Below are 57,671 nucleotides of genomic sequence, written 5' to 3' on the forward strand. Positions count from 1 at the left end.
CTGCGCGTCCGGGTTCTCCCTGCGCAGCCGCGCCGCCTCCTCGGTGACGCGGTCCTTCAACTTCTGCGACGTGGGCCCCAGGTTGCTGCCGGAGGACGCGGCCGCGTCGTAACCCGCGCCGGCGGCGGAGGGACGCGGCTGGAAGTAGCCGGGCTGGGAGAAGCCCTGGCCGATGAGGGCGCTGCCCACCACGCGGCCTTGTTCGTCCTTCACCAGCGAGCCCCGGGCCTCGTGGGGGAAGAGCACCTGGGCCACGCCGGTGACGGCGAGCGGATACAGCACACCCGTGAGCACCAGCGTGACGACGCAGGCGCGCAGGGCGATGACGAGGGTGGAGACCATGATGTGAATCCTTTCAGGCCAGGCCCACGGTGGTGAGCAGCACGTCGATGGCCTTGATGCCGATGAAGGGGACGATGACGCCGCCCACGCCGTAGATGAGCAGGCTGCGCCGCAGCAGGGCCGCCGCGCCCAGCGGGCGGTAGCGCACGCCGCGCAGCGCCAGCGGGATGAGCGCGATGATGATGAGCGCGTTGAAGATGACCGCCGCGAGGATGGCGCTGAACGGCGACGTCAGCCGCATCACGTTGAGCGGGGCAATCTGCGGGAACACCCCCATGAACAGCGCCGGGAGGATGGCGAAGTACTTCGCCACGTCGTTGGCGATGGAGAACGTGGTGAGCGTGCCGCGCGTCATGAGCAACTGCTTGCCCACCTCCACCACCTCCAGCAGCTTGGTCGGGTTGGAGTCGAGGTCCACCATGTTCCCCGCCTCCTTCGCCGCCTGGGTGCCGGTGTTCATCGCCACGCCCACGTCCGCCTGGGCCAGCGCGGGCGCGTCGTTGGTGCCGTCGCCCGTCATCGCCACCAGCTTGCCCTTGCCCTGCTCCGTGCGGATGAGGGCCAGCTTCGCCTCCGGCGTCGCCTCCGCGAGGAAGTCGTCCACGCCCGCCTCGCGGGCGATGGCCGCCGCCGTGCGCGGGTTGTCGCCCGTAATCATCACCGTGCGGATGCCCATGGCGCGGAAGCGGTCGAAGCGCTCCTTGATGCCCCCCTTCACCACGTCCTTCAGGTGGACGATGCCCAGCAGCCGCGCCCCGTCCGCCACCGCGAGCGGCGTCCCGCCCGCGTCACCGATGCGGCCCGACACCGTGGCCAGCTCCGCCGGCACCGCGCCGCCCTGCGCCTGCACGTGCTTGACGATGGCGTCCACCGCGCCCTTGCGGATGCTGCGCGGCTGGGGCTCCGACAGGTCGCACCCGCTCATGCGCGTCTGCGCGGTGAAGGGCACGAACGTCGCGTGGTGCGCCGCCAGCTCGCGCGGACGCATCTTGTAGGTGTCCTTCACCAGCGTGACGATGGAGCGGCCCTCCGGCGTCTCGTCCGCCATGCTCGCCAACTGCGCCGCCTCCGCCAGGTCCTCCATGCGGATACCCGGCATGGGCAGCAGCTCCGTGGCCATGCGGTTGCCCAGGGTGATCGTGCCCGTCTTGTCGAGCAGCAACGTGTCCACGTCGCCCGCCGCCTCCACCGCGCGGCCACTCATGGCGAGCACGTTCTTGCGCAGCAGCCGGTCCATGCCCGCGATGCCGATGGCGCTCAACAGGCCACCAATCGTCGTGGGGATGAGGCACACCAGCAGCGCCACCACGGCGGTGCCCGACAACGGCACGCCCGAGTAGAGCGCCAGCGGCACCAGCGACACACACGCCAGCAGGAACACCACCGTCAGCCCCACCAGGAGGATGTGCAGCGCCACCTCGTTGGGCGTCTTCTGCCGCGCCGCGCCCTCGACCAGGCCAATCATCCGGTCCAGGAAGGACTCACCCGGATTGACGGCGATGCGCACCACGATGCGGTCGGACAACACCTTGGTGCCGCCGGTGACGGCGGAGCGGTCTCCGCCCGACTCGCGGATGACCGGCGCGGACTCGCCGGTGATGGCGGACTCGTCCACGCTGGCGATGCCCTCCACCACCTCACCGTCCCCCGGGATGAGGTCGCCCGCCTCGCACACGACCAGGTCTCCCTTGCGCAGGTCGGGCGCGGGCACGCGCTCCTCGACGCCGTTGGCGAGGCGGCGCGCGGTGGTGTCCTTGCGCATCTTGCGCAGCGCGCCGGCCTGGGCCTTGCCGCGCCCTTCCGCGACGGCCTCCGCGAAGTTGGCGAAGAGGACGGTGAACCACAGCCACAGCGTCACCGACACGGTGAACCACAGCGGCGCGCCGTCGGTGCGCGGCGACACCAGGTCCTTCACCACCAGCACCGTGGTGAGGATGCTGCCGGCCCACACCACGAACATGACGGGGTTGCGGGCCACGTCGCGCGGGTGGAGCTTCCTCAGGCTGTCCACCAGCGCCGGCTTGAGCAGGGACGCGTCGAACAGCGACGCGGGCTTCGAGGATGCGGAGCTCATGGCTCAGTAGACCTTTCCAGCCCCGGCGAGGAAGTGCTCGACGATGGGGCCCAGGGAGAGCGCGGGGAAGAACGTGAGCGCGCCGACGATGAGGACGACGCTCACCAACAGGCCGGTGAAGAGCGCGCCGTTGGTGGGGAAGGTGCCCGGTCCCACCGGCACCACCTTCTTGCCCACCATGGAGCCGGCGATGGCCAGCGCGGGGACGATCATCAGGAAGCGCCCGCCGAGCATCGCCAGCCCCAGCGAGATGTTCCAGAAGGGCGTGTTGGCGTTGAGCCCCGCGAAGGCGCTGCCGTTGTTCGCCGTGCCGCTGGTGAACGCGTAGAGCAGCTCCGTCAGGCCATGCGGCCCCGCGTTGTTGAGCGACGACACGCCCTGCGGAATCACCGCCGCCACGGCCGACAACCCGAGGATGAACAGCGGGAAGATGAGCACGTAGAGCATCGCGAGCTTCATCTCCCGGGATTCGATCTTCTTCCCCAGGTACTCCGGCGTGCGCCCCACCATCAGCCCGGCGATGAAGACGGCGAGCACCACCATGATGAGGATGCCGTAGAGGCCCGCGCCCACCCCGCCGAAGATGACCTCGCCCAACTGCATGTTCACCAGCGGCACCAGCCCGCCCAGCGGGTTGAAGCTGTCGTGCATGGAGTTGACCGCGCCGCACGACGCGTCCGTGGTGACGGTGGCGAAGAGCGCGGAGGCCGGCACGCCGTAGCGCACCTCCTTGCCCTCCATGTTCCCGTCCTGCGTCACGGCCGCGCTGGCCACCGCGGCGTTGGGCTGGGACTCCGCCGCGTAGGCCGCGGCCACGCCCGCGAAGAAGAGGAGGGACATGGCCGAGAACAACACCCACCCCTGCTTCGTGTCTCCCGCCATCTTCCCGTAGGTGTACGTGAGCGCCGCGGGGATGACGAAGATGAGCAGCATCTGCACCAGGTTGGTGAGCGGCGTGGGGTTCTCGAACGGGTGGGCGCTGTTGGCGTTGAAGAAGCCGCCGCCGTTGGTGCCCAGCATCTTGATGACCTCCTGCGAGGCCACCGGCCCCATGGCGAGCGTCTGCTTCGCGCCCTCCAGCGTCGTCAGCTCGTGGTACGGCGCGAAGTTCTGGAGCATGCCCTGCGAGACGAAGAACAGGGCCACGACGAAGCTGACGGGCAGGAGCACGTAGAGCGTGGCGCGCGTGACGTCGACCCAGAAGTTGCCCAGCGTCTTCGCGCCCTCCGGACCGGGGCGGCGGGTGAAGCCCCGCGCCAGCGCGAGCGCCACGCCCAGGCCCGCGGCGGCGGAGACGAAGTTCTGCCAGGCCAGCCCCACCATCTGCGTGAGGTAGCTCATGGTGGATTCACCGGCGTACGACTGCCAGTTGGTGTTGGCCACGAAGCTGGCGGCCGTGTTGAACGCCAGCTCCGGCCCCACCGCGCCCAGGCCCTGGGGGTTGAGCGGCAAGAGGTGCTGGGCGCGCTGGAGCCCGTAGAGGATGACCATGCCGACGACGCTGAAGGCGAGCAGCGCGCCGGAGTACTCCAGCCAGGTCTGCTCGCGACGGTCCGCGGCGCCCGTCAGGCGCAGCAGCACGCGCTCCACGGGGCCCAGCACGCGCGGCAGGGGCTGGGTGTCGCCCTCGAAGACGCGGAAGAGGTAGGCGCCCAGCGGCTTCGTCAGCACGAGCAGGAGCGCGAAGAACGACAGGATCTGCGACCAACCGATGAGGGTCATGGCGGTGGAGGCCCTAGAAGCGCTCCGGGCGGAGCAGGGCGTAGACGAGGTAGACGGTGAGCGCGACGGCCAGGGTGGCGCCCGCGACGTATTCGAAGGTCATGGGTGAAACCTCACAGACGCTCGCAGCCGTGGGTGTAGCCCCAGGCGAGCGCGAAGAAGCCGATGGTGACGACGAGGAGGATGAGGTCCATGCGGGACTCCGGGTTCAGAACCAGGCGGTGGCCCCGAGCACGACCAGCGTCTCGGAGTCCTTCGGCACGGGGGCGCCGTCCGCCATGGTTTCGTGGGAGGCGAAGACGGCCGCCGTGGAGCGGTCGTGCCTCGCCTCGAGCTTGAGGACGAGTGCGTCGGCGGGACGCACCTCCAGGGTGAGGGTGCCTTCCGTGAGCGTCTGCGTCTCGCCCGTCATGAGGCCGTCCGCGTCGCGGTAGGCCTCCACGCGCGCGGTCAGCGCCACGGGCGGAGCGAGCTGCACGCGCGCGTTCAGCCCCGCGGCGTACCACCACGCCCGCTCCGCGCCGGGGACCCGCTGCGTGCCCAGGTCCGCCGTGGCGGCGAGGCGGAAGGACTCCGTCACCGCGTACGTCGCGACGACATCCGCGAACAGGCGCAGGCCCTCGTCGCCCTCCGCGCCCTCCTCCCCGATGAAGGTGTTGAAGGAGGCGGACAGCTTCTTCCCGGCATGGGCCACCTGCGAGCCCAGCGCGAGGCCGTGGTTGTTGTCGCCGATGGTCTGCCAGCCGTTGAGCACGTGGAGCTGCGCGCTCCAGGTGTCATCGAACGCCCACGCGGCCTTCAGGCCCGTCTGGTAGTAGGGCGACAGCTCACCCATCCACGAGCGCGTGTACGTCCAGTTGAGCTGTGATTGGAAGGACTCCAGGCCGATGTGGCTCGGGTAGATGCCGGCCTCCAGCGTCAGCTTGCCGGTGGCGTAGGTCAGGGAGGCCTGCTGCACGAAGCGCCACAGGTCCGGCCCGGTGGCGACGCCCTCGGGTTCGGCCGCGTGGACCACGTCCGCGCCCGTGCCGAAGCCGAGCAGCACCTTCAACCCCACCGGCTTCGGGTCCACATACAGACCCAACGAGGCCAGGTTGATGGCCACCTCGTCGTCGCGCTTGAAGGACGTGCCGGTGCCGGGGATGAAGTTCGCGGCGTCGGCGGGCCGGTTGAAGTTGTGGCCGTAGTACACGTCGACGCCTCCCTCGGGCCGCAGGCGGGAGAAGAAGCCCGCGGGCTCGGACGGGGACGCCGCTTCCTCCGGCGACGGCGCGGCTTCGGCCTGCCGGAGCAGCAAGGAGAGGAGCAGTGGAGAAGGTTCGAGAAGCGACATGGTCGGTGCCCCCCGCATGAGCACCCGTCGTACCAACCCCGTCTGGCGCGGACGGTAGGGGTTCCGAGGGGTTGCGAGGAGGTCCACCGGGGCGCGGTTGCAACCTGCACGACAGGCCCCCCGGCGCCGTGCAGGTTGAAGCGTCGACTGGGGGCGAGGCCTCTCCAGCGAGGAGGGCAGGCAACCCTCCGGGAGGGCTCACGCCCCCCAGCGGCGGTCGTCGTGCGATTTGCACGGAGGTTCGTCGTCCACCTCTCATCACGCACGACGCGCGCGGGGCTTCTTCGCGCTGGGGTGCGGCCAAGTGTCTGGACTTGCTCGGCGAGTCGCCTCCAGGCGGTGCGGGCATACGGGGTGCTTTGCCGGCGGGCCATGTCCCCGACCTCCTCCCTCGTCTCCTCCATCGCGGCGCGCACGGCCTCTCGCGCGGTCGCCGCCGCCAGCCTCCTGGCGTTGACCTCCCAATCCTCCGCGCAGGACGCGCCGCCCCCCGAGCCCCCCGCCGCCCCGGCCCCCGCGCCCTTCGCGTGGGGTGACTTCACGTGGATGAACGGGCAGAGCCGGCAGAAGGACTTCCCGCTCCAGCTCTCGTCCGCGGTGGTGCTCAGCCTGTATCTCGACGCGAACTACGCGTTCAGCCTCAACCGGCCGCGCGACAACACGCTCACGGGCAGCGCGAGCGTGGGTCGCCACAACGAGTTCGAGATCAACCTCGCGTCCATCGGTATCGACTGGAACTACCGCAACGTCATCGGCCGGCTGAGCCTCCAGGCCGGCAACATGGTGAACATCGTCCAGGACCTCGACGGCACGGTGACGCGCGGGCGCTCACTGACGGCGCACAACCTCCGCTACATCCGCGAGGCGACGCTGGGCTACCACTTCGACGTGGACTCCGGCCTCAACGTCGAGGGCGGCATCTTCATGTCGTACATCGGCCTGGAGAGCTACCTCCTGGCGGAGAACTGGAACTACACGCGCTCGCTCGTGTGCGACCACACGCCCTTCTATTTCACGGGCATCCGCGCGCAGTACTTCCCCACGCCGAAGCTGAAGATCGAGCCGTGGTTGATGAACGGCTGGCAGACGTATGGGAAGTGGAACAACGCGCCGTCCGCGGGGCTCGCGCTGCGGTGGAGCCCGTTGGAGTCGCTGACGCTGTTCGGCAACTTCTACGTGGGCACGGACACGAAGGACGTGGCCGCGCGCGTGCGCTTCCACCACGACGACAGCCTCCTGCTGCGCTACTTCGACGCGCCGGGCGCGAAGGGCCTGTCCAAGCTGGCCTTCAGCATCAACAACCACGTGGGCTTCGAGTCGGGCGGCGCGGGGCTGCCCGGCGCGTCGGACGCGTACATGCTGGGCACGTCCATCGCGCACCGGGCGTGGTTCTACGAGGACCGGCTGTCGCTCACCGTGCGCGGCGAGTACATGACCAACCCCACGCGCTACCTGGCGCAGTACCCGCCGCCGGACCTGGCCATGCAGCCGGGCACGGACCTGCGCGTGTGGGGCTTCACGGGCACCTTCGAGGTGATGCCCACGGACTTCCTCGGCCTGCGGCTGGAGGGTGTGTGGCGGCGCGCGAGCGTGCCGTACTTCGCGGGGCGCGGCGGCACCACGTCCGAGGACGGCTTCCAGGGTGGGCCCACGGAGGACTTCACCGTGGACTCGCGCAAGGAGCAGACGCTGCTGCTCGTCGCCGCGAACTTCCGGCTCTGACGGAGGGGAACCACGCGGTTCGTCAGGGATGACCCGTCCGCGCCCGCTCGGTCCGGGCGCGGCGTGTCATCGCGTTCCCCTAGGCTCACGGGACCATGCCCCTGCCCAGAGTCACCCTCCTCGTCCCGTTCGTCGTCCTCCTCGCGGCCTTCGACGCCCAGGCCCAGGCCTATACCCGCCTGGAGATCAACGGCACCTCGCTGTGCCAGCCGCAGCGGACGCTGCAGTGGTCGTTCACCACCATCGAGGACCATCCGACGGCGGAGGAGCGGGCCGCGACCCAGGCCGCGTTCAAGGCCTGGCAGGATTCGGTGGCCTCCTGCTCGGACATCACCTTCGTCCAAGGGCCGGACGTGCCCGCCGGCATGCCACTCCCTCGGGACGGCACGACGCGGGTGTCCTTCCCTCCGAAGCACTGCGCGGACGTCGTCCCCACCAACGACGCGTGCTACGAAAACGACACCTGCCCGGAGAAGTACGCCTGCTGGAATCACGGCCCCTTTGAGTTCACGGAGGTCATCTCGACGTTCTACACGACGACCGGCGCCATCGTCGGCTCCGACATCCAGCTCAACCCCAGCAGCGGGAGGCTCTCCACGGGAGACGGCCCTCGTTGCCCGAACCCCACCCGAGCCGAGCCGGGTTGCATGGGCTTCGACGTCCAGGCGCTGGTGACGCGGTCCATCGGAGAGGTGCTCGGACTGGCGTTGCAGCAGCGCGAGGACTCCACGATGTATCTCCAGTTGAGCTGGGGGGAGCCCGGGCGCCGCGTCATCGATCCAGGCACCCTCCAGGGCATCTGTGACCTCTATCCGCGCGGGCAATCCACGCCCGGCGGGTGCTCCGTGCCCACGCCCGTCGACGAGAACTTGAACGAGGACGAGTCGGGCTGTGCGGCCACCGGCTCCGCCCCGCTGCTGGCGGGGCTCGTGCTCCTGCTCGGTGCCGGATACAGGCGTCGGCGCGAGGAACGCTGAGCGCTCCGGCTACCCCCACTCGACCCGCGCATGGACGGACGCGGCGGCGCGCAGATAGGTCAGCGACCGGGAGTCCGGAGGCAGGCTGCTCCGGATGCGAATCCCTCGCGCGCCGAAGCCCGCCGCGACCTGGACGACCCTCGCCACCTCGGACAGACGCGGCGCGCCGAGGAGGATGAGCTCCACGGGCACCTCCTCGGCGGGTGTGACGACCAGGCGCCAGCGCTCCTCCTGGAAGGCCTCGATGCGCTCGACACGGTCCGCCATCCCGGAGCGGGCGCAAGCAGCCACCTGCTCCGGCCCCGCCTCGGGGAGCACCACCTGTGTCAACGCGGGCAGCCGCGCCAGGGCCTCCCACTCCCCGGACGACAAGGGCGGGGGCCTCGACCCCTCGGTGAGCAGCTCCAGGCCCTTCACGGGGAGCTGCCGCTTCGCGACGGCCCGCGCGACGTCCGTGTCGAGCTGTCGCAGCCAGGTCACGCCTCGCAGGTGGGGATGCGTGAGCCACTCGACGAAGCGCGTGGCGTCGTGTCCCCCGCTCCACGAAATCTCCCGCACGGTGAGCCAGGCCTCCATCGGCTCGGGGAACTCGGAGACCGCGCACACGTAGCGGCGCAGCATGACCGCCACGGGGAAGCCCCGCTCGAAGCGACTGCGACGCGGTTCGATGAGCGGCCCCAGCGGGACCTCCCAGAGTTCCCGATGCCGCCCGAGCAGCTCACGCACCCGCGCTTCGTCCGGTGTCGGCGCGCACTGCAGCATGATGAGCTCGCCCCGCGGGTCACCCTCCTCGAGGAGACGGTCCGCGAGCACCAGCCGCGCGGCATCGTCCTCCAGCGCGGCGTAGACGCTGGGTAGCAACAGCTCGCGCGCGGAGGCCCCCTGGGCGTCCGACCGCTCCCGCTCCTCCACCGCGCGGAGCAACACCTCGCGCAGCGCCAGGGCCTCGTCGCTCGGAACGGCGGGCGTCCACTGCTCCCACTTCTCGATGAGCGCCCCCAACTGGCGGGTGGAATCGTCTTCGCGTCCCAGCCGCGCCTGCAACGCTCGCAGGTCCTCCGTCTGCGCTCCCGGTCCCACGTACGCGAGCGCCTCGCAGAGCTTCGACAGGGTCGCGGGTGTCCGCGCCGTGGCGAGCCGGGCCACGGAGAGCAACGCGGGGATGAACCGAGGGTCCGCATCGAAGCGGAACACGCAGGCGACCCACTCCTCCACGTGAGGCGAGGAGTCCTCCAAGGCCATGAGCGTGCGAGCGAGCCCGGTGGGCGTCGAGGCCCAGTCCCGCCGCTGGCCCGGGAAGCCGGACCCCTCCCTGCGCGTCTCTTCGGCGTCGAGTCGCGCGCCGAGGCGCGAGATGGGCTCGAGCAACGAAGGAGCGCGGAGGCGCCGCCAGGCTTGCAGCAACTCGCCCAGGGCCTGCGGTTCCTTGTACTGCGCGAAGCGCGCCACGGCCCGGGACAGGAACGAGGCCAACGACGTGTTCTTCGGTGACCTCACACGGCTACTCCCAGATGACGTGTGTGTACGCCGCCGTGGCCTGCTTCAGGTTCTCGATATCCCAGGGCTTGAGCTTGCGCTCACAGCGCACACGAAGCCGTGTCGTCCCGAAGCCCTCCGCCTCGCGAAGGACCTCCCCGAACAAGCGGACCGTCTCCTCGCTCAGGAGCGTCGCCTCGATGGGCACTTCCGCCGACGGCCGCACCGTGAGTCGCCATGCGCCCTGGCAGTAGGCATCGAAACGCTCCAACGTCCGCCCCAGTGGAGCGTTGGCGCACATGCGGATGTCGAACGGCCCGGCTTCGCGAACCTCCAGCCACGACAGGCTCGGCAGCAGGGCCAGTCGCGCGAGCGCCACCTCCCACCCGGAGATACGCTTCGCGAGCCGTTCGGCTCCGTCCAATTCCAGATGGACCCTGTCGAGTCGATCCACGGCCACCTCCACCCTGCTCACGGAAGGATGCGGACCCATCCGCCCGGCCGAGAAGAGCGACATCTGGCGCACCCGCTCGATACCGCGCAGGTGTGGATGCATGAGCCACTCCGCGTCGATACCGCGCCCCCAGTCGACCTCGCGCACCATGCTCCACTCGGGAGCGGGCACGGTGGAGGGAGCTTCGGGTGGAGCCTCCCAGCCGATCCAGACAGCCGCTGGGAATCCCCGCTCGAAACGCGTCTTGCCCCGCTGGATGATGGCCCCCAGGGGTGCTTCCCAGGTCGACCGATGCGCATCGAGCAGCGCGTTGACCCGGGCCTCATCGGGGGCGGGCGAGCATTGCAGCACGATGAACTCGCCCCATGGATCGCCGAGGGCCACCAGCTCGTCGGCCATCACCAGCCGCGCGGCATCGTCGTCGGGTTGGGCGTAGACCTGCGGGAGCCACTTCTCCCGGACGCTCGCGCGGCGCTGCTCGAGCTCCACCCTCGCGCCGAGCGCTTCCCTCAAGCCCTGGAGCGCCGCCTGGGCACGCGCATCCAGGGCTGGAGGCACCCACTCACGCCCCATGCGGATGATGAAGGCGAGCCGAGCGGCGGAGTCGTTGTCCGGCGCCAGGCTGGCGTGCAGCGCCTCGAGCGGCGCGACGTCGAAGGGAGGCCCCACGTGCTTGAGCGCCAGACACAGCTTCGTCAGGTTCCGCGGCTCCTGGAACTCAGGCCGCCGGGAGAGGAGCACCAGCGCTGGCGCCAACTGGGGGTTCGGGGACGTCCCAGGGACCGCGTCGAGGTAAGGCATCAACGAATGCCACGACCGCCCCTCCCGTGGCACGAGGAGCCACGCCAGGTACCTGGGCGTGTCCGCCCACGCCGCGTACAGCGGCGGACCGGCGGCTTCGTCCACGGCGAGGCGCTTCGCGACCAGGCGCCTTTCGAACTCTTCACAAATCCTGACCAGGGCCGGTGAGCGGCACACCTGCCAGGCCGACATCAGGGCGGCGAGCGTCCGATCTTCGTCCTCCCGGGCAAAGGACTCCGCGGCGCGCTCCAGGTGACCGTACACGATGTCATTCACGTCGCCACTCTACCGCGACGTGGAAACGCCCACACCCGTGCCCCCTCATTCCCAATCGACGCGAGCGTATTCGGACGTGGCCTCGCGCAGCCGCCCGATGGCCAGCGTATCCAGCCGCCGGGGACAGCGGACGTGGAGCCCGTAGGCGTTGAACCTCGCGGCGGCGCGGAGGACGGTGGCGAACGCGTCGACGTGGCGCTCGCTCAGCAGCGTGCCTCTCACGGGGACCTCCGCCGCCCGCGTCACCTCCACCGTCCACGCGCCGTCCCGGGTCGCCTCGAAGTGCTCCAGCCTGGCCGCCAGGGGCGAGCTCGCGCACAGCGCCACGTCGCTGGGCACCGCGTCCGGCAGCTCCACGCGTGTCAGGTGCCGCAGCGCGGAGAGCGCGTCGAACACCCCGGGGGCCGTGCGCAGCAGGTCGCCGCCCATCTCCAGGCTCCGCACGGGGAGCGTCGACGCGCCCAGCCGGTTCGCCAGCACGGCGGGCACGTGGCGCAGCCGCGTCACCCGGCGCAGGTTCGGGTGCGCCAGCCACACACTCCAACGCTCGACGATGTCGTCCCACGCGCCGATGACCGGATTCCAGTCCACCTCCACCACCGTGCCCCACGCGAGCCCCGGCTCCGGCAGGCGCGGCCCCAGGTCGTCCGCCGTCATCCGCACCGCCACCGGGAACCCCCGCTCGAAGCGCGTGCGACCGCGCTCGATGACCCGCCCCAGCGGCGCCTCCCACTTCACCCGGTTCATCGAGAGCAACTGCGCGATGCGGGGCGTGTCCGGCTCCGGCGCGAACTGGAGCATGATGAACTCGCCCAGCGGATCCCCCAGGCCGAGCAACTGGTCCGCCAACACCATCCTCGCGCTGTCGTCCTCGGGCGCGTCGTAGACCCGGGCGAGCAGCGCCTCGCGGGTGCCCGCGTCCTGGCGCTCCCCCATCGCCCGCGCCTCGATGGCCTCTCGCAACGCCTCGCACCGCTCCAGCGCCAGCGCATCGAGCACCGGCGGCGTCCACGCCGCCCCCAGCCGGATGACCCGGTCGAGCTGCCGCGTCACGAACGACAACACCGGAGGCAACCGGGCCTTCAGCGCCCGCAACAACTGCACGTCGAACGGCGGCCCCACGTGCATGTACACGTCACAGAACGCCGCCAGGACACGGAAGTCCTCCACCACCTGCATCCGGGAGAGCGCCTGCAACACCGGGACGAAGCGCGGGTCCGCGGGCCACTGCCGCAGCCGCTCCAGTCGTCGACTCGTCTCCCGCCAGTTCGACGACGACGCGAACCCCAGCAACGACACCAGCATCCTCGGCAGGTCCATGGGGTGGCGCCGCTCCAACTGCGTCTCCCACGACGAGCCGACGTCCAGCGGCGTGAGCCCCTCCCCCAGCCGGTCCGACAGCTGCTGGACGAGCGCGATGACGGGCTCCGCCCGGGACTCGCGCCAGGCCTCCAACAACTGCTCCAGCGCCGCGTCCTCTTCATGCCGAGCGAAGGAATCCGCGGCGCGCCCCAGGAGCCCGTTCAGGATTTCGTTCACGGCCCTCCAGCGTAGGGGATTGCCGCCCCTCGGACGAAGGCGCTCCGCCACCAAGGGTCCGCCAATACTCAAGCCGCGACTTGACAATCACCCCACCCCGTCGATACTTAAGTCCATGCTAAACAGTGACTCGGTGGACCGCGTCTTCCACGCGCTGGGCGACGCCACCCGGCGGGCCATCGTCGAGCGGTTGAGCCGGGGCGCGCTGTCGGTCAGCGAGCTGGCGAGGCCGCTCGACATCACGCTGGCGGCGGTGGTGCAGCACCTCCAGGTGTTGGAGGAGAGCGGCATCGTCCAGACGGAGAAGGTGGGGCGGGTGCGCTCGTGCCAGTTGCAACCCGACGGGCTGCGCGTCGCCGAATCCTGGCTCGCGGACCGCCGGGGCCTGTGGGAGCGGCGCTTCGACCGGTTGGGTCAATTGCTCGAGGAGGCGGAGCCCCCACCGGGTCCCTCTCGCCGAAGGAAGGACAAACCATGAAGACACTCCCCGTCGTCCACGGTTCATTCACCCTCGAGCGCGAGTATCGCGTGCCACCGTCGCGGGTCTTCGCCGCCTGGGCGGACCCGGAGGTGAAGGCGCAGTGGTTCATCGGTCCGCCGGAGCGGTGGACGCTGGTGGCCCGCGAGCTGGACTTCCGCGTGGGAGGCCGCGAGCTGCTCCACGGGCAATTGACCGGAGGGCCCTCCACCGTCTTCACCGCGCGCTATCACGACATCCGCCCGGACGAGCGGCTCGTGTATGTCTATGACATGCACGTGGGGGGCACGCACCTGTCGGTGTCGCTGGCCACGGTGGAGCTGCGCGCCACGCGCACGGGGACGCTCATGCGCTTCACGGAGCAGGCGGCGTTCGTGGATGGACAGGACGGCACGCGCTCACGCGAGGGCGGGACGGCGGCGCACTTCGACCGGCTGACGCCGGTGCTGGAGAAGCCCCGCGAGGTGCTCTCCGAGCGGGTCTTCGACGCGCCCCGGGACAGCGTGTACCGGGCCTTCAGCGACCCGCGGCAACTGGCGCGGTGGTGGGGACCGCGGGGCGCCACCAACACGTTCCACACGTTCGACCCGCGACCGGGCGGCGCGTGGCGCTTCGACATGCACGCGGCCGACGGCACCCGCTACGCCATGGACAAGGAGTTCGTGGAGGTGGTGCCCGGCGAGCGCGTCGTCCTGCGCCACCACCAGGCCTCGCACGCGTTCGAGATGCGCATGGACTTCGCGGCCGAAGGCGAGCGCACGCGCGTCACCTGGCGCATGCGGTTCGAGTCGGAGCAGGAGTTCGACCCGGTGCGCGGCTTCGTCGAGGAGGCGAACCAGCAGAACTTCGACCGGCTCGAGGCGCACCTGGCGGCGAGGAAGGACGCCCACTGACACCACGTCAGTGGACGCCGTGCTCCTGGGACGTGGCCATGCCGCCGTCCCCCGTCACGGTGAGCGTCAACGCACCGGGCTGGGTGGCGCGGAAGTAGAACACGGCCTCGTGCTGCGGCCCCTCCAGCGTGAGCGACCAGCCCGTCCCTCCCGTGGGGACCGCGTCACCACACGCGGCGTCTCGATACAGCACGAGCCCCGTCGCGGCCGGCCCCGTGGCGGAGACCTGCAGCGCGGGTGACGCCAGGGCGGACAGGTTGCCCACCCCGTCCTGGCTCTGCACCGCGACCGCCTCCGAGCAGCCCCCCGCCACCGCTTCGTGGCGAGGCGTGAGGATGGACAGACGAGCGGCGGCCCCGGCGGCCACGGCCACGTCGAACGTCACCCCGGGCCTGGTGTCGCGCGAGTACCCGGGGCCGCTCACGCGGTTCTGGCTGATGCGGTTGGCCCCGCCCAGGTCCGAGATGGCCGCCAGGTAGGACTGGCTGCTCGTCACCGGCCCCGCGTGGGACAGCGTGTTCCCCACGACCTCCAGGCGGGTGGACGCGGGCAGCGGGTTCCCGTTCGCGTCCGCCTGGGAGAGGTCGATGCCCACGTCGTTGTCCTCCAGCACGTTCTGCTGGATGAGGACGTCCTCGCACAGCGCGCCGTTGTAGTACGGGCCTCCGGCGACCAGCAGGCCCGCGGACGTCCAGCCCGTCCCCGCGTAGGCGTTGCCGCGCACCGTGTTGCGCACCACCTGCCCCGAGGCGCCGTAGCTCAACTGGATGCCGTTGCGCGCGATGGTGGTGACGGGGCCTCCGCCGTCGACGACGTTGTCCGACACGTCCACCAGCACCCGCCCGGTGGCGACGATGCCCGCCTTCTGGAAGCCCGCCACCCGGTTGCGCAGGATGTCCACGCTGGGCGTCAGGGTCGCGTCCGCTCCGGCGCGCACCTCGATGGCCGTGCCCTCCTGGCAGCCGCCCTGGCCCTCCTTCTGGTGGATGTCGAGGACCTCGCTGTCGTGGATGGAGCCCGTCGCGCCCTCGAAGAGGATGCCGCGCAGCCGCGCCGCGCCCACGTCACAGGCCAGCTCCGACAGACCGCGCGCCGTCACCCTCACGCGAGTCACGTGCGCCGTGAGCCCCTCGTTGCCGAGCACCGCGCCGGTGAAGCGACGGCCCCGGGGGTCCACCGCCGTGAGCGTGAAGCCCGCGCCGTCGAACGTGAACCCGTCCGGGATGCGCACCGTCTGCTCCGTCGTGCAGTCCGCCGTCAGCGTCACCCGCTCCGGCTCCAGCGTCATCGCGCACGGCGGGTGCTCACCACACAGCCAGTCCCCCCACTCCACCGGGAAGGTGTGCGTCGCGCTCAGGCCGGAGGCGTTGCGCACCGTCACGGTGACGACCGGCTCGGTGTCCGCCGGGATGCACGACAGGGCGACCCAGTCCACGAGGCTGGTGTCTCCATCGCGGGTGGCCTTCCCGAGCAACCCCGTGTTGGTCGTCCAGGCGAAGGTGAGGGGCTCGCCGAACGGGTCCTTCGCGGAGGCGGAGAGCTTCACCAGCTCCGCCGCCACGGCGCCCGGGGCGGACTGCGAGGTGGCGGTGATTTCGGGCGGCAGGGCGGCGCGCACGCAGACGCCCACCGAGCGCTCGCTGCGCCCGCCGAACGCGTCGCTCACGATGACGGACAGGCGGCAGTTGTCGCACGTCCCGGGGGGAATCGCGGTGGGGGTGAAGGAGGTCTGCGCGGCGCTCGCGTCGCCGAAGGTGCCCGCGCAGGTGGCGGACCAGGCGTAGGTGAGCGCGTCGGCGTCCTCGTCCCGGCCCACGGCCTGGATGGCCAGGGGCTCTCCCGGACGGGCCTGCTCGGCCGGTCCCGTCCCGACCTCCGGTACGAGCGGCGCGCGGTTGAGCGTGACCGGCGCCTCCACGCCCCAGCCGCCGCCCACCTCCACGTTCACCGCGAAGTCGAGCGTGGCCGAGGCGCCGCTCGCGTCCGAGACGCGGACCGTGAGCGTCACCTTCCCTCGGCGGGGTGGCGCCTTCCACTCCGGGTTCGCGGTGGTGGCAGCGGAGAAGGTTCCGTCGGAGGCGCTCCACGCGTAGGTCAGCGTCCCCGCCTCTTCCGACGCCCGCGCCAGCACGCGCAGTTGCATCGATTCCTCCGGAGGCACGGCGGCGCGGGTCGACACGACCGCGTCGATTGCGGGCGACGCGGGGCTCGCGGTCGCCGCGTCCGCGTGGGGGACCGCCACGATGAGCGCGGGGCGGTGGTCGATCAACACCACCTCCGGGACGAGCACCTTCGCCAGCACGACCCCGCTGCCGTCGACCGCCTCCACGGTCAGCGCTCCGCCCTTGCCCGAGGGGAGTCCACGCACCAGTCGATGCCAGGAGGCGCCCGGCTCGGGCGTTCCCTCGAACGTCACGGGAATCGCCGCTGCCTTGGCGGGCGTGAAGGCCCCCTTCACGGTGGCCGTGGGCTCCAGCGCCAGCGAGCGGGGCAGCACCGCCACCACCCGCAGCGAACCCGAGGGCTCCGCCCCCATCGGCGTCGCGTCATCGAGATGACACGCCGGAGCCAACGCCAGCACTCCGGTGAGCAGGGCCAGACGTAACGCGTCCGCTCGAGACATGGGGGATGTCCTCCTGGCGATGAATCGGATGTCGACGATACCGGCAAGCGTCCAGACCCCGAAACAACTGGCCACGCCTTCCCGCATGCTCGCCCGCCAACCGCGAACACACCTCACGTCCCCCGAGGCAGGCCCCCGTCGGGAGGATGACACCCACACACCAGCCGAGGGCATCTCCTCCCGTCGTCGCCGCGATGCGACATCGGCTCAACGGTCGCGTGGAGGATGTCTCACCATGTGTCCGATGAGGTGGACCTCCCGGTAGCCCTCGCCCTTCCTGAAGTTGAAGAGGCGGAGCGCCGGCTGCGTCTTCCGGTTGTAGGCCCGTCCCAGGACGGCGGCGAGGCTCGCGGGGCACGCCATCGCCAGCCAGACCTCGGAGACGTCGGACACGTTCTCGTGGAGGTCATCCAGGCACTTACGGAACTCCTCCAGCGCGCGGAGGCCGTCCTGCTCGCTCTCCAATGCGGAGGAGGAGATGCCACGTGCCACGCGCAGTCGCATCAGCGGCATCGGTGACTCGGCGCCCAGCCACTGCGTCACGGCCTCGGGGGACACCACCTGGTTGACCTCGACGAGGAGCGCCAGGCGGTTCCCGGCGGCCCGACAGGCGTCCTTGTCGGGGAGCACGTGCTCCGTGAAGAACCGCCCCTCCTTCGGGATGGGCAACGCGGCATCGTAGCCACAATCCCAGATGCCGTTGCGACCGCGCTGCTCCTGGTAGGCACGCAGCTTCAATCGCTGGGTCAGCCAGCCCAGGTGGAACATGAGCGGCAACGGGGCGCGACCGAAGAGGTGCATGCGACTGACCTCGGGGCCCATCGCATTCACGAGCTGCTCCGCCTGCTTGAACGCGCGCCGCCATTCGACCGGTGTCGCGGGCAGGCCGTCGTCGACCCTGCCGAACGGCTGGAGCACGAGGGTGGGGATGGTCGCCGCGTCCTGCTTCACCAGCGCCTCGTGGATGCTCCCTTCGGCCACGTTGAAGTTCACCTCGTAGGCCACCGCGACCTCATCCGGCATCCGGGGAGGGTGCTCCGGCTCGAACAGGATGCGTTCGCCCCGCAAGGGCTTCTCCTCCGAGGGCGCGGGCATGAAGAGCTGGAGGGAGGCCCAGTCCGACGTGTTGAGCGGCAACGCCGCGTGGGCGGCCTGGTAGGCCTCGCGGATGGAGGTCTTCCGCATGCTGAAGGCCTCGTGGAACGCACGACTCATCAGGACCGAGCCGTCCACGGACAGCGGCATCAACGACGCGATGACACCTGGGAAGCCCAGTTGGTGGATGTCATGGGCCACGCCTCCGAACATGCGCCCGGGACGCCCCGGGTCCCCGCCGTGACAGGCGCTGAGGATGACGACCTGGAGGTCCTCCTTGAAGGGCGCCAGGATGGCGCGGATCCGCTCGCCCATGACCACCTCGGGGACTCGCCACGGGTAGGGAGCGTTCCACACCAGCCCGAACGCCCCGTCCTTCTCGCTCCCGTGGCAGAGGATGTGGAGGACCTGGAAGGGCCGACCCTCGTCACGCGCGCGCCGGAGGGTGTCCCTCAGCGCGTCCTGGTCCATGTCCTCGAGGACGTCCTCCTTCGGGTCGAACCCGGGGCAGGTGTCACGCAGCGCCCGAAGGTGCGCGTCCACGCCGACGGGGTCCAGCCCCATCGGTTCAGCCCAGGCGAACAGCGTGCGACCCGAGCGAGCGGCCTCCGCGGGAGCGGGGTGGTTGCTGGCCCACTCGAAGGAGACGGGGTACGGCTGGATGGAGCCGAGGCTCCGGTATCGGTCGAGCTCCAACACGGCCCAGGGCAGGCTGAACAGCTCGCTCGCGCTGAAGCGGAAGCGCAACAGGCAGGGTGTCGGCGTGGTCCCTTGCGCGTCGAGCAACGCGGACTCGTAGCCACTCCACCCGGTGGTTCCCTTGAGCACGTCCTGGAGGAAGCGCAGCAGCAGCGCGCCCATCTGCCTGCGCGCCACTTCGGGTGGCTCGCACTGCCGGAAGGCGTCGCGGAGCGACTCCACTTCGTCCCACGGGAAGCGCGCCACGCCCAGCTTTCCGTAGGGCCCGCGCGCGAAGTACAGCTGAGGCTTCTCATCGAACTCCGTCGGGCGGTCCAGGTTCTCCACGCGCCCCAGCTCGATGGTCAGGATTCGCGGCTCAGCCATGGGAGGCCACCGCGAGAGGGAACTCGGGGCCGAACAGCTCGCGCCAGCACTCGCTCGCCCGCCGGTGCTCACCCCGGGACTCCTGGGTCAACGCGGCCTGGGCCGCGAGCGCATCGAAGCCCCCCCGCTCCTGCCGCCGGGCCACTGCCGCCTGGCCCGGCTGCAACTCCAGCTTCTGCACGAACCGCTCGAAACACCGCCCCACGGTCGACATGGCTCTCGCTCCCTCGTTGAACAGGGAGACGAGAAGCCATCGCGATTGTTACCTCCGGCACGCCCCGCGCCCCGCATCACACCCTCCAGCCGGTTCCCGGCGTCGTCGGCACGACGCGGGTCTACCCACAGCGTCCACCAGCGGGCGCCCACCGTGACTCGGCGGCACGCGGCCTGGCTCCGAGTGCTCTGTTGCGCCGCCTCGTGTCCCCACCCGCTCCACGCCGCCCGCAGCCCTGGCCCATCCGCGTGGCCCACTGGGTCAACGTGCCCCTGCTCGTCATCATGGCGATGAGCGGCCTGCAGATCTTCGCCGCCTATCCCATGCTCGGCCCGCGGGGGCAGCCCGTCGGCTGGTACCCCTTCCAAGGCGAATCCCCTCCAGGGTGGGCGCGGCTCGGAGACTGGCTCGCCGGCGCGCGCCACTGGCACTTCGCCTTCGGCGGCTTCCTCGCCCTCAACGGCGCCATCTACCTGCTCTACCTCGTCCTCAGCGGCGAGTGGCGCAGGCGCCTCTTCCTCCCGCACCGCGACACACGCAACGCCGTGGAGACGCTCGCCTTCTACCTCCGCATCCGGAAGCACGCCCCCGCCCAGGGCCTCTACAACGGACTGCAACGCCTCGCGTACACGGGCGCGCTGCTGCTCGGCATCCTCGCGGTGCTCTCCGGCCTCGTCCTCTACAAGCCCGTCCAGCTCGGCGCCCTCACCGCCGCGCTCGGCGGCTACGACACCGCGCGCGCCCTCCACCTGGGCGTGCTCGCCGGCTTCGCCCTCTTCACCCTCGGCCACGTCACGCTGGTGCTCCTCCACCCACGCTCGCTCGGGGAGATGGTCACGGGCGGCAGGAGACCCGATGTCTAGGCTGCTCATCCCCAAGCGGCGCACACCACGCCTCACCCGCCGCGAGCTGCTCGTCGGCGCCGCCGCGCTCTCGCTCCCCGCCTGTGACAGCGCCCACCCGCGCGCGGGCTTCCTCGGCGCCATGGAGCGCGTCAACGCGCGGCTGGAGGCCGCCCTCTTCGACGAGGACCGGCTCGCCCCCGAGCCCCCCGCCGAGGAGGAGACCCCGCCCGGCGCCTTCCCGAAGTACTTCATCTCGGAGGCGGTGCCACTGGCCCCCAGGAACTGGCGGCTGCGCGTCGGCGGGCTCGTCACCCGCCCCGTCCTGCTCACGCTGGAGGACCTCCAGCGCATGCCGCGCAACGGCTACCGCCTCCGCCACCACTGCGTGGAGGGCTGGAGCGCGGTGGCCACCTGGCACGGCGTGCGCGTGCGCGACCTGGCCCAGGCCGTGGGCGCGTCACCCGACGCGCGCTTCGTGGAGTTCCGCTCCTTCGACGCGGGCTACTGGTCCTCGTGGGACCGCCCCAGTGCCCTGCACGCCCAGACGCTGCTCGCGTACGGCATGAACGGCTACCCGCTGCCCCCCGAGCACGGCGCGCCGCTGCGCCTCTACTCGGCGGTGAAGCTCGGCTACAAGATGGTGAAGTACCTCACCGAGGTGAACTTCCTCCCCGAGCCCACGGGCGGCTACTGGGAGGACCAGGGCTACGAGTGGTTCGCGGGCGTCTAGCGCCCCTCAGGCCTTGCTGCCCACGAAGCCGCCGCTGAAGGGCGAGAAGCCGCGCTGGCGCAGCGCCTCGCGCTCGGCCTTGAGCGCGGCCAGGGCCTCGTCGCGCGAGGCGTAGTGGTTCACCGCCGCGCCGTTGATGGCGCCGCTGGTGAGCACGAACATCCGCGTCATCTCGTCCCCGCCGAAGCGGTAGGAGCGGTGCGTGTAGCGCTCCAGCACCTCGCGCCGCTCCTTGCCGAAGACGCGCCCGGCGGTGAACTTCACCACCAGCCCGTCCAGGTTGATGAGCAGGTCCACCTTGCCCGGGTACTTCGAGAGGTGCCCTTCCACCTCCCGCCTCCAGCGCAGCACGTCCTCCTCGTTCACCAACAGGCAGTCGGTGAAGTGCGCGGTGACGACGTCGTTGGGCGCGTCGTACTCGAAGGTCATGTTCCAGGCCATCGTGAGACCTCCTCCGACAACGGCGTCAGGCGGGGTTCGCACCCGCCAGGAACGCGGACAGCACCGCCGCCGTCTCGTGGGGGGACTCCACCTGGGGATAGTGACCCGGGCCCGGGATGTGGGCCATGCGCGCGCCGCGGATGTGCCCCGCCACGGCCTGCCGCAGGAACGACGGCGGCAGGAAGGGGTCGTCCGTGGACACCACCAGCGTCGGCGCGGTGATGGACGCCAGCCGGCTCTCGAAGCCGCCCGCGGTCCACGCGTCGAAGACCTTCTGGATGGAGTCCTCGGACACCGTCGCCGCGTCCGCCAGCGCGACCTCCAGGGCCTCCGCCGACAGCTTCTTGCAGGCCAGCCCGAGGATGGTCGACTGCTTCTGGCGATCACCCGCGGACGTGCGGAACAGCCCCGCCGCGTCCGAAGGCAGCGGCAGCCCCGAGGCCGGCACCGTGTTGAACAGCGCCAACCCCTCCACCCGGTCCGGCACCTCCGAGGCGATCCACTGCGCCACCTGCCCGCCCATGCTGTGGCCCACCACCGTGAAGCGCTTCGCGCCCACCGCGTCCACCACGGCCAGCACATCCTGGGCCAGGCCCTGGATGGAGAAGCCCTCCTTCGCGCGACCCGACTGCCCCGTGCCACGCGCGTCCGGCACCACCAGCCGCAGGCCCGTCAGGTCCAGGCTCTCGAGGAGCGACGTCCACACCGCCCCCGACACCATCCAGCCATGCACCAGCACCACGGTGCGCGGCCCGTCCCCAATGACCCGGTAGTGGATCGAAGTCCCGTCAGCAGCGGAAATCGTGGGCATGCGGTCTCCTCAGAGGAATGCGATAAAACGGCATTGAATAAATCTATGGAAGCGAAAGCAAGCCATGACGCCTGGGCCGGTGCCAGGTGCGGATGTAGGCGTTCGCTGGGAGTCCGGGCCGGGTTCGCTGGGGAGCGGGGTGGGCGGGGACGTAGGAGGTAGGGCGGGCCCACGCGGCGCCGGGCTCTGGCAGAGTCCGCGGCCTCATGGTGGATGAACGGGACGGGACGGGGCGCGAGGCGCTTCGCGCGGTGCACTGCGAGGACGCGCTGACGTGGCTGGCGGCGCAGCCGGTGCTGACGGGGTGCTCGGCGGTGGCGTCGCTGCCGGACGCGTCGGAGTTCCCCACCCTCTCGCTGGCGGAGTGGAAGGCGTGGTTCATCCGCGCCGCGGCGCTGGTGATGTCGCGCGTGCCGGACGACGGCGTGGCGCTCTTCTACCAGACGGACGTGAAGGAGGAGGGGCACTGGGTGGACAAGGGCTACCTGGTGTCGCGCGCCGCGGAGGAGCAGGGGCTGGGGCTGCTGTGGCACAAGGTGGTGTGTCGCCGGGCGCCGGGCACGGTGACGTTCGGCCGGCCCGCGTACTCGCACATGCTGTGCTTCTCCAAGGGCCTGCGCGCGGACATGGCCAGGTCCACGGCGGACGTGCTGCCGGAGGCGGGCGAGGTGACGTGGACGCGCGGCATGGGCGTGGAGGCGTGCCTCGTCGCGTGCCGCTTCATCCTGGAGCAGACGGCGACGCGCACGGTGGTGGATCCGTTCTGCGGCCACGGCACGGTGCTGGCGGTGGCGAACGCGCTGGGGCTGGACGCGGTGGGCGTGGAGCTGAGCCGCAAGCGGGCGCGCAAGGCGCGCAACCTCCGCGCGGAGTGGCGCGAGGGGAAGCTGGTGCTCCTGCCCACGGACACCGGCGCGCCGACGCCGGAGTGACACGAGGATTCGCCACGGGGCACGACGCGCGGGCCGCGCCCCGGTGGCGTGTGACTACGCGGTGGGGGTGACGCGCGCGGGGGGAGCTTCCGGGGCGACGAGCGCGAGCGTGGTCAGCTCCTGCGTCACGACGGCCTCGAGCTCCTGGATGAAGGCGCCGAAGAGGCGCTCCTCCAGCGCGAGGGCGTCGTCGAGCGAGGCGCCCACGGCGGAGAGGCGCGCCACGCAGGCGTCCTCGATGGAGCGGCGGTGGCCCTGCTCCTCGGTGACGACGCGGCCCAGCTCCTCGCGGACGGAGGGGCTGCGCGAGGCCGCCTTGTAGAGCGGGTAGAGCACCATGGCGCGGCGCTCGATGGCGGTGGTGGTGAGCAGGTAGTGGAGGAAGACGTCCGGGCCGCCGGTGTGCGCGGTGGCCCAGGCGGCCAGTTCGTGGTCGAGCGCCTGGAAGTAGCGGCCGGCGGCCTCGGGGCAGAGGAAGCCGGAGGGCTCGGCGCCGGAGAGCTCGGCGGACAGGCGCTTGAAGGCGAAGGCATGGCGCGTCTCGTCCGCCAGGTGCTCCAGCACCGCGAGCGTCGGGTGGCGGTCCGCCACGGTGCGCGAAATCTTCCGCGCCCCGATGAACTCCATGAAGGACAGGGTGTGCAGCCAGCGGGCCTCGAGCTCCGGCACCTGGGACAACTGACGAAGCACCGCCTGGATTCGGTCACGCATGCCGCGCCCTCTAGCGCGTCGGCCGCCCGGGCGCGAGCAGGATTGATGGGCCAGGAGGCGGTACGAACGCGTCCACGGACTACACGCCCACAGTCCGTCACGCACAGACGCTCAGCCCCTCCGCAATGAAGAGCCAGCTGAGACCCGAGCGGGCCTGAGGATCGAGTGCGGCATGTCCTCGGCAACGGTCTCGAATGCCCATGTACTGTCTCTTCCCTCGGAAGGTCCTGCCGCAGACCTGGTTCTCCAGGCGGCGTGTCCGCCCATCAGGGCCAGCGGCGAACCATCCACCGAGGCGGGCGGCCCGCCCACGACGCCTCACGCGGGCGCGGGCGCGTCGCTGTCGAACAGCAGCTCCGCCTCCACCCGCCGAGGCCGCGCCGTCCCCGCCTCGAACACGCGGCCCACCGGCACCTCCAGCTCCATGAACCGGAACAGCTCCGTCGCCACCGCGTGCGGCGCGTCCCACATCACGAAGTGCCGCGCGTCCGGCACCTGCACCAGCCGCGCGCCCGGGATGTCCCACGCCAGCCGCTCTCCGTACCGCGCCGGCAGCAGCGCGTCCTCCTCGCCCCACAACAGCAGCGTCGGCACGCTGACGTGGCCGAGCCTCGGCGCCAGCTCCCGCGTCTGGTTGGTGTCGAGCGCCACCGCGTCGCGCACCAGCGACACCAACCCCACCTCCGTCGCGTACGGCGCCAGCAACCCCTCCACCACGCCATCCGGCGGCGCCGTCTCGAAGCCCTTCCAGCGCAGCGCCAGCCGCAACAGCCGCCCCACCCGCTCCGGCGACAGCCGCCGCGTCGCGGACGGCGTCCCCAGCAACGACATCAGGCTCAGCGGCCACGCGTCGTAGCAGATGCTGTCCACCAGGCACAGGCGCCCCACCCGCCGTGGGAAGCGCACCGCCAGGTGCTGCGCCACGCCGCCGCCCACGTCGTGCCCCACCACCAGCGCGTCGACGAGGCCCAGCCGGTCCATCCACGCGTCCAGCGCCTCCGCCTGCCGCCCCACGGAGCGGTCGAAGACGTCCCGCTTGTCCGAGAACCCGTACCCCAACAGGTCCGGCACCAGCACCCGGTTCGTGGTGGCCAGCCCCGCCGCCAGCCCGCTCCACACGTAGCCCCACGTGGGGATGCCGTGCAGCAACACCACGGGCGGCCCGTCCCCCAGGTCCACGTAGCTCAAGAACCGGTCCCCCAGCTCCACCACGTCCTGCATGCGCTGCCACGCTCGCCAGTTCATCTCAGCTCCTTCGCCGCCACCCAGTCCGGCACCAGCCGGGCCGCCCCCGGGATGGGTTGCCGCAGGATGTCCGGCACGTCCTGCACCATCAGCGCCAGGTTCACGAGCAACCCCGGCAGCCGCTCCTCCAGCGCGTCCGTCAACCGCAGCACCGCGTCCGCGTCCTCGCCCAGCGACGTCACCCGCTGCCGGCTCAGCGCCACCTCGAAGGGCAGGTCCCGCGCCTTCTGGCGCATCACCGCGCGCAGGCCCTCCGTGGCCCGCGCGTACGCCTCGTCGCGCATCACCGGCCCCAGCCGGCTCCACACCGCCTCCAGGTACTCCGGCCAGCACGCCAGCGCGCGGTACTCCCCGGGCACGCCCGGATGCCCCACCCGCTTCACGATGTCCGAGTACAGCGCCCGCAGCCGCGCGTCCGGCGGACGCTCCGGGGCCCACTCCATCGCCGCCATGCGCGGCAGCGCGCCGCGCTCCACCCGCTCCACCGTCCCCGACCGCCCGCCCCGCCCCACCGGCTCGCCGCGCAGCGCCAGCCGCACCGCCGCCACCATCAACGCCACCCGCGGCTGCATCGCCTCGTACAGCTCCAGGATGCCGCGCGCGTGGAAGCGCTGACTGGGCCCCAGGTCCGCCGCGTTCCACGCGCCCAGCACCTCCCAGCCCACCGTCGCCTCCAGCGTCCGGGCCCACAGCCCCTGCGCGGACTCCTCGAAGGCCCGCGTCTCCACGCTCGGCCCCAGCGCCTCCCACATCGCCACGAAGAAGCGCGGGAAGGCGGCCCACGTCCGCAGGGACACGTCCACCCCCGTCACGCGCATCGTCCGCCGCAGCTCGTGGTAGACGCGCTCGACCGCGCCCGTCGCCTCGCGCTCGCTCACCTGCCTGACCCTGGCCATGCAGCACCCCCGGTTAGGGTGGACCGCGCGACGCACCCCGGCATCGTCCCCACGCGCGCCCGGATGCCCGGACGCCCGACGTGCCCCCTGTCCCTCCAGGGAAGGCACCACGCGGACTGGAGAACACTCCGGCCGGGCGTCGTTTGACGGGCTCCTCGACGCCTCGCTTTGCTCTGCCGCGCGCGAAGGTGCGCGTGCCTGGTGACCGGGGGCAGCCAGCATGGGACGTCGAGACACAGCGTGTCGTTCGAGGCGGACGCTCGCGCCCAGGCAGTCCACCGGACGCGCCCCCGCCCCGCGCCTTCCGCCCCCGCCCCTCACCCCTTTCCCAGAAGTGGAGCGCCCCTCATGAACGGGCCCGTCATCGACGACCGCCGCGCCGAGCAGGAGCAGGACAGCCGACCTCCCCACCTCGTCGAGGTCCCCCTGGCCAGCGCCGTGGACGGCTACCTGCGCCGGCTCCAGGAGCTGGGCGCCGTGGAGGGCGCGGACGGCGAGGTGGGCCTCCACCCCGCGCTGGCCCCCGTGCTGGAGGCGTTGCACCACCTGCTGGCCGGCGGCGAGGTGGCGGTCCACGTCACGCGCCCTGGCGTGCCCGCCATCGTCGAGGAGCTGCGCGGGCGCGTCGACGAGGCCACGCGCGAGGTCAACCAGCTCCAGTCGCTCGCGTCCTTCACGCTGACCACCACCGTATGAGCCATCCGGGGGGAGGACGCGCGGCCCTGACGGCGTCCTTCCGGCGCTGGACGCGGGCCCAGGACACCGCCGAGGTGCTCGCCGCCGCGGGCGTGGGCCCCTGGCGCGTGCTCACGCTGCTGGTGGTGTGCCTGCTCGCCGCCGCCGCGTGGGCGCCGGGCGCGCGCGTCGTGTTCGGCGTGCCCTTCGGCCTGGGCCTGGCGTGCGCGGCCCCCATGCTGACGAGCGGCCTCGCCTTCTCGCTGGTCCACCGGGGCCGCCGCCACCTGGAGCCATGGGGCTGGGTGTGGATGGTGGCGGGCGTGACGTCCCTGCACTTCTTCCTCGCGGCGCTGATGGCGTTGTCGCAACTGGAGGGCGCCACCGTCATCGCCTCCCTGCTCCTGTTCACGACGGCGTTCCACGGGCGGCTGCACCGGGTGACGCCGCGCACGCCCTTCCTCGCGGTGGGCACGGCGGTGGCGCTGCTGGCGGCGCTGCCCCTGCGCGAGAGCGAGGACCACCTGGTCCTCTTCGGCGTCATCGGCCCGGCGGCCCTCACCGCGGAGCTGTACCTGGGCACCTTCGCCGTGCAGCACGACCGCGCCCGGGCGGAGGCCGCGCGGCTGCGCGCCGCGGTCCAGGCGCAGCTGCTGGACCAGCAGGAGCAGGACGTGGGCCGGCTGTCGCGGGCGCTCGGTGAAATCCTGGGCTACCAGAACGAGCTGGACAGCGCGCTGATGTCGGCGGGCAGCGCGGCGGACATGCTCGCCGTCATGGGCATGGGCGCGCGCCGCGTGGTGCCCGGCGGGCAGGACCTGGAGGTGCAGCTCAAGACGCTCCAGGAGAGCCTGCGTCGCATCCGCGACCGGGTGACGGAGATCCACGCCAAGGGCCGGCGCCACGTGGGCACGGAGCCGGAGCCGGTGGAGGTGGCGCCGCTCCTGGAGTCCGTGCGCGCCAGCGTGGGGCTGCGCTACCCGGACGTGGACATCACCGTGCAGGTGGAGCCCGGAGGACCGCCCCTGCGCGCGCGCATGCGCGGCGGCGTCACCACGCTGCGGCGGGTGATGGAGAACCTGGTGCTCAACGCCTGCGAGGGCGACGGCGCGCGCGGCGCCACGCGCGTGGCGGTGGTGGCCCGCGCCGAGCCGCTCAGCGGCCGGCTGGAGGTGGTCATCACCGATGACGGCCCGGGCTTCCCGCCCGCGCTGCTCGACGGCGCCGTCCAGGCGCTGGCCTCGTCCAAGTCGGACGGCATGGGCCTGGGGCTCTACACGAGCGAGTGCCTGCTGCGCGCCAGCGGCGGCGCGCTCCAGCGCGAGAACACGACGGACGGCGGCGCGCTGCTGCGCCTCGTCCTGCCCCGGGAGTACCCATGAGCGGCGGAGCCATGTACCAGGAGGCCCTGCGGGCGCTGCGGCGGCTGGAGCTGCCGGACGTCTCCGAGCGCGACGTGCTCACCGCGCTGGAGGAGGCGCAGCCCGGGCCGCTGCCGCTGTTCTACGAGGCCGGCGCGGAGGCGGGCCTGGAGCGCGACGTGCTGGTGGCGCGCGGCGTGGGCCTGTTCTTCAGCTTCTGCGCGGGCAACCTCGCCGACGACCTCATCGACGGCGACTGCACCTACTACGTCTTCCCGCTGCGCGACGGTCCGTGCGTGCAGTTCCTCCTCCAGAACCTGGCCTTCGCCTCGCTCACCGAGCCGCGCGCCCGCGTGCCCCCGGGCGCGCTGGCGGAAGGGGCGCGCCTCCTCGCGGTGGCGGCCGGTCCGCAGGCCCAGGAGGTGCGCGTGCGCGAGTGGACGGCGCCGGTGTACCGCCGCGTCGCGGAGGGCATCGCGGGGCTCCAGTGGGCGGCGTACCTGCGCATGCTGTGGGCGGACACGCGGCTGGAGGGGCGCGCGGTGGCGGTGGGCCAGGCGCTGGGGGCGGCGGCCCACGTCGCCGAGGACATCCGCACCCACGACCGGCGCTTCACCTCGCTGCCGCCCGAGGACCGGGACGCGGTGGTGGCCTGGGCGCGCGCGGCCACCGAGGCGCTGCGCGCGTGGGACCTGCGCTGCCTGGACGCGGCCCTGCGCCGCATCGAACCGATATTGCCGGAGGTGTCTCCATGAGGGGGGAGCTGTCGCGGCGCGACGTCCGCCAGGACGACGTCGTCGTCTATTACGAGGAGAAGACGGAGCGCATCCTCCACCGCTACGGGCCGGGGCCGCGCGTGCACTTCCACGTCGGCCTGGTGGACGGCATCCCCCCGCCGGGGGCGACGGAGCCCGTCCTTCGGCGGCGCATCCACGCCTCGCAGGAGGCGCTGCTGGCGGAGGTGGCGCGCGCGGCGGGGCGCTTCCCGGACGGCGGGGACGTGCTCGACGTGGGCTGCGGCCTGGGGGGCGGCAGCCTGTACTGGGCCTCCGAGCACGGGGCCCACGTGACGGCGGTGACGAACGTCGCGTCGCACGTGGAGCTGGTGCGCACCTTCGCCGAAATCGAGGGCGTGGGCGCGCGGGTGAAGGCCCTGCACTGCGACGCGCTCGCGGTGCCCGGCCGCGCGTGCTTCGACGCGGTGGTGGCGCTGGAGAGCAGCAGCTACCTGCCCCGCGCGGAGTGGTTCCGCCGGGTGCGCGCGCTGCTGCGGCCCGGAGGCGTGGCGCTCGTGGCGGACTGCTTCCTGGGGCGGCCGGAGCTGGCCGGGCCCTTCGACCGCTACTGGCGCACGCGCATCGGCACGCTGCACGAATACCTGTCCACCGCGCAGGCGGCGGGCCTGGAGCTGGAGTCGCGCGACGACCTGTCCTCGCGCGCGGTGGGCTTCTGGTCCCTCACGCTGGAGCTGATGGCCCACGAGCGCCACGTCGCCCCCGGTCAGCGGTGCCTGGTGCGGGGCGAGTCGAGCCGCGAGCACCTGCGCCTCCAGCAGGCCCTCATGGATGGAGGCCTGGAGTACGGCCTGCTCGTGCTGCGCCGCGAGGCGTGACGACGGCTGGCGGACACCCCGCCCCCACCGGAGCCCGGGGCGGACGAGGGAGGGAGCCCGGAGGTGGGGGGTGTCACCCCGGCGCGGCGGCACCAGCCTTGGCGCAACCTTGAAAGGGAGGAGTGCGCGATGAGGACCTTCACGCGATGGATGGGGATGGGGCTGGTGGCGGCGGCGCTGATGGTGGCCGGTTGCAAGGACCGGAGCCGGGAGTCCATGGGTCAGCACAACAACCAGGGCGCCACGGGCGGTTCGGGCTCCAGCAGCGGCTCCTCGGGCTCGCAGGAAGGCACGGGCGGTAGCGGCTCGATGCAGGGCAGCGACACGATGCAGGGCGGCGACGCGGGCACCGCGCACTGAGCCACGTGGCCCCGTGCCTCGCACGGTGGGCTCCGGCTGGTATCCTGTCCGCTCCGTTCGGGACAGCCGGAGCCCATCATGCGCAAGGCCATCGGGGTGTGCGTCTTCGTCGGAGCGCTCGCGCTCCTGGGGGTCTGGTTCCTCCGGGACACGGCCTCGCCGCCCGCGCCCGCCGCGCCTGCGCCCGCGCCCGGCGAGCGCGCGACGCGGACCACGCCTCCCGTGCGCGAGACCGCGCCCGGTGGAGGCCTCTCCATCCAGGGCACCGTGGTGGACGTGCGGGGACGCCCCGTCGCGGGCGTCCGTGTCTCCGCCTCGTGGCCCGATGCGGACGAGACGCTGTCGGAGCTGCCGTGCCCGCCCGACCTCCTGCCACCCTGGGAGCGCCCGGCGAGCGCGCCGAAGCCGGGCTTCACGTTGCTCACCTGCCTGCCCCGGACCCAGGACACCGTCCTGGAGATGCTCGCCGCGCGCCAGGGCGAGGCGGTGGTGCACGCGGAGGCGACGTCCACGGAGGATGGGACGTTCCTGCTGGAGGGCCTGCCCGAAGGGCCCCAGATGCTGTGGGCCCTGGGGCAACACGTCGCGGGCGCGCGCCCGGGCATCCCCGCCGGCAGCCGGGGCGTGGAGGTGGTGCTGGAGGAGGTCCCCGTCGCCAGAGGCGTGGTCCGGGGCGAGGGCAGCCCACTGGCCGACGCGCGCGTGACGTACGTGACGACGGAGCACACCCGCTTCTTCGACACGCGCACGGACGCCCAGGGCCGCTTCCAACTGGGCCCCCTGCCCCCGGAGCGCTACTACGCCTTCGTCTCCAGCGAGGGCTGGCTCCCGAGGCTCGTCTCCGTGTCTCGCGGCGGCCCCGAGCTGGAGGTGGCGCTGCGCCGTCCCCACCGGCTCTCCGGGCAGGTCCTCTCCCAGGGCGCGCCGGTGGCCGGCGTGGAGGTCGTCGCGAGGCGGGACGAGGACGCGCCCGTGGGCACGGAGTTCCCCGCGCTCCGACGCACGTCCGACGCCCGGGGCCGCTTCGCGTTCGAGCTGGAGCCGGGGCCGTACCGCCTGAGCGCCGAGCGCGACGGCGCCTACGCGCTCACCCACGTGGCGTTGGGTGACGCACCCGCCGACGACGTGGTGGTGGAGCTGGGCGGCGGGCTGTTCGTCGAGGGCACGGTGTTCGACGCGCGGCGCGTCCCCATCGCCGGCGCGCGGGTGCAGGCGCGCGACGAGGCGCGGGACTCGCTCCAGTTGGAGGCGCGCACCACGGCGGATGGGCACTACCGGATGGGCCCCGTGGAGGAAGGCAGCCTCTGGGGCTTCTCGGTCGAGGCGCCCGGCTTCCTCGACCAGTTGCTCACGCAGGAGCGCAAGCTGGCGCGAGGCATGGGCCCCCAGGACTTCACGCTCCAGCGGGCCGTCTCCGTCGTCGGGCGCGTCGTGGACACGCGGGGCCAGCCCCTGGAGGGCATCCACCTGCGCATGGACATGGACGACTTCGAGGACATGGCTGGCCATGAGGCGCCGGAGGACGCCTACTCGAAGGCGGACGGGTCCTTCGTGCTGGATGCGGCGCGGCCCGGTCGCTACACCCTCGTCGTCGACGACGACCGTTTCATCCACGTGTCCCAGGAGGTCGTCGCGCCCACGGAGCGGCTCGTGGTCCGGCTCGACATGGGAGCGACCGTGGTGGCCTCCGTGGTCGACGACGGAGGCCTCCCGCTCAGCGGCTTCCGGGTGGAGCTGTGGCCGTTGTCGAAGAAGGAGGACGAGGTGCAGCACCTGGGCGTCAGCGACCCGCGCGGGCGCGCCACGCGTCAGGGCCTCCCGCCGGGTCGGTACATGGCGGTGGCGTCGCGGTCCTCGGACGGCGTGGAGCGTGAGGCGACCCACGAGGTGACGGTCGACCGGAGCGCCTCGGTGGACGTCGAGCTGCGGATGGCGCCGGAGCTGAGGGTGTCGGGGACCGTCCTGGACCAGGCGGGTCGCCCCGTGACGGACGCCGCGGTCCAGGCCACCCGCGTCCGCGCTCCGAACGAACCCTGGGGGGTGCGCATCGTGAGGCCCCACCATGCCCGGGGCCCGGCGCCCGGCGTGCGCACGGACGCGGAGGGGCGCTTCACCCTGCGAGGGCTGACACGCGCCGAGCACCAGCTCGACGTCGTCAAGGAGGGCTACTGGTTCCAGCCGGCCCGCTCCCAGGGCATCCAGGTCGTCCAGGAGCGGGCCCGCCTCCAGCCCACGGGGGACCCGGCTCCCCTCCTGGTGATGGAGCGCCGCTCCCACGCGCGGGGGCGGGTGGTGCGGCCGGATGGAGCGCCCTCGCGCGAGTTCGACATCAACCGACAGACGCAGCGGTCCGAGGACGGCGCCTTCGTCTTCCCCATCACCGCGGTGGGGACCTCCATGCCGCTGGTGTTCGAGGACGACGGACTCCCGCCCGTCGCGCGCATGGTGGAGGCGGACCCGACCGGCGCGGACGTCGACCTGGGCGTGATTCGCCTGGGCGCGGGTCGCGCCCTCACCGGCCAGGTCCTGGATGGACGGACGGGCGCGCCGGTGGCGTTGGCCGTCGTCTCCGCGCTCGCGCCGGGCATCGACTTCCCGGACGAGCGCCCCCTGGTGCTGTCCGCCACGATGACGGATGCGCGGGGCGCGTTCACGCTCACCGACGTGGACGAGGGCACCTTCCCGCTGCTGGTGGAGCAACCGGACCGCTACCTCCCGGCGCGGGTGACGGTCGAGCCGGGCGCGACGCAGACGCGGGTGTTGCTCGAGCGGGGAGCGACGCTCCAGGTCACCGCGTTGGACCGCGCGAAGCGCCCCGTCACGGGCACGGTCCGCGTCACACCGCTCGACGCGAAGAGGGGCCAGCTCCGCTACACGGACATCGAGGAGGGACGCGGCGAGGTGCGCGGGCTGGCGGCGGGCACCTACCGGGTCGGGTTCATCCCCAAGTCCCGAGCCGACGACCGGGAGGCCCTCACCTTCCTCGACCAGACCCTCCGGCTCACGACCTCGGACGTCCTCCCCGTCGCGTTCCTGGAAGCGGAGAGCGGCGTCACGGTGAAGCTGCGCTCACCCGCGGCGGGCACCGTCGTCGTGCTCGTCCCCGGAGACGTCGCCGCGCCCCGCGACGCCGAGGCGCTGCGACGCACGGTGGACCTGTCGCTCAACGCGGAGTCCTCGCCCCTGGCGGAGGAGGTCGTCTTCGAGAACGTGCCCCCGGGCCACTACACCGTCTTCGGCTGGAAGGTGGTCTTCTTCGACGACAGGTTCCTGCGCGAGGAGCTGGACGTCCCGGCCACGGGCACGGTGCTCCGCGCCATCGCGCCCACGTGGAGGACCTTCGACGTCGCGTCGCGCTGACGCCCCGTGGGCGGGGGTCGCTGTCACGCAGCGTACAGCGCCCCGCCCCGCGCGCCCGGCCCCGGCTGGAAAGTCGGGGACGCTCCCCGCATCAGGTACCGTGCGGGGAGGCCATGCACTTCAAGTTCGTCCACGCCGCGGATCTCCACCTGGATACCCCATTCCGCGGCGTGGCCACGCAGGGGCCGCTGCTCGGGCGCTTCCAGGAGTCCACCTTCCGGGCGTTGTCGCGCATCGTCGACCTGTGCCTGCGCGAGCGCGTCGTCTTCCTGCTGCTGGCCGGGGACCTGTTCGACGTGAAGGACCGCTCGGTGCGGGCGCGGCTGGCGCTGCGACGCGAGCTGGGGCGGCTGCACGAGGCGGGCATCGAGACCTTCATCGTCCACGGGAATCATGATCCGCTGAGCGGCGACTCGGGGGCGCTGGGGCTGCCCGCGTCGGTGAAGGTGTTCGGTCCGGACTGGGAGGAGGCGGAGGTGCGCCGCGAGGGGCGCCGGCTGTGCCGCGTGCAGGGCATCTCCTATCCCGACGTGGAGGTGCGCGAGGACCTGTCCGCGCGCTTCCAGCGCACGAGCGACGACTTCGCCGTGGGCCTGCTGCACGCCAACCTGGGCGGCGCGGAGGGCCACGCCAACTACGCCCCCTGCACCCCCGCGGGCCTGGGCGCGCGCGGCCTGGACTACTGGGCCCTGGGCCACGTGCACACGCGCAGCGAGCAGTGGCTCCCGGGCGGAGGGCTCGCGGTGTACCCGGGCAATCCCCAGGGCCGCCACGTCCTGGAGACGGGGCCGCGCGGCTGCGTGCTGGTGGAGGTACACGATGGCGCCACGCGGCGGCGGTTCGTGCCGGTCGACACCGTGCGCTGGCACAGGCTGGAGGTGCCGCTGACCGGCGTGGCCACGCTGGACGCGCTGCTGGCGACGACCCGCGAGGCCGTGGACGCCGCGTGCGCCGAGGAGCTGGAGGGCCACGCGGCCCGCGTCGTCCTCACCGGGCGGGGGCCGCTGCACCGCGAGCTGGCCCGCCCCGGCGCGCTCGGGCAGTTGGAGACGGAGCTGCGCGAGCACCTGACGCGGGGCCATCCCCCCGTGCTGCTGGAGTCGCTGCGGGATGGCAGCCGCCCGGAGCTGGACTGGGACGCGCTGCACGCCGACGGGGGCTTCGCGCACACGCTGCTCGACGAGTCGCACGCGATGACCGAGGACCCGGAAGCCCTCGCGAAGCTGTGGGAGCAGGAGGCGCTGGGCAGCCTGGGCCAGCGACTCAAGCGGCTGGGCGTGGACGTGCTGGAGACGCCGCGCGCGGACTGGGTGTCCCGCGCGGGGATGATGGGGCTGGAGGCGCTGCACGACGAGGAGGGCACATGAAGCCAGGGCTGCGCATCGACGCGCTGCGGGTGCGGCGCTTCGGGCACTTCTCGGAGTTCTCCCTCCAGCTCGGTCCCGGGCTGCACCTGCTCTACGGCCCCAACGAGGCGGGCAAGAGCACGCTGCTGGCCTTCCTGCGCGGCATGCTGTTCGGCTTCGAGCGCCGCGGCCACCCGGAGCGCTACGAGCCCGCGGAGGACATCCCCTTCGGCGGCGAGCTGCAGGTGTCCACGAGCACCGGACCGCTGTGCATCCGCCGCACGGCGACACCGCGAGGCCGCAGGTCGGAGAGCGTCTCCGTGCTGGGCCCCGACGGCGAGCCGGTGTCGGAGGAGCGGCTCAAGGACGCGCGCGGGCACGTGTCCCGGGAGCTGTTCTTCGACGTCTTCGCCTTCCGGTTGGAGGAGCTGGCGGGCTTCGAGCAGCTCACCCGGGAGCAGGGCGCGTCGGAGGCGCTGGTGGCCGCGAGCATGCGCGGCGCGCGCCGGCTCCCGGAGGCGCTCGCCGCGTTCCGCAAGAGCGCCGAGCAGCTCTTCAAGCCCAACGGGACGAACCCCGAGCTGAACGTGAAGCTGCGCGAGCTGGAGGAGGTGCAGGAGCAGTTGCGCCAGGAGGGAGACCGGCCCGCGCTGTACTTCGCGAAGAAGGACCGGCTGGAGGCGCTCGGCGTCGAGCACCTGAGGCTGGAGGCGGAGGTCGACGCCGCGGACCAGGAGGTGGGGCGGCTGGCGCGGCTGGAGGCGGCGCTCGGGGACGTGACGGCGCTGGCGGAGGCTCGCGCGGAGCTGGCGACCCTGCCCACGCTGGAGACCTTCCCCGAGGGCGGAGAGGCGCGGCTGGACGACACGCTCCACCGCAGCCGTGGCTATCACGCGGAGGCCGCCCGGCTGGCGGAGCGGCTGAAGACCACCCAGGCGGAGCTGGAGCGGCTGTCCCTGCCCTCGCCGGTGCGTGGACGCGAGGAGGCGCTGCGCCTGGTGGTGGCGGCGTACGCCGAGCGCTCGGAGCTGCTGCGCGCGCTGCCCGCCCGGCGCGCGACGTTGGAGGCGAAGCGGCGACAGGTGGAGGTCGCGCTCGCGGAGCTGGGGCTGGGCATCGACGGGCCGGCGCTGCTCGCCCTCGACCTGAGCGCGGGCGCGCGCGCGGGACTGGAGACACTCGCGGCGCGGCTGGACTCCGTGGACGCGAGCCGGCGTGAGGTGAGCAGCACCCTGACGCGGGCGCGCGTGGAGCGGGAGCGGTTGGATGGCGTGCTGACGCGGATGGACGCGGAGCTGGCGACCCTCCCGGAGGCACGGCCCGCGCAGGTGCGTCAACAGCAGGCGGGGCTGGCGCGGATGCGCGCGGTGCGCGTGGAGCTGGAGCGGCTGGGCGAGCAGCGCGAGGACGTGCATCGTCAGGTGGAGGGATTGCGCGCGCCGTCGGAGCCCCCGCCGGTGAGCGCGGTGCTTCCGGTGTGGTGGGTGCCCGTGGCCGCCCTCGTGGCGGTGGTGCTCGCCGTGGCGGCGTGGTTGCTCGGGGGCGCGGCCGTGGCCGTCCTCGCGCTCGTGGGTGGCCTGCTGCTCACCGGCGTGCTGGAGCTGGCTCGCCGTCGCGTGGAGGCGGCGCACGAGCAGCAGCACGCGGCGCATGCCTCCCGACAGCAGGGGCGACAGCGGGAGGAGGAGCGCCTGCGCTCGACGCTGATGTCCCTGTCGGCGCGCGAGGAGATGATGCACCGCGAGCTGTTGGTCTCCGCGTCCGAAGCGGGCATCAGCCCGGCGTCGACGGTCGCGGACATGACGGCCCGGGAGAACGTCCTCGCGGACGCGCTGGAGAAGGCCGGGCGCCGCGACGCGCTGACGCGGGAGCGGGAGACCCTGCTCACGACCCACGACCTGGCGGTGCGCGAGGAGCGACAGGCGGCGGAGCACTCGCGTGAGTTCGACGCGCGGCACGCCGTGCTCGTCGAGGAGCTGGCCTCGCACCTGGCGGCGCGCCACTTCCCCGCGTCCCTGCCTGCTCCGGCGGCGCTGGCCCTGTGGCGGGACGCCGCCGCGCTCCGACAACGCCTGCTCGACGTGGGCACGGATGAGGCCGCCCTGGCCGTGGACGAGGAGACGTGCTCGACCGTGGTCACACGCCTGCGCGAGGCGGCGACGAGCATCCTGGGCACGGCCCACGCCGAAGACTCCCACGCGCGTCACGGTGAGACGGGTCTCGCGGCTGCGGAGTCCCTGCCCTCCCTCGCCCCCCACTCACGTCGCGGCAATGCGGGTCTCGCCTCTGCGAAGCCCCTGGATCTCGTCCCCCACTCGCGCAGCGACGAGGCGGGCCTCGCATCCACGGAGGCCCTGGCATCCCTGTCGACGGAGGTCCTGGCCGCGCGGGTGAAGGCGGAGCTGGAGGCGGCGCGGGAGCGCGAAACGGAGCGCCGTGCGCTCGAGGAGCGCCGCCGGGAGCTGCGCGAGGAGAAGGCGCGCCTGGATACGCTGTGTCGCTCGGAGGAGGCCGCGCTCTCCGCGCTGCTCGCCGAAGGTGGCGGCGGTGACGAGGAGACGTTCCGTCGCCGCGCGGTCCAGGCCCACCGCTACGCGGAGCTGAGCGCCCGGGTGCGCGAGCTGTCGCTGCGCATCGAGGCCCGGACGGGGCTCCAGGACACGGAGACCCGGGAGGCCTTGCGCGCGCTCGGCGGAGAAGAGGGCCTGCGCGAGGAGCTGGGCCGGCTGCGCGTGCGCCACGCCGACGCGCAGCGCCAGCTCAAGGACGTCCTCACCGAGCGCGGCGCCACACGCAACCAGTTGGAGCAGTGGGAGAACGACGACCTGCTCGTGCGGCTGCGCATCCAGGAGGAGTCGCTGCGCGCGAAGGTGGCGGAGCTGGCCACGCGCTACGCGAAGGACCGGCTGGTGCTCGCGCTGCTGAACCGGGCACGCCGCCGCTTCGAGGAGGAGCAGCAACCGCGCGTGGTGCAGCTCGCGTCGGAGCACTTCGCGCAACTGACGGATGGGCGCTATCGCCGCGTGTTCATCCCCGCCAGCGACGACCGCGAGCTGCGCGTGAGCGACGGCCAGCGGGACTGGAGCGCGGCCCAGCTCTCCCGAGGCACACGCGAGCAACTGTTCCTCGCCTTCCGCCTCGCCGTGGTGCGCGACTTCGGAGAGACGCGAGGCGCGCTCCCGCTCATCGTGGACGACGTGCTGGTGAACTTCGACCCCGGACGCGCGCGCAGCGCCATCCAGCTCCTCGCGCGGCTCTCCGAACAGCAGCAGGTGATTGCCTTCACCTGCCACCCGTGGCTGCGCGAGTCCTTCCTCGAGACGGGAGCCCAGGTCCACCTGCTGAGCCCCCAGACCGACTCGACGCAACCCGCCACGCCTTCCACGCGTCGCGCGGGATGACACCACATCCGCTACGTCTCCCCGGCAGAGCTGCTGCCCCTGGGCGACACCCAGCCCCCCGAGCCCGGGACCTATGTCGTGCGTGTCACCCCGGAAGACGAAGGTTCGACACACCAGCGGTTCGACCCTCGACGGGTCGAGATTCCCGCCACGGGCACCGTCACCCTCACCCTCCAGGCCCGGACGGAGGGCACGACGCTGGAGCTGCGCACGAAGGGGCGCTTCCCGGCGACGACCTTCCTGCTCCCATTCGCCGCACCGCGCGCGCTCGCCCTCCTCGACGATGAGCACGCGCAGGGCTCGGCGCGCTTGAGCCCCGAACAGCCCGAGCCCGGGAGGCTCGTGTTCCGGAACCTCCCACCAGGCCGGTTCAGCCTGCTCATCATCGAGCCCGACGAGCGGGGCTATCACCTCGAGGAGTTCGACCTCCCCGCCGAGGGCACGGTGGTTCGCGAGGTGACGCCCGCGTGGCGTCCGCACACGTTCTCGGACTGAGCCCCCTCTCCGACGCACACGCAACCCGGAACCTTCTTTCCCGGTAGGGTGTCCATGCACGCGGTCGCGGTGGGGCGGGGAGGGTCCACGTCGAGCGGGAGCTGACATGCGCAAGGTGCTCGGGGCGTCCATCGGAGTCGGTGTGCTGCTCGTCGCGGCGGGGCTGGGAGCCCTCCTGCTCCGGAACCCCGAGCCTCCACCGCCCGCTCCCGCGCCCACCTCGACTCCCCAGCCGACCGTCGTCGCCCCACCCGTCCCCAAACCTGAGCCTGAGCCGGAGCCGAAGAAGGCCCTCCCCATCCGGGGGACGGTCATCGGCATCACGGGTCCGGTCCAGGGCGCGCGTGTCCTCGCGACCAACGGCGATGGAAATCCCGCGCCAACGTGTGGCGCGCTGAGCCGGAATCTCGGCTTCGGCGACGACAGGCTGTTCACGCAGTGCATGGACGAGGTGGCGGGCGCCGTGTTGCAGCGCATCCTCGCGGAAGAAGGCGCGGACCCGGGCTACGAAGAGCGCGTCACCGGCGAGGATGGAACCTTCGAGTTCCAGTATGACCCCCAGGGCGACGTCACGCTCTGGGTGTTCGGTCCGCATGGCGCGGCCATCCATCCGAATGTCCGCGCAGTGCCCGAGGGGCTCCAGCTCCCGCTCGCGACGGGCCTGTATCTGGAGGGACAGGTCGTCGACGAACGCCGCCGGCCGCTGGTCGGCGCCCGCGTGAGGGCGATGTCCCTGTCCCCCACCCGCTTCTTCGACGGCCAGACGACGGAGGGCGGTCGCTACCGCATCGGTCCCCTGCCGCGCGCGGAGTACCTCCTCGCCTTCACGATGGAGGGCCAGGTCCCCACCCTGCTCGACCCAGCGCGCGCCCATCGGCGTCCCGTGGTGCTGACGGCTCCTCGCCAGGTCCAGGGTCGCGTGATGAGCAACGGCGCGCCCATCGCGAACGCCGAGGTCCTGCTGACGCCCCTCCCCGACGACAAGGGCGACACATGGGAGGCCACCAGTCCCTCACAGACCCAGCGCACCGACGCGCGAGGGCGCTTCCACTTCGATGAGCTCTCGGCGCATCGCTTCGGACTCAGCGTCAGCCACGGCGACCGACACGCCCTCGAGGACATCGACCTGCGCGGTCCCCGTCCCGCGCCCGAGGTGACGTTGAAGCCAGGCAGCGCCCTCATGGTGGAGGGACGGGTCCTGGGGACCGAGGGCGCACTCATCGGCACCGCCACGCTCACGCTCCAACCCTCGCGGGGTACGCCCCGTCGGTTCACCGCCCACCACGGCTTCGAGGGCCGCTTCCAAGTCGGACCCGTGAAGCCCGGGACGTACCACTTCACGGTGAGCGCCCCAGACCACCTCGACTCCCACTCCGCGCCCCGGACGTTGAAGCCGGGTCAGGGTCCCCTCGACTTCACGCTCGAGAAGGCCCCCGTGGTCAGTGGCGTGCTCGTGGACGAGCAAGGGGCCCCCCTTCCGGACATCTCCATCCAGGTGTCCACGACGTCGGGCCCCGTCACCACGAACGAACACGGAGCATTCGTGACCACGGTGCCCTCCCCGGGCAGCGTCGTCCTGACCAACGGCCCCGGCGAGGGCGTCTTCGCCGGACAGCGCCTGACCGTCCAGGCCCCTGCCTCCAATCTGCGCTGGGTCTTGAAGCAAGGCGCGCGCGTGCGCGGCAAGGTCCTCGACGAGGAGGGGCAGCCGCTTGAAGGGGTGACCGTGCTCGCGTGGAGGGAGGACGACACACGGAGCGCGCGCCCGTCACTCCCGACCAACTCGAACGGCCTGTTCCAACTCACGGGCCTGAAGCCGGGCCGCTTCGTCCTCGAGGCCCTGGTGGAGACCGAGGGGACACGGCGGGTCGCCTCGCGCGCCGTGGACGTGGGCGAGGGTGAGCCCACGCAGGTCGAGCTGACCTTGGAGGCCGGCGCGTCCCTCTCCGGCCTCCTCGTGGACGACGAGGGCCACCCCGTTCACGGCGCCAGGGTCTGCGGGCGCACGATTCCCGAAGCGAGGCCCGCGTGGCGACGTGACGCCCCGTCCGCGGACCTGCCCTCCTGCGTCGACAGCAACGCCGAGGGGCGCTTCGCGTGGCGGCACCTTCCGCCAGGAGCAGTGGACGTGAGCGTGGTGCAGTGGGGGGCCCGCCTCGATGCGGGACGTTCCACCGGGGGTCGACAGGTGAACGACGCGCTGCGCGTCCAGGTCGGAGCCTCCGACCTGCGCCTCGTCGTCATCCCCGCTGGCGTCGTGAAGGGCCGCGTCCTGGGACCTGACGGAGCGCCCCTGAAGGAGTTCCAGGTCCTCGGCGAGGACCTCGTCTCTCCGCAGGGAACGTTCGTCCTCCCCAGGGACGTGCTGTCCCGAGACCCGGTCCGCATCGCCGCGCCGGGGATGACCACCGTCACACGCGACGTCGTGTTCCGCGAGCCATCGGGCGTGGTGAACCTGGGCGACGTCCGGATGACACCCGGGCTCCGCGTGGTGGGAAGGGTGCTCGATGACGCGACCTCCGAGCCCCTCAGCGAGGCCGTGGTCATCCCCGCCAGCGAACCCATCCCAGGAGCGCTGGACCGTGAGCTCCATCGCCCCGGCGCGACGAAGACGGACTCGCGCGGCCGCTTCGAGTTCCTCCAGGTGGACACGTCACCGCGCCTCCTCCAGGTGGAGGCCGATGGTCACCTGCGCCATCAGGAGCTGCTGAAGACGCCCCCGAGACAGGAGCTCGTCGTGCGGCTCACGAAGGCGTCCCTCGTGAAGCTCAAGGTCATCGACGCGAAGGGCGAACCGGGGCTCGCGGAGGTCTTCTTCGACCGGGAGGGTGACGACCTCTCGCGCGACCCCGTGCGGATGGGCGACGCGCGCAACGGGAGCCAGGTGGAGCTCCGCCCTGGCACCTATCGGGTCCAAGCGCTCGGCGTGGGCGAGACACCAGCCCGCTTCGCGCCCCAGCGCCTCCAGGTTCCTCGCGGTGGAACCGTCGACCTCACGCTGCGCGCGGTGCGCGAGGGCGCGACGCTGGAGCTGGACCTGAAGAACCAGGCACCTCGTTCGACCTACCTGCTCCCGCTCGGAGGCCCCTTCTCACCGCGCATGCTCGACGCGGACTTCACCCTCCGCTCGCGTGCCCTCCCGCAGGGGCCGTCCAGCCGGGGCACGTCACTCGTCTTCGACACGCTGCCACCCGGGAAGCTCACGCTGCTCATCGTCGAATCCGGGGGACGCGGCTATCACGTGGAAGAACTCGACATCCCCGCGAAGGGCACGGTGAAACACGCGGTCACCCCCGCCTGGCGGCCACGCGTGTTGCCCGACTGATTCCCCCCGAATCCGCGCTCCACCTCAGAAGCCCTGTGGCACACTGCGCGCCGCCATCCGACTCCTATTCTCCATCGTCTTCTGGACCTTCCTCGCGCTCTCCAGCCTGACGCTCTTCGTGGGCGCGGTGCTCGTGTGGGCGCTCACCACGCCGTTCGACCGCAACGGCCTGGTGCTGCACCTCTATTCGAGCTTCTGGGCGCAGCTCTACTTCTACGTCAACCCGCTCTGGCACCTGGAGGTCGAGGGCCGCGAACACCTGCCGTGGAAGGGCCCCGCCGTGCTCGTGTCCAACCACGAGTCGCTCGGGGACATCCTCGTCCTCTTCGGCCTGTACCGGCCCTACAAGTGGGTCTCCAAGGCGGCCAACTTCAAGCTGCCGCTCATCGGCTGGAACATGCGGCTCAACCGCTACGTGCCGCTCGTCCGGGGTGACAAGGAGAGCATCGGCCGGATGATGGACCAGTGCGAGATGTGGCTCGCGCGCGGCGTGCCCGTCCTCATGTTCCCCGAGGGCACCCGCTCCGCCGACGGCCAGCTCAAGCCCTTCAAGGACGGCGCCTTCAGCCTCGCCCTGAAGATGAAGTGCCCCATCATCCCCATCGTCCTCACCGGCACCGCCAAGACCCTGCCCAAGCACGGCCTCGTGCTCGAGACCTCCGCCCACTGCCACGTGCAGGTGATGCCACCCGTGGACCCCTCGGGCTTCGGGGAGGTCGCCGCCCTGCGCGAGCACGTGCGAGACCTCATCGCCGCGGAGAAGGCCCGCCTGGAAACCGCCGCCTGAGCCACTGATACACGCCGCCGCGCCCTGCTAGGCTCCGGGCGGCATGGCAACGGCATTGCACAAGCAATTCCTGACCGTCGCCGCGCTCGTCGCGGTGGCGCTCGGAGTTGTCGGGGTCTGGCACCTCCTCCCGGGTGCGCCCCCCGCGGGGACGGCCCAGTCCCCCCGGCCCGTCCCCGAGCGCGAGGCGCTCCCGCCGCCCCCGCGCGGTAGCGGGGTCCTCCAGGGGACCGTCGTCGCCTGGGACGACACCCCCGTCGCCGGGGTCGAGGTCTCCGCCACGCTGAGCCAGCCCGGGAGGACCCTGTCCGCCCTCCCCTGCGGAGAGGAGTTCCCGGACCTCCCCCTGAGCGCGGGTGACTGCGAGGGGACACCGGTGCTCGGGCTCATCGACCTCATCGAGCAGGGGCTGGGCGCCGCGCCCGTGGTGGCGCGGACCACCTCCCGCGCGGACGGGACCTTCTCGCTCACGGGGCTCCCGGAGGGAGCGCTCGCCGTCTGGGCCCTGGACGCGCGTGGCGCCGGGGTGCTGCCGCGCTCCGTGGCGGTGGGCGCCACGGGCCTGAAGCTCGTGCTTCGCGAGGCCGCGACCGTCTCCGGCCGGGTCGTGGACGAAGGCAGGCACCCCCTGCCCGGCGCCAACGTGACGCTCTTCCTCGCCGAGCACTCGCGCTTCTTCGAGGCGACCACCGATGCACGGGGCCGCTTCTCGTTCGGTCCGCTGCCCGCGGGACGGCCTCATGGGCTCGTCGCGTACCAGCCCGGCCTGCTCGCCGCCCACGTGCCGTTGGATGTGCCCGAGGACCTGGACGAGGACCTGGTGCTCCATGCGCCCCACCGTGTCTCCGGACGGGTGCTCGACGCGGGGCGCCCCGTCGCCGACGCGGAGGTCGTGTCCGTCGAGACAGGCCGGTCCGCACGGACGGACGGAGACGGGCGCTTCGTCCTCGAGGACCTGCTCCTGGGCCACACCCAGTTGACGGCCACCCTCGGGAAGAGGCGTGGACACGCGTGGACGCAGTTGATGGAGGGCAAGCCGGAGCCCGAGGTCGTCATCGTGCTCGGCCCCGTCTTCACGCTCCGAGGCACGGTGACCACGCTGAAGGGTCATCCGGTCCCAGCCGCCACCATCGAGGTCGCGGGCACCGACAACGCGAGGACCCTCACGGATGCGCGAGGGCACTTCGTCTTCGAGTCACTGACTCCAGGACGCTACACCGTCACCGTGAGGGCCGAGGACTACGCGGACCAACGTATCGATTACGCGTACGACCCCTCCACGCCCTCCCCGGAGACGCAAGCCCCGGCGAACGACGAACCGCTCCAGGAGGCGCCGACCGTGGACGTGGTCCTCCATCCGTCCTTCCGTGTCGGTGGCGTGCTCGTCGACCCCGAGGGCCGCCCCGTGTCAGGCGCCATCGTGCAGCTCGCCGGGGGTGACGGGCCCCTGGGTGAGGCACCCCTGCCGCCTCCACGGATGGATGCACGCAAGCATCCGGACGACCTCGCCCGCCTCCACGAGACCCGCGTGACGGAGGTCCGTACGGATGACCAGGGTCGCTTCGCGTTCGAGCGCGCCAGACCCGACCGCCTCTCGCTCCGCGTCGACTCGGACCGCTACATCCCCCTGCACACCGTCGTGGACGCCCCCGCCACCGACCTGCGCCTGGTCCTCCAGGAAGGGGCACGCCTCCAGGGGAGCGTGGTGGATGCCCAGGGCCTGCCCCTGGACGGGGTCCAGCTTTCACTGCGCGCGGGCCCGGACTCGCGGGTGGAGGTCGTCACGCCCACGGAGTCCGACGCGCAGGGCCGCTTCACGTTCGGAGGGCTGCCCCCCGGCCACTACGTCCTCCAGGCGCGCCTCAATCAAGGCGCGCGCCACGAGGCGACGCTTCCCCTCGACGTCCTCGACACGCGGACCCTCAGCCCCGTGGTCCGGCTCGACACGGGGCTGAGCATCTCCGGCACGGTCGTGGACGCATCCAACAATCCCGTGCCCCACCTCGAGCTCCGGGCCACATCGACCGACGGGAAGCTCCAGTACGTGGAGCAGGATGAGCGCATTCCCTCGTGGGCCACGACGGATGAGCAGGGCCGCTTCACGGTGAAGCACCTGCCCCCCGGCGCGTGTGAACTCTCCACCCGACGTGCGGGACACACGCTGGGCAGGAGGGGCGCGGGGGCCGCGGACTCGACGGCGGAGGTCCGGGTTCCCGCTGGAGCCACGGACGTGACGCTGGAGCTCCGCTACCTCGGCGGCGTGCGCGGACGACTGGTCGGAGAGGACGGCCACCCCATCTCCTACTTCATCCTCAACGCCGAGGAGCACCGGGACCCCGACGGCTCCTTCCAGGTGGACCGCCGCCCATCCGGGCCGACGACGCTGTCCCTCTCCGCCCCGGGTCGAACCCCCATCGAACGCGAGGTCGAGGTCGCGCCGGGACAGCTCGTGGACCTGGGCGACATCCTCGTGAAGCCCGAACGGAAGCTGCGCGGCAGGGTGACCCACGCGCTGACGGGCGCCCCCCTTCCCTCCGTGGAGGTGGCGCTCTTCCGAACCGACCCGGGAGGGCTCCCGAGGCGCCTCGATGGTTCCTCCCGGACCGCCCCGGATGGGACCTTCGAACTGGATGGAGTGGAGACCACCGCCCTCTTCCTGGAGGTCACGGGAAGTGACCTCCCCCGACATCGCCAGGCCATTGGCGCGGGGGACACCTGGGTCGACGTCCGGATGCAGCCCGGCGCGAAGCTGCTGGGCACCGTGAGGGACGCGGAGGGGCGCCCGCGCGCCTCGGTCCTGGTGATGTTCACGGAGCCGCCCGCGCCACGCGAGCCCTTCGAGCGCGAAGTCCAATACATCTGGGGTGACGCGCAGGGCTTCGTGAAGGAGGGGATCGTCCCAGGCACCTATTGGGTCGTTCCCCAGCCAGACCTGGACGAGGGTGGGAGGGACCTCTGGTTCAAGCCCCAGACCGTGGTGGCGACCCATGGCTCGGTCCACGTGCTCGACTTCCAGGTGCAGCGCGGGAGTGCCCGGCTGACCCTCCTCGCTCCCGAGGGGCGGTCCTCCGCGGACGACAGCGAGGCGGTCTCCATCGAATACAGCCTGCTCGTCGAAGGAGACCTGCGCCTGTCCGGAACCGATGCCCGCCTGCGTGCCCTGCGTCGTCGCCCGCCCATGGCGGACGCGGAGGGCCACCATCCCGCGGACCTCGTCCTCTCGGAGCTGCCGGCCGGACGCTACACCTACTTCCTGGTGGGCAACCGGGGATGGGGGATGCGCAACCTGGCGGTCCACCGCGAGGTCGTGGACGTGAAGCCAGGCGACGACATCACCCGGAGAATCGTGCCCCAGTGGGTGCCCCTCCAGGCCGAAGACGATGGCATCCGTCGCCACCCGTGTCGCGCCCCCTGCACCAGGGATGACGACGGATGGTCCCCGGAATCCCATGAGCCCGAGTGAACCCGCGCCGACCCCGTCCGCCCCCCGGGGCCGCGCGGCGCCAGGATGCGAGCCTCGAGGAGGAAGCCATGCGTAGACGACACCTGGGCGTCGCCGGACTCGCGCTCCTCGTGCTGGGCGCCGCCGCGGCGCTCCTGCGTCTTCGCGAGACCTCGCCCCAGGGCCCCTCCCCGACGCGGCCCGCGCTCTCCACCCGGGACTCGGTCTCCGCGCCGCTGTCTCCTCTCGGCACACGCGTCCTCCAGGGCACCCTCGTCGATGGACGAGGAGGGCTCGTCGCGGGCGTGGAGCTGACCGCCACGATGAGCGTGCCCGACGAATCCCTGTCGTCCCTCCCGTGCGACGACACGAAGCCAGGCCTCCCCTTGTCCTCGCCGGACTGCACGGGCGTGCCTCGACAGCGGCTCCTCGGCCTCGTGCTGGAGGGGCGTGGTGACACGCGCGTGGTGGCGCGGACCACCTCCCGCGCGGACGGGAGCTTCACCCTGGAGGGACTCCCCGAGGGCACCGTCGCGCTCTGGGCCGCGGGGCGGGACCGCGGCCACGTCGAACCCGAAGTGAGGACGGACTCCGGCTCCGTGAGGCTGATGCTCGGCGCGGACCGCGCGCACTCCGGTCAGGTCGTCGACGAGGACGAGCAACCCCTGGAGGGCGTGCGCGTGACGCTCTTCCTCCCCCGACACTCGCGCTACTTCGAGACCACCACGGACGCCGAGGGACACTTCTCGGTCGGCCCGCTCCCGGAGGGCGAGTACACGCGCATCCTCCACGCTCCCGACCCGCGCCTGCTGCCCCGATACGACGAGTCCCGGTCCGCCTCCGGCGCCCAGGACGAGGAGCAGGTGAAGCTCCATCCGCCGCGGAAGCTCACCGGGCGGGTGCTCGCCGGGGGCCACCCCGTCGCCGACGCCGAGGTCGTCGCCACCCGGACCGGACAGTCCGCGCGGACGAACCACGAAGGCCTCTTCGTCCTCGAGGACATGCCTCCGGGTCGGCATCCCCTGATGGCGCGCAGCGGGCACCAGCGAGGACAGGAGGTCGCCCACCTGAAGCGGACCGACGTCCCCCCGATGCCGCTCGTGCGCATCGAGCTGGGAGCGCCGCGCTCCTACAGCGGGCGGGTGAAGGACCCGCAGGGCCGCCCCATCCCCGACGTCCGGGTCCTGGTCGAGGGCCCCGACACCGCGAAGACCGTCACGGATGCACAGGGGCGCTTCACCGTCGTGGACCTCACTCCCGGCGACTACACGCTCACCTTGAAGGCCGTGGGTTACGGGGACGTCCTGCGAGACGCCCTCCAGCCGGCCACGACGCCGACGGGAGACTGGGTCCTCGAACCGGCCACCCTCATTCGGGGCGTGGTCGTCGACGCCGAGGGCCACCCCGTCCCCCGGGCCATCTTCCAGCTCGCGAGGACGGCCCTGGACGAGGAGGACGCCGAGGGCGACGACAGTCCACGGTATCCCGAGCCGGAGCCGCGAACCGGTGACCCCTGCACCGGGTTCGGCCCCGAGGACGAGCGTGACGTCATCATCGAGCAGCTCCGCGCGGACGAGGACGGCCGCTTCGTGTTCGAGCGCGAGGGGCGCGGACGCCATGCGCTCCGGGTCGACGCGAACGCGTACCGTCCCCTGCACACCGTCGTGGACGCGCCGGTCGCCAACCTGCGCCTGGTCCTCCAACCGGCCGCGCGGCTGGTGGGACGCGTCGTGGATTCCCACGGCGCCCCGCTGGAGCGGGTCGAGCTCTCGCTGAGCACCGGCAGCGACGCGACGAAGGTCCTCGCGACCCAGACCTCCAACGAGGCGGGGCACTTCGCCTTCGAGGGCCTCGCGCCGGGCCCCCACGTCCTCGAGGCCCGCTACGACACAGGCGCCCACCACCTCCAGACGGTCCCCCTCGAGGTCATCGACGGGAAGACGCTCGAGACCCTGGTCCGGGTGGACACGGGGCAGAGCATCTCCGGCGTCGTGGTGGACGCCGCGAACCAACCGATGCCGCGCATCGAAGTCCGGGCCCAGTCCCTCGTGTCGAGCACGGCGTCCGACCCTCCCGCTCCCTCGTATGCCACCACGGACGCGCAGGGCCGCTTCACGGTGGAGCGCCTGGGCCGTGGCCTCTGCGAGCTCGACCTCCACGTCCCGGGCCACGAGTTGCTCGACGCGTCCGGCACGGGCCTGGACTCGACGGACGAGCAGTCCCCCATCCAGGTCCCCGCCGGGACCACGGACGTGAGGCTGACCTTCCGCTACATCGGCGGGGTCCGGGGGAGACTGGTCCGCGAGGACGGCACGCCCCTCACCACGTTCCACCTCAACGGTGAATCCTTCGAGGACCCGCGGGGAGTGTTCCAACTGGACTTCGGCGATCCGAAGGACACGACGCTGTCCATCTCCGCGCCCGAGCGGACGCCGCTCTTGCGCGAGGTCGACATCGCCCCCGGACAGGTCAAGGACCTGGGCGACATCATCCTGAGGCGTGAACGGAAGCTGCGCGGCAGGGTGACCCACGCGCTGACCGGGGAGCCCATCGAACGGGCCCATGTCTGGCTCCTGCGCGCCCGCTCGGGGAATCACGCGAGGGGCCTCACGGACCGCGTCGGGGACTCCGTCACCACGCAACCCGACGGGAGCTTCGAGAGGGATGGCGTCGAAGGCGACGACCTCGCCCTGGAGGTCGACCTCACGGGAGGTCCCGCGCACCGCCACCGCATCGGAGCGGAGACCACCTGGGTGGACATCCGGTTGCTGCCGGGGGCGAGCCTGACGGGGACCGTGACGGACTCGACGGGGCGCCCGCGCGAGACGTCCTTCCTGTTGCTCAACGACGGCGTCGGCGAGCCCTCGACCGAAGCCGACGCCCCGCCTCCCGCGATGGAGTTCAGCAGCGCCGAGGGGCTCTTCCACGAGGGGCGCTACACCCTGAAGCGCATTCCACCGGGGACCTACCTGGTCATTCCCCACGTCGAGGTCTCCCGCTGGGAGGTGCCGCCCATCCGGTTCAAGCCACGGCGCGTGGTGCTCGAGCTCGGCTCGCGGCAGGTCCTGGACTTCCAGGAGCAACGACCCGGGAACGCGCGGTTGCTCTTGCGCATGCCCGAGCGCGAGCCCCCTACCGCCCCGCCGCGGTTCGTGCGCATGACGTCCTTCCTCGTCGAAGGCGACATCCCGCTCTCGGACTCCGGAGCGCGGCTGGGCCTCGTCCGGGATGCCTCGAGAATCCCGCTCGACGACGAGGACGACGACTCGGGCAGCGCCTCCGCCTCGGGGCTCTCCGCCGGGCGCTACACCTACTTCGTGATGGCCTACGACGAGGAGCGCGAGGAAGCGGTCGTGCACCGCGAGGTGGTGGACGTCGCCCCGGAAGGCGACACCATTCGACGCATCCAGCCGCGGTGGGCGCCTTACACCCCGGAGCGCATCCGTCATGAGCGCATCCAGATCATCCGCCCGACCCGCACCGAGGAGGATGACTGAGCGCCGCGCCGGATCGAGTTCCCGGAGCCCCATGCCGTGAAGCTGTTAGGGTCCCTCGCCAGGGAGGGACCATGCGCTGGCAATGGCTGCTGATAGGGATTGGCGTGCTCGTCGTGGGCATCGCCCTCGTCATCATCTCGTCGTTCCGGAGGATGGCCTCGACCTCCGCGTCCCAGCCCCAGCGCCCCACCAGGTCGCGCGAGCTCTCCTTCCCCCGCGAGCCCTCGCCCCCGCCGCGCGGAGGACTGTCCATCCAGGGCACCGTCTTCGACCGCGAGGGACATCCCGCCGCCGGGGTCGAGGTCACCGCCACGCGGAGCATGCCCGGCGAATCGCTGTCCTCCATCCCCTGTGACGCGGAGGACCCCGACTCCCTCGCCGTGTCCCGGTTGGAGTGCCGTGGAGGCGCGGCCTCGACGCTGCTCCTCGAGGTCATCCAGGCGGGACGCGGCGACACCCCCGTGGTGGCGCGGACCTCCTCGCGCGAGGACGGCACGTTCACGGTGGACGGCCTCCCCGAGGGAACGGTCGCGCTGTGGGCGTCGGGTCCCCAGGGCGCCGTGGTGAAGCGCGAGGTGAGCGCGGGTGACACCCAGGTGCGGCTCTCGCTCGGGACGCCGGAGACACTCTCCGGCCGCGTCATCGACGAGGCCCGGCGCCCCGTGGATGGCGCCCGCGTGACGGTGTTCCACACCAAGCACTCGCGCTACTTCGAGGCGACCTCCGATGCCCAGGGGCACTTCTCCATCGGCCCGCTCGCGAACGGCCCCCACTCCGTGGTCATCCGCGCGCCAGGCCTGCTGCCGCTCTACGGGCAGAACGTGCTCCTGGAGGACCAGGGCGACGTGGTGCTCCACCCGCCCCGGCGCATCGTGGGACAGGTCGTCACCTCGCGGCAGGAGCCCGCCGCCGACGTCCGCGTGCTGGACGGGGAGACGGGCCACCTCGCCTGGACGGACGTGAACGGCCGCTTCGCCTTCGAGGACAAAGCCCCGGGCGCCGGGTACCTGACGGCCGGAGACGCGCATCGGCGGGGAAGCGAGTACGTGCAGCTCGAGGAGACGCAGCGGGAGGCGGAGGTCCGCATCGTGCTCGGCGACCTCGTGTCCATCCCAGGCAAGGTCGTGGACCTGCAGGGCCGCCCCGTCGCGGACGCGGTGGTGACGGCCCGGGCCACCAGCGCCATCACCCTCCACTCGGCGGAGGCCACCACGGACGCGGAGGGGTTCTTCGTCATGAAGACGCTGCCCATGGGCCCCTGCACGTTCGACGTCGAGGCAGCGGGGTTCCATGCCATCCAGGGGAGGGAGGGCGCGCTGACCGCCACCACCCGGGCCCTGGCGTTCGCGCTCCAGCCGGCGGTGCTCGTCCAGGGCACCCTCGTCGACCCCGAGGGGCGTCCCCTGTCGGGGGTCGCCGTCCAGCTCACGCCCGCCGTCCCCGGCGCGGACGCGGGAGCACCGGCGCCGGACGACACGTACGACGCCAGCTTCTCGCGCGAGGGCGTGGTCCGGGCCCGCTCCGACGCGAAGGGCCGCTTCGTGTTCGAGCTGACCGAGCCCGGCCGCTTCCACCTGCGCACCGCGTCCGACGTCCACGTGACGGCGCGCCAGGTCGTGGACGCCCCCGCCAGGGACCTGCGGCTGGTGCTGCGTCCGGGCGGACGGGTGCGAGGCTACGTCCTGGATGCCCAGGGCCTGCCACTCTCGGGGGTCTTCCTCTCGGTGCGCGCCGGCCCCGAGGCCCCGCTCACGGAGGCGCCAGCGCTGTCGGACCCGGATGGAAGCTTCACGCTCGGAGGCATCGCGCCTGGGCGACATGCGCTCGTGGCCGTCTTCGACCATGGGGCGCCCCACCGCGCGTCGCTCCCCGTCGAGGTGCTCGGCGCGGAGACCGTGCAGGTGACGATGACGATGGACACCGGCCTGAGCGTGTCCGGCGTCGTCGTGGACGAGGAGGGCCGCCCCGTTCCCGACGTCACGGTGGTGGGGAGGTCCACGCGCGAGACCTTCGCGCACCGGGCCCGCGACGGGGAGCGCTTCTCCATCTCCGACTCGGCGGGCTACCCGGACGCGACGGGGCGCTTCACCGTGAAGCACCTGCTGCCCGGGCCCTGTCAGCTCGGCACCCTCGCCCATGGGTACACGCTGCGCGACGGGACCCACCCCGCGCCCGAATCCGGAGAGGCGCTGCCGACCCTCACGGTCCCCGCGGGCTCGACGGAGGTGCGGTTGGTGATGCGCTACAACGGAGGCGTCCGCGGACGGCTCCTCCGTGAGGACGGCACGCCCCTCACCCGCTTCGACATCGACGACGGGGAAGAGCGTTCGAGCGACGGCACCTTCGTCGTCCACCTGAGCACGCCGGGCCCCCGGTGGCTGACCTTCTCCGCGCCCGGACTCGGTCGCAGGGTGCACGCGGTGGAGTTCGAGCGCGGCAAGCTGCGCGACCTGGGCGACATCGTCATGAAGGCCGGCGTGACCGTGAACGGCCGGGTCGTCGACGCGACGACCTCCGCCCCCGTCCCCGACGCGGAGCTCCAGGTCTACATGACCCGGACGAACCTGGCGTCCCTGTCGCACGAGGCGAGCATCCGGCTCTCCCTCGACCTGCCGCCCATCGACGCCACGTCCACCCGCGCCGACGGCACCTTCACGCTCCACGACATCGACCCCGCCGACGTGGCCCTCGTCGTCCAGCACCCGGCCTATCCCCCGCGCCCCCACGAGCTGGCGGGCCATGGCACGCAGGTGGAGCTCCGCCTGGAGCGCGAAGGCGCCGCGCCCCACACCACGACGGGCGAGTAGGAGCGACGGGGCCGGGGCGAGATGCGCCTCCTGTCTCCTGGTAGCATTCGTCACCGGGAGGGACTCATGCGCAGGCAAGCCCTGGTGGCCGTCGTGCTCGGCGCGCTCGCGGTGGGCATCGTCGTGGCCGTCGTCGCCCTCCGGGACACGGGCACGGAGGCGCCGGAGCCACGCCCGAGCGTCGCGACGTCGCGGGTGCTTCCCGGCCCTCGGGAACCCTCGCCGCCTCCGCGCGGCGCGCTGTCCATCCAGGGCACCGTCGTGGACCGTGACGGGAACCCCGTCGCGGGGGTCGAGGTCTCCGCCTCCCGGAGCATGCCCGGCGAGTCGCTGTCCTCCCTGCCCTGCGGAGCGGAGACGCCGGACACCGTCCTGTCCTCGACGGAGTGCGCGCAGGGGTCGTGGCAGGTGCTCATCGGGCTCGTCGAGGAGGGCCGCGGCGCCGCGCCCGTGGTGACGCGGACGACGTCCCGCGGGGACGGCACCTTCACGTTGGAGGGCCTGCCCGAGGGCGCCGTCGCGTTGTGGGCCGTAGGCGCCCAGGGCGCCGTGGTCGCGCCCCGGGTGGAGGCGGGCGCGACGCAGGTGCGCCTCACGCTCGGACGCGGCGCTCCGCTCTCCGGCCGCGTCGTCGACGAGACCCTGCGCCCCCTGCCCGGCGCCAGCGTGACGCTCTTCCTCGCCGAGCACTCGCGCTACTTCGAGACGAGCACCGACACACTGGGCCGCTTCTCGCTCGGTCCGCTGCCCGCGGGGCGCTACGGGTTCGTCGCCAGCCAGCCCGGCTTGATGCCCGAGTACCTGGTGGAGGTCGCGCCCACGAACCTGGGGGACGTGGTGCTCCATCCGTCCCGGCGCATCGTCGGTCAGGTCCTCACCGTGGAGCAGCGGCCCGTCGCGGGAATCGAGGTCCGGATGGAGGAGAACGGGCAGTCCACGCGGACGGGCGAGGACGGCCGCTTCGTCATCGAGGGCGTGGCCCCGAGCGACTACACGGTGACCGCCCACGACCCGAGGCAGTGGGGCAGCCAGAGCGTGACGCTCGGCGAGGAGCAGCGGGAGGTGGAGGTCCGCATCGTCGTCGAGTCCCTCGTCCACGTCCGCGGCACGGTGCAGGACCCGGAGGGACATCCCATCCCGGACGCCGTGGTCAGGGTGATGGGCGACGGCTCCGAGGACTTCGACGCGTGGACCACCACGGATGCCCAGGGGAACTTCACGCTGGAGACGCTGTTGCTCGGCCCCTGCACCTACGTGGTCGAGGCCGCGGGGTTCCAGGACCTGAAGGGCGAGGAAGGCGAGCTGTCCACCCCCGCGCCACCCCCCCGGACCTTCGTGCTCGAACCCGCCGTGCTCATCCAGGGCCTCCTCGTCGATGAAGCGGGGAAGCCCGTGCCGGACGTCATCGTCCAGCTCACGGCCTCGCCACCGCGTGAGGAGCAGCACCCGCCGACAGAGGAGGAAGCGGACACGCCCGGCACGTACGAGGATGCCCCGGACGACCCCGCCCTCGGCGGCGTCGAGGAGAACCGGCTCGCGTCCGATGCGAACGGCCGCTTCCAGTTCGAGCTCGACAGGCCCGGGCGCTTCCACCTGAGCACCGAGTCCGAGCACTTCCTGAAGGTCCAGCGGAGCGTGGACGCCCCGGCGACCGACGTGCGCCTGGTCCTGAGTTCGGGAGGGCGCGTCGTGGGCCGGGTGGTGGACGGGCAGGGCGAGCCGCTCCCGGCCGCCGTGCTGTCCGTACACGCGAGCCCCGACACCCTGCCCGTGGCCCTGCCGGTCCGGCCCGACGAGGAGGGTCGCTTCCAGATCGAAGCCGTCCCCCCGGGCCGCCATGTCCTCCTGGCCGCCTTCGACGCCAACCTCCCCCACCGGGAGACGGTCCCCATCGAAGTGTTCGGCACGGAGACGGTGACGGTCACGGTGCGGCTGGACGCGGGCCTGAGCGTGTCCGGCGTCGTCGTGGACGAAGCGAACCGCCCCATCCCTGGCGCCACGGTGACGGCGACCCCGCTCACGGCGACCCCCTCGCACCTGAGACATCTCGGAGCGGGCTTCTCGACCGCGTCCTCGCGGGGGGTCGCGGACGAGACGGGGCGCTTCACGGTGAAGCACCTGCTGCCGGGCCCCTGCAAGCTCCAGGTCGAAGCGGACGGCCACTCGCTGCGTGGAGATCCACCCGTGGACGCCAAACCGGAGGAGTCACGCCCCTCCGTCCAGGTGCTCGCCGGGGCGAAGGACGTCCGGCTGGTGCTCCAGTACGACGGCGGCGTCCGCGGGCGGTTGCTCCACGAGGACGGCTCGCCCGTCGTCCACTTCAGCGTGAACGAGCGCGAGTACCGCGAGGCCGACGGCACCTTCGTCCGCGACGGGTTCAGCGGGGGCTCGGGGTGGCTGACCCTCTCCGCGCCCGGGCTCAACCACGTCGTGCGCCTGGTGGACGCGCCCGTCGGCCAGCTGGTGGACCTGGGCGACATCGTCATGAAGGCCGGAAGGAAGGTGCGCGGCAGGGTGGTCGACGCGGTGGACTCCGCGCCCATCTCCGGTGCCACCGTCGAGGCCACCCTCTCCCAGGCGTACGTGGCGACGGTGATGGACGCGGAGACCGCCAGGCTCTCCTCGCCGCCGTCCCCGGGCACCACCGTCACCCGCCGCGACGGCACCTTCGAGTTCGACGACGTGGAAGGCGAGCAGTTCACCCTCAAGGTCGACCACCCGGACCACCTGACCCGGCTCCAACCCCTTGGCGCGGGTGACACCCCGTTGGAGGTCCGCCTGGCACGGGGAGCGCGGCTGTCGGGCACCGTGACGGACCGACGGGGCAAGCCGGTGGACGGGCGCATCCGGGCGTTGTCGCTGGGCCCCCCGCAGAAGACGCTCGACCTCATCGATGTCACGGAGGGGGAGTTCGAGGTGTCCCAGCTCGCGCCGGGCACCTACGCGTTGAAGGCCGTGATGCGGCATCCGGAGACGGGAGAGGTCTTCTCGTTCGTCCCCCAGGTCGTGACCCTGGCGTCCGGGGAGGCGCGGACGCTCGCCTTCCGCGAGCAGGTGGAGAGCACCCGGGTGACGTTGGCCATGAGCCCGGGGCCCTCGGGCGAGCAGTTCCTCACCACCTCCTGTTCGGTCGTCCCGGGAGACGTCCCCACGCCCCGCACGGCGACCGAGCTGATCGTGCTCAACCGGACCGTGGCCATCCCCCTCGACCAGGCCCCGACCCAACCCTGGGGCCACTTCACGATGAGCCTGCCCGCCGGGCGATACACCGTCTTCGTGGTGGGAATCGTGGTCGGGAGCGGCGACGAGATGCTCCACCGGCAGGTGCTGGACGTGCCCCGGGAGGGCGCGCTGTCGCTCACGGTCGAGCCCGTGTGGCAGCCGTTGGCGCCCGGCTCGCCACGCGACTGATAGCGTGGAAGCCATGAACGGAAGCGCCCGAATGGCCGTCGCAGTGTGGACCCTGTGGGCCACGGTGGCGCTCGCGAGCTCCGGGCCCCCCAGCCGGGGTGGCGTGGCGGACGCGACGACTGCCCCGGTCGCAGGGAAGCAGCACGCGAAGGCGCGCGTGTCCCTGGACGAGGGCCTGGCGGAGCCGCTGCGCATCCCGGGGCGGGTCCGTGACGAGGCGGGCCAACCCGTCGCGGGCGCCACCGTGAAGGTCCACGTGGGCGACGCGCAGCGCGTGGAGCGGGAGGCCACCACGGGCGCCGACGGGCGTTTCATGCTGGAGACCCCGCCGCTGGGCCCGTGTCGCTTCGACGTGGAGGCGGTGGGCTACCTGGACATCGCGGGGCAGGAGGGAATGGTGGTGGCGAGCACCCGCGCGCTGGACTTTCGCCTGAAGCGCGCCGCCGTCATCCACGGCATCGTGGTCGACACCTCGGGCGCTCCCATCCTCGGCGCCCGGCTGTGGCTCGAGCGGCTCGAGGCACGGACGCCCGAGTCGCGCCCCTCCGTCGCTTCGGACGGGGACTCCGTCCTCGAGCGTCCGACGGTCGACGACGAGACGACCACGCTGGATACGGACACGACGGGGCGCTTCCGCTTCGAGCTCGCGAGGCCCGGACGCTTCCGCCTGTACACATCCGCGCCGCGCTTCTTCCACAACCACCTCCGGATGACCACGGACGTGGACACGCCCGCGGAGGACCTGCGCCTGGTGATGCAACCCGGCGCGCTCCTGAAGGGCACGGTGGTGGACACGCAGGGCGTCCCCGTCGAGAGCGCCGACATCCAGCTGCTGTGGGCGACGACGCCGGCCGGAGCCCCGGAGGAGGAGGCACGCACCCAGACGCAGGCGAACGGCACGTTCTTCCTCGGGAGTCTCTTCCCCGGGGACTACCTGCTCCGAGCCACGCCCCGAGGCGGAGGCAGCGCGACGACCGTGCCCGTCCACATCGAGGGGACACGGGTCGACCCCGTGAGGCTGGAGCTGAAGACAGCCCCCGTTGCCCCGCTCTCGGGCATCGTCGTGGACGAAGCGGGCGCTCCGCTCCGCGAGGTCTTCGTGAGCGTCCAGTCGAGCGGAGCGACGGAGTCGCGGGAGTGGAGCGGCACCGCCCGGTCCGACGCGCGGGGGCGCTTCACCGTGAAGCACGTGCCCCACGGCCCCTTCCGCATCTCCATCATGTCGGATACCCACACGCTGCTCACGACGCCGCCCACCCCGCCGATGAGCGTGGGGGGCGAGGTGGCGAAGCGCGAGTTCCCGGCGGGCACTTCGGAGGTGCGGTTGGTGCTCCGCTACAACGGCGGCGTCCGGGGACGCGTGGTCCGCGAGGACGGCACCCCGGTCGTCCGCTTCTCCGTCTCCGGTCAGGACTTCGAGTCCCCCGAGGGCGTCTTCCAGCTCCACTCCCGGCCCGCTCCCTTCCGGAGGGTCCACGTCTCCGCTCCGGGGCTCGCCGTCCTGGAGACGTCGACGCAGGTCGCCTCCGGGAAGACGACCGACGTGGGGGACCTGGTGTTGAAGGAGGGCTGGAGCCTCCGGGGTCGGGTGCTCGACGAGCGGACCTCCGCGCCCATCGTGGGCGTCACGGTCAAGGCCCGCCCCGAACCCGTGGACCCCAACGCCTCCCTGCGCCCCCTGCCCATCGGCACCGTCACCACGAATCCCGAGGGTGCCTTCGAGCTGCCCCACGTGGCGGCGGAGCGGCTGACGCTGGAGTCCTCCCATCCGGGCTACCTCCCGGGCACCCACCGGCTCGGTGCTGGCGAGCGTGAGGCGACGCTCCGGATGTCACCCGCGGCCCAGCTCTCCCTCACCGCGGTGAACCGGCTGGGCCGTCCGGTCTCGTCGGCCGACGTCCAGCTCCGATGCGAGGACGACCCGACGGTCGAGGCGACCAGTGACCTCCGCGACGGCGCCGGCCACGCGCGGGAGTTGAAGCCATGTCGCGGCTACGTGGTGGCCCTCTCCGAGGGCCGCATCGAACGAGACGACGAGGAGCCGAGCGCGGTCCGCTTCCTGCCCCAACGCGTGAGCCTGCCCGCCGGCGCCCACGC

The 57,671-nt window shown here is 72.2% G+C and carries 39 protein-coding genes (2 of these 39 only partly in view); 23 read left to right on the forward strand and 16 right to left on the reverse strand.

Going from position 1 to position 57,671, the window contains the following annotated elements:
- From kdpC to LZ198_RS10430, 5 genes are all read right to left on the reverse strand, one after another.
- Positions 1-342 carry the 5' portion of a potassium-transporting ATPase subunit KdpC gene (gene kdpC, locus LZ198_RS10410; protein WP_253971753.1) on the reverse strand. Its footprint begins 303 nt before the window's first position, so 342 of the gene's 645 nt are visible here — the first part of the coding sequence; its start codon is at positions 340-342; its stop codon lies beyond the left edge, outside the window.
- A 13-nt stretch (positions 343-355) separates the two neighbouring features.
- The gene (gene kdpB / locus LZ198_RS10415; RefSeq protein ID WP_253971754.1) at positions 356-2,416 is read right to left on the reverse strand and encodes a potassium-transporting ATPase subunit KdpB; all 2,061 of its coding nucleotides are present in this window, start codon (positions 2,414-2,416) and stop codon (positions 356-358) included.
- A gap of 3 nt (positions 2,417-2,419) precedes the next feature.
- Positions 2,420-4,138: a potassium-transporting ATPase subunit KdpA gene (gene kdpA, locus LZ198_RS10420; RefSeq protein ID WP_253971755.1), complete on the reverse strand. Its 1,719-nt coding sequence runs from the start codon at positions 4,136-4,138 to the stop codon at positions 2,420-2,422.
- 13 nt (positions 4,139-4,151) lie between these two features.
- Positions 4,152-4,241, reverse strand: coding sequence for a K(+)-transporting ATPase subunit F (kdpF, locus tag LZ198_RS10425; protein WP_253971756.1), 90 nt, complete (start codon positions 4,239-4,241; stop codon positions 4,152-4,154).
- 105 nt (positions 4,242-4,346) lie between these two features.
- The gene (locus tag LZ198_RS10430; RefSeq protein WP_253971757.1) at positions 4,347-5,471 is read right to left on the reverse strand and encodes an outer membrane beta-barrel protein; all 1,125 of its coding nucleotides are present in this window, start codon (positions 5,469-5,471) and stop codon (positions 4,347-4,349) included.
- A 372-nt stretch (positions 5,472-5,843) separates the two neighbouring features.
- Here LZ198_RS10430 and LZ198_RS10435 point away from each other — a divergent pair, with 372 nt between their 5' ends.
- Positions 5,844-7,193, forward strand: coding sequence for a porin (locus LZ198_RS10435; protein ID WP_256559401.1), 1,350 nt, complete (start codon positions 5,844-5,846; stop codon positions 7,191-7,193).
- 95 nt (positions 7,194-7,288) lie between these two features.
- Entirely contained in the window at positions 7,289-8,170 is an 882-nt protein-coding gene (locus LZ198_RS10440) for an MYXO-CTERM-anchored inactivated metalloprotease (RefSeq protein ID WP_253971759.1), read from the forward strand.
- A 9-nt stretch (positions 8,171-8,179) separates the two neighbouring features.
- Here the strand turns inward: LZ198_RS10440 and LZ198_RS10445 are convergent, their stop codons facing one another.
- The 3 genes from LZ198_RS10445 to LZ198_RS10455 are packed head-to-tail and all read right to left on the reverse strand — an operon-like array spanning position 8,180 to position 12,716.
- Positions 8,180-9,667: a TIGR02996 domain-containing protein gene (locus LZ198_RS10445; protein WP_253971760.1), complete on the reverse strand. Its 1,488-nt coding sequence runs from the start codon at positions 9,665-9,667 to the stop codon at positions 8,180-8,182.
- A 4-nt stretch (positions 9,668-9,671) separates the two neighbouring features.
- Complete coding sequence (locus LZ198_RS10450; protein WP_253971761.1) at positions 9,672-11,177, reverse strand: hypothetical protein; 1,506 nt, start codon at positions 11,175-11,177, stop codon at positions 9,672-9,674.
- Positions 11,178-11,222: 45 nt separating this feature from the next.
- Positions 11,223-12,716 carry a hypothetical protein gene (locus LZ198_RS10455; RefSeq protein WP_253971762.1) on the reverse strand — a complete coding sequence of 498 codons (1,494 nt, stop codon included), beginning with the start codon at positions 12,714-12,716 and terminating at the stop codon, positions 11,223-11,225.
- 115 nt (positions 12,717-12,831) lie between these two features.
- On the opposite strand from LZ198_RS10455, the gene LZ198_RS10460 reads away from it, so the two are divergent.
- Together LZ198_RS10460 and LZ198_RS10465 are read left to right on the forward strand one after the other, a co-directional pair.
- Positions 12,832-13,194: an ArsR/SmtB family transcription factor gene (locus tag LZ198_RS10460; protein ID WP_253971763.1), complete on the forward strand. Its 363-nt coding sequence runs from the start codon at positions 12,832-12,834 to the stop codon at positions 13,192-13,194.
- Positions 13,191-14,087, forward strand: a complete 897-nt coding sequence (locus tag LZ198_RS10465) for an SRPBCC family protein (protein WP_253971764.1) — start codon at positions 13,191-13,193, stop codon at positions 14,085-14,087. The genes LZ198_RS10460 and LZ198_RS10465 overlap by 4 nt, the downstream gene beginning before the upstream one ends.
- A gap of 7 nt (positions 14,088-14,094) precedes the next feature.
- On the opposite strand, the gene LZ198_RS10470 is transcribed toward LZ198_RS10465, so the two are convergent.
- The 3 genes from LZ198_RS10470 to LZ198_RS10480 all read right to left on the reverse strand — a co-directional run bounded on the left by LZ198_RS10470 (position 14,095) and on the right by LZ198_RS10480 (position 19,084).
- On the reverse strand, positions 14,095-16,710 hold the full coding sequence (locus LZ198_RS10470) for a right-handed parallel beta-helix repeat-containing protein (protein WP_253971765.1): 2,616 nt from the start codon (positions 16,708-16,710) through the stop codon (positions 14,095-14,097).
- A 207-nt stretch (positions 16,711-16,917) separates the two neighbouring features.
- The gene (locus tag LZ198_RS10475) at positions 16,918-18,870 is read right to left on the reverse strand and encodes an SAVED domain-containing protein (RefSeq protein WP_253971766.1); all 1,953 of its coding nucleotides are present in this window, start codon (positions 18,868-18,870) and stop codon (positions 16,918-16,920) included.
- On the reverse strand, positions 18,863-19,084 hold the full coding sequence (locus LZ198_RS10480; RefSeq protein WP_253971767.1) for a hypothetical protein: 222 nt from the start codon (positions 19,082-19,084) through the stop codon (positions 18,863-18,865). The genes LZ198_RS10475 and LZ198_RS10480 overlap by 8 nt, the downstream gene beginning before the upstream one ends.
- 191 nt (positions 19,085-19,275) lie before the next feature.
- Here LZ198_RS10480 and LZ198_RS10485 point away from each other — a divergent pair, with 191 nt between their 5' ends.
- Positions 19,276-19,947, forward strand: a complete 672-nt coding sequence (locus tag LZ198_RS10485; RefSeq protein WP_253971768.1) for a cytochrome b/b6 domain-containing protein — start codon at positions 19,276-19,278, stop codon at positions 19,945-19,947.
- Positions 19,940-20,659 carry a molybdopterin-dependent oxidoreductase gene (locus LZ198_RS10490; RefSeq protein WP_253971769.1) on the forward strand — a complete coding sequence of 240 codons (720 nt, stop codon included), beginning with the start codon at positions 19,940-19,942 and terminating at the stop codon, positions 20,657-20,659. The genes LZ198_RS10485 and LZ198_RS10490 overlap by 8 nt, the downstream gene beginning before the upstream one ends.
- Positions 20,660-20,665: 6 nt before the next feature.
- Here LZ198_RS10490 and LZ198_RS10495 read toward each other — a convergent pair whose 3' ends face one another.
- Both LZ198_RS10495 and LZ198_RS10500 read right to left on the reverse strand, forming a co-directional pair.
- Positions 20,666-21,100 (reverse strand): hypothetical protein, encoded by a 435-nt coding sequence (locus LZ198_RS10495; RefSeq protein WP_253971770.1) that lies wholly within the window; start codon positions 21,098-21,100, stop codon positions 20,666-20,668.
- 25 nt (positions 21,101-21,125) lie between these two features.
- Positions 21,126-21,911, reverse strand: coding sequence for an alpha/beta fold hydrolase (locus tag LZ198_RS10500; RefSeq protein ID WP_253971771.1), 786 nt, complete (start codon positions 21,909-21,911; stop codon positions 21,126-21,128).
- A gap of 206 nt (positions 21,912-22,117) precedes the next feature.
- On the opposite strand from LZ198_RS10500, the gene LZ198_RS10505 reads away from it, so the two are divergent.
- Positions 22,118-22,843, forward strand: coding sequence for a site-specific DNA-methyltransferase (locus LZ198_RS10505; protein WP_253971772.1), 726 nt, complete (start codon positions 22,118-22,120; stop codon positions 22,841-22,843).
- A 54-nt stretch (positions 22,844-22,897) separates the two neighbouring features.
- Here LZ198_RS10505 and LZ198_RS10510 read toward each other — a convergent pair whose 3' ends face one another.
- The 3 genes from LZ198_RS10510 to LZ198_RS10520 form a co-directional block, all read right to left on the reverse strand.
- Positions 22,898-23,554, reverse strand: a complete 657-nt coding sequence (locus LZ198_RS10510) for a hypothetical protein (protein WP_253971773.1) — start codon at positions 23,552-23,554, stop codon at positions 22,898-22,900.
- Between the two features lie 318 nt (positions 23,555-23,872).
- Positions 23,873-24,799 (reverse strand): alpha/beta fold hydrolase, encoded by a 927-nt coding sequence (locus tag LZ198_RS10515; protein ID WP_253971774.1) that lies wholly within the window; start codon positions 24,797-24,799, stop codon positions 23,873-23,875.
- A complete protein-coding gene (locus tag LZ198_RS10520) occupies positions 24,796-25,695 on the reverse strand; it encodes a halocarboxylic acid dehydrogenase DehI family protein (RefSeq protein WP_253971775.1) in 900 nt (299 codons plus the stop codon). Before LZ198_RS10520 ends, LZ198_RS10515 begins: the two co-directional genes overlap by 4 nt.
- A gap of 348 nt (positions 25,696-26,043) precedes the next feature.
- On the opposite strand from LZ198_RS10520, the gene LZ198_RS10525 reads away from it, so the two are divergent.
- The 16 genes from LZ198_RS10525 to LZ198_RS10605 form a co-directional block, all read left to right on the forward strand.
- Positions 26,044-26,391 carry a hypothetical protein gene (locus LZ198_RS10525; RefSeq protein ID WP_253971776.1) on the forward strand — a complete coding sequence of 116 codons (348 nt, stop codon included), beginning with the start codon at positions 26,044-26,046 and terminating at the stop codon, positions 26,389-26,391.
- Complete coding sequence (locus LZ198_RS10530; RefSeq protein ID WP_253971777.1) at positions 26,388-27,752, forward strand: sensor histidine kinase; 1,365 nt, start codon at positions 26,388-26,390, stop codon at positions 27,750-27,752. The genes LZ198_RS10525 and LZ198_RS10530 overlap by 4 nt, the downstream gene beginning before the upstream one ends.
- Positions 27,749-28,486: a hypothetical protein gene (locus tag LZ198_RS10535; RefSeq protein WP_253971778.1), complete on the forward strand. Its 738-nt coding sequence runs from the start codon at positions 27,749-27,751 to the stop codon at positions 28,484-28,486. The genes LZ198_RS10530 and LZ198_RS10535 overlap by 4 nt, the downstream gene beginning before the upstream one ends.
- The gene (locus LZ198_RS10540) at positions 28,483-29,343 is read left to right on the forward strand and encodes an SAM-dependent methyltransferase (protein ID WP_253971779.1); all 861 of its coding nucleotides are present in this window, start codon (positions 28,483-28,485) and stop codon (positions 29,341-29,343) included. The genes LZ198_RS10535 and LZ198_RS10540 overlap by 4 nt, the downstream gene beginning before the upstream one ends.
- Positions 29,344-29,472: 129 nt before the next feature.
- Positions 29,473-29,703 (forward strand): hypothetical protein, encoded by a 231-nt coding sequence (locus tag LZ198_RS10545; protein WP_253971780.1) that lies wholly within the window; start codon positions 29,473-29,475, stop codon positions 29,701-29,703.
- Between the two features lie 78 nt (positions 29,704-29,781).
- On the forward strand, positions 29,782-33,063 hold the full coding sequence (locus LZ198_RS10550) for a carboxypeptidase regulatory-like domain-containing protein (RefSeq protein ID WP_253971781.1): 3,282 nt from the start codon (positions 29,782-29,784) through the stop codon (positions 33,061-33,063).
- Positions 33,064-33,176: 113 nt separating this feature from the next.
- Positions 33,177-34,430, forward strand: coding sequence for a metallophosphoesterase family protein (locus tag LZ198_RS10555; protein WP_253971782.1), 1,254 nt, complete (start codon positions 33,177-33,179; stop codon positions 34,428-34,430).
- Positions 34,427-37,810: an AAA family ATPase gene (locus LZ198_RS43185; RefSeq protein ID WP_267145464.1), complete on the forward strand. Its 3,384-nt coding sequence runs from the start codon at positions 34,427-34,429 to the stop codon at positions 37,808-37,810. The genes LZ198_RS10555 and LZ198_RS43185 overlap by 4 nt, the downstream gene beginning before the upstream one ends.
- Positions 37,811-37,888: 78 nt before the next feature.
- On the forward strand, positions 37,889-38,305 hold the full coding sequence (locus LZ198_RS10570) for a hypothetical protein (protein WP_253971783.1): 417 nt from the start codon (positions 37,889-37,891) through the stop codon (positions 38,303-38,305).
- Between the two features lie 106 nt (positions 38,306-38,411).
- Positions 38,412-41,630, forward strand: coding sequence for a carboxypeptidase regulatory-like domain-containing protein (locus LZ198_RS10575; RefSeq protein WP_253971784.1), 3,219 nt, complete (start codon positions 38,412-38,414; stop codon positions 41,628-41,630).
- 118 nt (positions 41,631-41,748) lie between these two features.
- Positions 41,749-42,417: a lysophospholipid acyltransferase family protein gene (locus tag LZ198_RS10580; RefSeq protein WP_253971785.1), complete on the forward strand. Its 669-nt coding sequence runs from the start codon at positions 41,749-41,751 to the stop codon at positions 42,415-42,417.
- 43 nt (positions 42,418-42,460) lie between these two features.
- Positions 42,461-45,880: an MSCRAMM family protein gene (locus tag LZ198_RS10585; RefSeq protein ID WP_253971786.1), complete on the forward strand. Its 3,420-nt coding sequence runs from the start codon at positions 42,461-42,463 to the stop codon at positions 45,878-45,880.
- A 68-nt stretch (positions 45,881-45,948) separates the two neighbouring features.
- Entirely contained in the window at positions 45,949-49,356 is a 3,408-nt protein-coding gene (locus LZ198_RS10590) for a carboxypeptidase-like regulatory domain-containing protein (protein WP_253971787.1), read from the forward strand.
- A gap of 71 nt (positions 49,357-49,427) precedes the next feature.
- Positions 49,428-52,163 (forward strand): carboxypeptidase-like regulatory domain-containing protein, encoded by a 2,736-nt coding sequence (locus LZ198_RS10595; protein WP_253971788.1) that lies wholly within the window; start codon positions 49,428-49,430, stop codon positions 52,161-52,163.
- 66 nt (positions 52,164-52,229) lie between these two features.
- Positions 52,230-55,574: a carboxypeptidase regulatory-like domain-containing protein gene (locus LZ198_RS10600; protein WP_253971789.1), complete on the forward strand. Its 3,345-nt coding sequence runs from the start codon at positions 52,230-52,232 to the stop codon at positions 55,572-55,574.
- Positions 55,575-55,605: 31 nt separating this feature from the next.
- A protein-coding gene (locus tag LZ198_RS10605; protein ID WP_253971790.1) for a carboxypeptidase-like regulatory domain-containing protein crosses the window boundary here: on the forward strand, positions 55,606-57,671 show its 5' portion. 376 nt of this gene lie beyond the right edge of the window; the window shows 2,066 of its 2,442 coding nt (coding positions 1-2,066); the start codon lies at positions 55,606-55,608; its stop codon lies beyond the right edge, outside the window.

This window comes from Myxococcus dinghuensis, from assembly GCF_024198235.1.
In the GTDB taxonomy this organism is placed as follows: Bacteria; Myxococcota; Myxococcia; order Myxococcales; family Myxococcaceae; genus Myxococcus; species Myxococcus dinghuensis.

Bases quoted from the DNA above. Each gene is read 5' to 3' on its own strand.
- kdpB (WP_253971754.1), bottom strand. From the start codon at position 2,416: ATGAGCTCCGCATCCTCGAAGCCCGCGTCGCTGTTCGACGCGTCCCTG.
- kdpA (WP_253971755.1), bottom strand. From the start codon at position 4,138: ATGACCCTCATCGGTTGGTCGCAGATCCTGTCGTTCTTCGCGCTCCTG.
- kdpF (WP_253971756.1), bottom strand. From the start codon at position 4,241: ATGACCTTCGAATACGTCGCGGGCGCCACCCTGGCCGTCGCGCTCACC.
- LZ198_RS10430 (WP_253971757.1), bottom strand. From the start codon at position 5,471: ATGTCGCTTCTCGAACCTTCTCCACTGCTCCTCTCCTTGCTGCTCCGG.
- LZ198_RS10435 (WP_256559401.1), top strand. From the start codon at position 5,844: ATGTCCCCGACCTCCTCCCTCGTCTCCTCCATCGCGGCGCGCACGGCC.
- LZ198_RS10440 (WP_253971759.1), top strand. From the start codon at position 7,289: ATGCCCCTGCCCAGAGTCACCCTCCTCGTCCCGTTCGTCGTCCTCCTC.
- LZ198_RS10460 (WP_253971763.1), top strand. From the start codon at position 12,832: ATGCTAAACAGTGACTCGGTGGACCGCGTCTTCCACGCGCTGGGCGAC.
- LZ198_RS10465 (WP_253971764.1), top strand. From the start codon at position 13,191: ATGAAGACACTCCCCGTCGTCCACGGTTCATTCACCCTCGAGCGCGAG.
- LZ198_RS10470 (WP_253971765.1), bottom strand. From the start codon at position 16,710: ATGTCTCGAGCGGACGCGTTACGTCTGGCCCTGCTCACCGGAGTGCTG.
- LZ198_RS10475 (WP_253971766.1), bottom strand. From the start codon at position 18,870: ATGGCTGAGCCGCGAATCCTGACCATCGAGCTGGGGCGCGTGGAGAAC.
- LZ198_RS10480 (WP_253971767.1), bottom strand. From the start codon at position 19,084: ATGTCGACCGTGGGGCGGTGTTTCGAGCGGTTCGTGCAGAAGCTGGAG.
- LZ198_RS10490 (WP_253971769.1), top strand. From the start codon at position 19,940: ATGTCTAGGCTGCTCATCCCCAAGCGGCGCACACCACGCCTCACCCGC.
- LZ198_RS10495 (WP_253971770.1), bottom strand. From the start codon at position 21,100: ATGGCCTGGAACATGACCTTCGAGTACGACGCGCCCAACGACGTCGTC.
- LZ198_RS10500 (WP_253971771.1), bottom strand. From the start codon at position 21,911: ATGCCCACGATTTCCGCTGCTGACGGGACTTCGATCCACTACCGGGTC.
- LZ198_RS10505 (WP_253971772.1), top strand. From the start codon at position 22,118: ATGGTGGATGAACGGGACGGGACGGGGCGCGAGGCGCTTCGCGCGGTG.
- LZ198_RS10510 (WP_253971773.1), bottom strand. From the start codon at position 23,554: ATGCGTGACCGAATCCAGGCGGTGCTTCGTCAGTTGTCCCAGGTGCCG.
- LZ198_RS10515 (WP_253971774.1), bottom strand. From the start codon at position 24,799: ATGAACTGGCGAGCGTGGCAGCGCATGCAGGACGTGGTGGAGCTGGGG.
- LZ198_RS10520 (WP_253971775.1), bottom strand. From the start codon at position 25,695: ATGGCCAGGGTCAGGCAGGTGAGCGAGCGCGAGGCGACGGGCGCGGTC.
- LZ198_RS10525 (WP_253971776.1), top strand. From the start codon at position 26,044: ATGAACGGGCCCGTCATCGACGACCGCCGCGCCGAGCAGGAGCAGGAC.
- LZ198_RS10530 (WP_253971777.1), top strand. From the start codon at position 26,388: ATGAGCCATCCGGGGGGAGGACGCGCGGCCCTGACGGCGTCCTTCCGG.
- LZ198_RS10535 (WP_253971778.1), top strand. From the start codon at position 27,749: ATGAGCGGCGGAGCCATGTACCAGGAGGCCCTGCGGGCGCTGCGGCGG.
- LZ198_RS10540 (WP_253971779.1), top strand. From the start codon at position 28,483: ATGAGGGGGGAGCTGTCGCGGCGCGACGTCCGCCAGGACGACGTCGTC.
- LZ198_RS10545 (WP_253971780.1), top strand. From the start codon at position 29,473: ATGAGGACCTTCACGCGATGGATGGGGATGGGGCTGGTGGCGGCGGCG.
- LZ198_RS10550 (WP_253971781.1), top strand. From the start codon at position 29,782: ATGCGCAAGGCCATCGGGGTGTGCGTCTTCGTCGGAGCGCTCGCGCTC.
- LZ198_RS10555 (WP_253971782.1), top strand. From the start codon at position 33,177: ATGCACTTCAAGTTCGTCCACGCCGCGGATCTCCACCTGGATACCCCA.
- LZ198_RS43185 (WP_267145464.1), top strand. From the start codon at position 34,427: ATGAAGCCAGGGCTGCGCATCGACGCGCTGCGGGTGCGGCGCTTCGGG.
- LZ198_RS10575 (WP_253971784.1), top strand. From the start codon at position 38,412: ATGCGCAAGGTGCTCGGGGCGTCCATCGGAGTCGGTGTGCTGCTCGTC.
- LZ198_RS10585 (WP_253971786.1), top strand. From the start codon at position 42,461: ATGGCAACGGCATTGCACAAGCAATTCCTGACCGTCGCCGCGCTCGTC.
- LZ198_RS10590 (WP_253971787.1), top strand. From the start codon at position 45,949: ATGCGTAGACGACACCTGGGCGTCGCCGGACTCGCGCTCCTCGTGCTG.
- LZ198_RS10595 (WP_253971788.1), top strand. From the start codon at position 49,428: ATGCGCTGGCAATGGCTGCTGATAGGGATTGGCGTGCTCGTCGTGGGC.
- LZ198_RS10600 (WP_253971789.1), top strand. From the start codon at position 52,230: ATGCGCAGGCAAGCCCTGGTGGCCGTCGTGCTCGGCGCGCTCGCGGTG.